The organism is Peptacetobacter hominis (assembly GCF_006861675.1).
Classification (GTDB): Bacteria; Bacillota; Clostridia; order Peptostreptococcales; family Peptostreptococcaceae; genus Peptacetobacter; species Peptacetobacter hominis.
In genome coordinates, this window is sequence record NZ_SGJB01000016.1 from 1 (window position 1) to 57,671 (window position 57,671).

Below are 57,671 nucleotides of genomic sequence, written 5' to 3' on the forward strand. Positions count from 1 at the left end.
CGTGGTTGATAGGTCAGAGGTGGAAGTGCAGCAATGTATGCAGCTTACTGATACTAATAGGTCGAGGACTTGACCAAGATAAATGATGGAAGATGTATGTATGCGGTTTTCAGAGAATCACTCTGTAACAGAAGATTATGTGGTTACTATAGCAGAGAGGATACACCTGTTCCCATTCCGAACACAGAAGTTAAGCTCTCTAGCGCTGATGGTACTTGGGGCGAAGGCCCCCGGGAGAGTAGGTCGTAGCCACGTAATCTTTTTTTATTTTTGATAAAGGCAGTGTATATACACTGTCTTTTTTTATTCTGTATTATTAAATATGATATAATAAGAATATATGTTCGCAAATAATTTGGAGGAAAATATGATTAAAATATATAAATATAAAACTTTTAATGAACTGAATACAGCTTTAAAAATATTTTATAAAAAAAGATTAGAAGTACTGAATGGAAGAAGCAGCAGAATTCTATTGTTTATTTCCGGGAGAAAACAGGCAGATAATATAAAAAACAGTGTAGAGGGAGTTTATGAAGAAATTGAAGCATATACATATAAGTGGTTTGTCAGGAAAGAAATGGAATTATATTTTCCACTATATGACAAAATGAATACAGATAATACACCATTATCTGTAGAGGATTGTGTTTCAGAGTATGTATTATACAAAGATATAGAAAAGAAAAGAAGAGAGAGTTTATATTTTGATGATATAACATCATCATCTGAAAATATTGCAAAAAGTATATGCAACAATATGAAATCAGCAGCTGAATTCTGTACAGACATATTTTCAACAGGGGAAAAAATATATTATACAAAGAAAAATATGGATAGAATAGAGAGAAAATCATTCTCTGAAAGTGATGCAATGATATCGAATATGATTGAGAAATTTAATAAATCATGTTGTATGAATGAAGCTATGTATTTGTGGAAGTATACGGAAGAACTTTTAAATAATGATAAATATATAGAATCAGTATCAGAAAGATTTGATACTGTAATTGTAGATTCGATGGAAAAGATGAGTATATCAGAAGCTTTACTTTTGAAGAAACTACAGGAAAGAGGAAAAGACATACATATATTCAGTCTTATAAATGGTGAATTATCATCATTTGAAAGTATTGATATAGATGAAATAAATAATATATTTAGCATAGATGAAAATAAATCGGATAACCATGAAGATATACAGGAATACTATTACAAGATAAAAGAAATAATTGATGTGCAGACAATTCCGGATATGATTGATGAATTATCATATATTATTAAGTCATTGGAAAAAAGTGGACTAAATAAAAATGATATAGCGATTATTCTTCCACCAGGAAGTTATATAAGTTCTATTGATGTTATAAAGAAACTGGAAAAAGAAAATATAAAATCGGAATCTTTAATATCTGATAATATGGTATCTGATAATATTACAGCACAGGCCCTGATTACATCTCTTATGATTTTTGATAATGAGGGTGAAGGAGCTCATATTATAGAATATATGAAATATATAAGATTTATACAGGAAATATTTGATGTAAATTCGATCAAGGCATCTGAAATGTACAAATCATATATAAAAGAAAAATATAATGAAGAAAAATCGATGGATGCGGAAAGTGTAAATAGTCTTATTGAGTATATAAGAACAAACAAAAGTATTGATACACTATCAGATTTTGCAAGAAAGTTTTCTGAAGAAAAAATAATAAATAATAAACATAAATCAGATTATTGTCATGAGATGTATATAGAAAAGATAAGAGTATGCAGAAGAATAGTGTCGGAACTGGAAAAACTGGAGAAACTTTGCGAGAAAGATGTTATAAATAGAGAAGATATTTTTAAAATACTTGAGTATAGAATAAAGGACTATATTCCAGGATATAAAACAGATGAGATAATAAATGGTGATGATATTGTTATAATGACACCGGGAATGTATATAAATGCAGGTGATATAAGAAAAACTGTAATGATAATGGATATATCAAATAGTATGTGGAGTCCTAAGATAGATAAGGAAATATCAAACAGAGAAGTTCTGAAAAAATCATATCCTGAGAAAAGAGTATTCACAGATAGTGATGAGGATATTCTAAGAAAAAAATATTCAAAAAATCTATTATTATCTATAATGAAACAGGCGGATAGGATATATACATTTAGAAGTGAATATTCCATAAATGGATTTATACAGGACAGTATGATAAATACAGAAATAAATAAAGTAGAAGAGATATAAAATCTCAAGGAGGAACAATGGATAATATTGTCTATAGGGAAGATCAGGTTGAAATAATGAAATACAGAAGTGGAAGTATGGCAGTTCCAGCAGTACCTGGAGCCGGAAAGACTTTTATCGTAACAAGACTCGTAGCAGATCTTATTGAAAATGAATTAAAAAAAGGCGAAAAAATACTTATTCTTACATATATGAACAGTGCAGTAAACAACTTCAGGGGAAGGATAAAAAAACTTATATCGGAAAAATATGAAGTAAGTGAAAATGAATCTGATGATAATTGTGATGAAAAAAGAAAAAAATTGAGAAGGATGTTAAACTCATATGAGGTTATGACTATACATAGTCTCGCAACAAGAATAATAAAGGAAAATCCTGAAGAATCTATGCTTGATGAAGATTTCAGAATAGCAGATGATGTACAGAGAAATATGATTCTTGAAAGATGCATAGAAAAATATCTTGAAAGCGAAAAAGGTAAAAGATATTTCATGAGATTTATAAAACAGGAAAAAAGAGATATAGAGAATCCTGATAATATGGAAAGAAAAAAAGAAAGCTGGAAGGTTGGTTTTCGGGAGCTTATATCGAAATCAATAAGCAGACTTAAATATAATTCAATAACACCGGATATTTTATACGAGAGAACATCTGAAGTTGGATACAAGGGTATAATGATAATTGTAGAGCCTATATACAGTATGTATTCGCATGAACTGAAATCCATGGGACTTCTGGATTTTGATGATCTTCTTATAAAGGCATATACAATAATAAAGAATAACTCTGAAATAAGAGAAAAACTAAGTAAAAAATATAGATATGTATTTGAGGATGAGTGTCAGGATTCAAATGAGCTTCAGGGAAAAATAATAAAACTTATATCAGGTGAAGGCGGAAATCTTGTAAGAGTAGGAGATATAAATCAGAGTATAAGCGGTACTTTTTCAGAATCTGATCCTGAATTTTTCAGAAGATTTATAAATGAGGCTGATGTATGTCACAGGATGGATATGTCAAACAGAAGTTCAAAGGATATAATAGAACTTGCAAACTATCTGGTTGAGTCTGTAAATGAAAGACTACCGGAAAGAATCTGTTCTGATGCACTTGAAAATATGAAAATAAGACCTGTACCTGAGGAAATGGGATACAAAGAAAATCCTAAAACAGAAAGATACAGTATAAACACAAAATGGTATACAAATAGAAGCTTCCATGATGAGATAAGAGAAACAGTAAGGTATATAGGAAATATACAGAAGAAGTATCCGGATAAAAGCATAGGAGTACTTGTTCCATACAACAAAGACCTGTTTCTTTTGGCAAAAGAGCTTCAGAAAAATAATATTGAATATGAAAATATGGGTGGAGGTTTTGAAAACAAGAAAAAACTTACAACAGATATAGCTGATATAATAGATTTTATAGCTTCTATTGGAAGAATTGAAAAAAAAGATCTGACAGAAAAACTTATATCCATAGTAGAAAATATATTTATAGAGGATGAAGATGAGCATATTAAAAATGACTTTATAGAAAATTTCAGGAATATAGATCCCGAAAAACTTATTTATGAGTTTGACGAATTGGATTTAGACAATATAGATTATGAAACATCGATATACCATAAGATGAAATACGGAATCAGATGTATAAAGGAAATTATGGATTTCTCAGAAAATAGAATAGATAGACTGATTCTTGAAATAGGAGATAAAATTGCAAAAGACAACGAGGATGCTGCTCTTATAGAATATATAGCATTTTATATTGGATATAGAGTAAAAGAAAACAGAAATATAACATATGACGATGCAGCTTTTCTTATAAGGGATGAGAAAAACAATATTTTCAGACATATAATGGAAATTCTAAGTAATATGGATGGATATGAACCTACACCTGGAAGTGTTACAATATGTACATATCATAAGTCAAAGGGGCTTGAATGGGATTGTGTATTTATGCTTAGAAATGATTCCTTTATATTTCCAGACAACAAAGGATGCAGTTTTCAGTGTGAGAAATATTATTTAAGAGAAGATTATAAAAATCCGGAAGCACTTATAGCTTCGGAGATAGAAAAATTAACCGATGGGACAAAACGCACAGATTTTAAAAACAGTATAAAAGAAGATATAATAAGGGAAAAAATAAGACTTTTATATGTTGCAATAACAAGAGCAAAGGAAATGCTTATAATATCTGGAGCGGATTTTGTAAACGATAATACGAAAGAACGATATTTAAAAGGAATGAGAGGCGTAAGGAAACAGACTAAAAGCTGGTATTTTAAAGAATTGGAGAAAAAAATATTTGCAGAGAGAAACAAATAATGTAATAGAAATAAATATAAAGCTGTATATGACAGTATAAGGAGGAATATCTTTGAAGCAAGTAGATTTAAAAAGATTTGTGTTCAGTCAGAACTCTCTGAATACATTCAGGATATGTCCAAAAAAATTCAGATACAAATATATAGATAGGATAGGATGGGAAAAGGACGATAAAGAGTACTACGATTCTATGGAAATGGGTAGAGATTTTCATCTTATCTGTGAAAGATATTTCAGGAATATTCCTATTGGAAATCTCGATTTCGATAAAAGTGGGAAATTTTCAAAATGGATAGAAAGAATAAAAAATATAGTATCAATAGAAGATGAGAAAAAATACCTTCCAGAGTATGGAGTATTTATAAACATAGAAGGCGTAAGAATAAATGCGAAATATGATTTGGTTGTAATATACACTGAAGACGGAAAAGAGTGTATAGATATATGGGACTGGAAGACTGAAAACAGAAAAATAACATATAAAGATGCATCCATGAGAATGCAGACAACAGTATATATGTATATGGCGTATGAAGCTGTTACCCAAATACATGGTATAGATAAGAATAATGTAAGAATAAGAATGATGTATTATCAGCCGGATTATTCCGATCAACCTGTAAGAATAGAATATACGGACGAAAAAATTTCAGAAGATAGAAAAAGAATATATGGAATTATAGAAAATATAGAAACATCAGATTTTATACCTATAAATAAAAATGGATGCAAATGGTGTGAATTCTCAAGAATCTGTGATGAATGTGGAGTAGAAGATTTGGATTTTGATTATTATCAGGAGGATGGTGAATAGATTGGGGCTTAGATTTATACTTGGTAGAAGTGGATGCGGTAAAACAGAAAGAATGTTCAAAGAGATAAAAAATCATCTGAAAACAGATGAAAAAACTCCTATTATAATACTTGTTCCGGATCAGTTTACATATGAAATGGAAAAAAGAGTAAGCTCTCTGTTTGATGGAGATATAAAGGATAAGTATCTCAGAGTAAGACCTATGGGTATGGGAAGTCTTTCTGATATGATTCTTTCAGAGAGTGGTGGACTTTCAAAAGTAGGTATAAATTCTTCTGGAAAAGCTATGATTGTATATAGAGCAATAGAAAAAAATGCTGATAAAATGAGGATATTTAAAGATGCATACAAGCAGATAGGATTTGTACAATCTATATCTGATGTAATATCAGAAATGAAACAGTTCAAGATAGATTCGCAGAAACTTATGAATATATCAGAGGATGTTAAAAATGAAAATCTGTCTATGAAACTAAAGGATATCGCGGATATATATTCAACTTTTGAAGATGATATGAGCACAAAATATGTAGATATACACGACAGAGTATCAAGTATGACAAAAAATATAAAAAATAGCAGTTTTGTATCCGGATCATATGTATATATAGATGGATTTACAAGTTTTACTCCAAATCAGTATGACCTTCTGGGAGAAATTATAAAATACTCAAAAGAGACAACAGTAATTCTTACATTGGACTATCCGAATAAATCTGGTATAGAGGATATGTTTTCTGGAAGTAGAAACACATACAGAAAGCTAAAAAGTCTTTGCGAAAAAGAAGGGTTTTCATATGAACCTAAAAACTGCATAAATATGTATAATGAAAAAATTCATAGGTTCAGAGGAAATAAAGAACTGGAGCATCTGGAAAAAAACTATAGTACATATCCATATAGAATGTATATAGATGAAACAGAAAGTATAAAAATAAAAGAATACAGAGATATGTATCAGGAAATAGAAAAAACAGCATCTCAGATAGCATCTGATATAAGGGATGGAAAATACAGATATAGAGATATAACCGTTGCGACAAGAAATCTTGAGAGATATGAATCTCTTATAAAATCAATTTTTTCGGAATATGAAATACCTTTTTTCATAAACAAAAAGGGAGATGCAATGGAAAATCCCATAATAATCATGATTCTATCAGTTCTTGAAATGAAAAGAAGAAGATATGGATATGAAACAATGTTCAGATATATAAAAAGTAATATGACTGGACTTGGCCATGATGAGATATCCGAGCTTGAAAACTATGTGATAGCGAATGGTATATCCGGATCAAAATGGTTTGAGGAAAACTGGAACTACAGAACAGGCAATTATGCTTTTGATATAGAAGAAAGTGAAGAAGAGATAGAGAAAAGAAACAGAATAAACGAAATAAAAGAAAAAGTAATAAAACCGATAAGAGATTTTGACAGAAAACTATCGGAAAAAAGCAGAAACAGAGTATCGGATATATGCAGATATCTGTATGAATTTTTATGTGATATAGATATATTTGGTCAAATAAATATTTCCATTGAAAAGTTCAGAAGGGAAGGAAAACTGGAAGAAGCTGCAAGATATGCTCAGGTATGGAATACAGTTTCTGACATGCTTGATCAGCTTGTGGAAATACTGGGAGATGAGTTCATCTCACTTGAGAGATTTTCAAGAATAGTAAATCTTGCATTTTCGGAGTATAGCCTTAAAACAGTTCCTCCTGGAGCTGATGAAGTAATGGTAACAGGGATAGATAGAATGAAAAGTTCTGATACAGCGTGTATTTACCTGATAGGAACAAATGATGGCGTTTTTCCTGCAACTGCTGTAGAAAGAGGTCTTATATCGGATTCTGACAGAGGATATATAACAGATATTGGAGTTGAAGTAGACAAAGACAGCAGAGCCAAAATATACGATGAACAGTTTCTGGTATACAAAGCACTGACATCTACTTCAAAGGAGCTTATAGTAAGTTATCCGGTTTCTGACTATGAAGGAAAGACAATGAGGCCATCGATAATAGTATCGAGAATAAAAAGAATTTATCCGAATGTAAATCTGAAAAGCTATATACAGGAAAATCAGGATGATATGTATGGAAGAGAGAATATAGTATCTCCAAAACCTCTTTTCAATAGTTTTGTAGAGGGAATAAGAATTTTTTCAGAAGGATATATGAAAGAAAATGAAAAGGATATATTTTTCGATTTATATAGGTATTATTCAGAAAATCAGGAGTATAGAAATGTTACAGAAAACTCTATAGATGCACTTGATTTTACAAATCAGGAAGAAAATATAGATAAAGAAATGACTGATAAACTTTACCCCGAAAAAACAGTTAGTGTATCAAGGATAGAAAAATACGCTGGTTGTCCTTTTGCATATTTTGTGGAGTATGGATTAAAGGCTTCGGAAAGAAAAGAATATGAGTTTACAGCACCGGATGTAGGAAGCTTTGTTCACAGGGTTATAGAAATTTTTTCAAAAAATATGAAAAGAGACAGTATAACATGGCATGAAGTAGATGAACTTTATATCTCAATAAGGGCATCAAAAATTGTGGACGAAATGGTGGCAAAGATTCCGGGATATATTCTGGAGAGTTCTCCAAAATATAGATTCCTGTCTGAAAGATTGAAAAAACTTGTATCTGCATCAATAAAAATAATAGCAATGCAGATAAAAGCCGGTAATTTTGAATCGGAAGACTACGAGGCAGCATTTGGAAGAGAAAGAAAATATCCGCCTATAAAAGTGGGAACAGATAGAGGCGAAACACTGGAACTTATAGGAAAGATAGACAGAATTGATAGCTGTGTAGACGAGGATAATAGAAAATATATAAGAATAGTTGATTATAAATGGGGAGATAGAGATATAAATCTGAATGAAGTATATCATGGACTTCAGCTTCAGCTGATAGTATATATGAACGCTATACTTGAAGGTCAGAAATACAGCAACGATAAAGTTTTAATATCGCCGGATCCGGCGGGAATGCTGTACAGCAGATTAAACAATCCTATAATAAAAACAGAGGAGCCTATATCAGACGATGAACTTGAGAAGAAAATATTTGAAAGCTTTAAAATGAAGGGACTTCTGATATCAGATCCTAAAATTCTTATAAATATGGATAGAAATCTGCTTATAAATGGAAAATCGTCAGTTATAAGGGCAGAAATAAAAAAAGATGGAACTGTATCTCAAAGAACATCGGGGGTTACGAAGGAGCAGTTCGATATACTTAGACAATATACAAAGAAAAGAGTATCAGAACTATGCAGTGGAATGATGTCCGGTAATATAAGAATTGAGCCCGTAAAAAGTGGAGAAAGAAACAGTTGTGAGTTCTGTCCATATTCCGCTATATGTCAGTTTGATACTTCCATAAAAGACAATAAATATACGGTTATAAAAAATCTGACTCCAGATGAGGTTATATTCAGAATGAAAGGAGAGCTCGAATAATGGGAGGACCTAAATGGACAAATGAACAGCTCGAAGTAATTGAACATAGAGGTGGAAATCTTCTGGTATCTGCAGCTGCAGGTTCAGGGAAAACAGCGGTTCTGGTTGAGAGAATAATAAGAATGGTTGTAGAGGATAGAATAGATATTGATAAACTTCTGGTTGTTACGTTTACAAATGCAGCTGCATCTGAGATGAGAGAAAGAATAGCTGATGCAGTCGCTGAAAAACTGGAAAAGAACCCTGCTGATGAATATCTTCAGAGACAGATGCTTCTTATAAATAGAGCAAAGATAACAACTATACATTCCTTTTGTCTAGATGTCATAAAATCCAATATACATCTTACAGATATAGACCCTAATTTTAGAATAGGGGACAGTACAGAATGTGCTCTTATGGAGCAGGAAGCAATAGATGAGATTTTTGAGGAAAAATATATATCAGGTATGAGCGAAAAAGATGAAGGAAGTGAATTTCTGAATATAATAGAGTGTTTTGCAGAAAGAAACGGAGATCGGAAGGTTCAGGAGATGATAATTGATATTGCACATTTTGCATCATCATTTCCAAATCCATATAGATGGTTAATAAATTCAGCAGAGATGTTTCAGTCTGAAGGATTTGTATTTTCTGAATCTGTATGGGCTGAAGCTATAATGAGGTACTCTGAAATAGAGCTTGAGGGTATACAGAAAAAACTTGAGACAGCATGTGAAATTTTGGTACCGTATATAGATGTGATTGCAAAATCTGAAAAGATATTCAATGAGAGAAACACTATAAAAGAAATAGCAGAAAGTAAAAACTGGGATGAATTTATATCTAAGATATCCTTATTCGAACCTGAAGACTATAGAAAAGGTAAGAAAATACCTAAAGATGAAGAGGATGCTAAAGAAGTATGGGAGTACGCCAAGTCTTTAAGAGATGATGCAATAAAATCAATGAAATCAATATCAAGTGGATATGGAAGAATAAATCAGGAAGATATTTCATATGAGATGGATATTATGTATCCTGTAATATCTGAAATAGTGGGTACTGTTATAGAGTTTATGAAAAGATTTCAGGAGAAAAAGCTGGATAAAGGAATTATAGATTTCAGTGATATAGAGCATATAGCACTAAATATACTTACTGAAGAAGATGAAAGCGGCGAGTTGAAACCTTCTGATGCAGCTCTGGTTTATAGGGAAGAGTTCAAGGAAATATTTGTAGATGAATATCAGGACAGTAACTTTGTTCAGGAAAGTATTCTTGAAAGCATAGCAAAACCGGATGAACCAAATAGATTTATGGTTGGAGATGTAAAACAGAGCATATATAAATTCAGACAGGCAAGACCGGAAATATTTATAGACAAATATACAAAATATCCGGAAGAAAAAGGAGATTTAAACAGAAAGATACTTCTATATAAAAATTTCAGAAGTAGAGAATCTGTTCTTGATTCAGTAAATAATTTATTTGAAAAGATAATGAGCTCTAATGTCGGGGAAATAGAATACAATGAAAATGAAAGACTGAATCCGGGAACGATATTTGAAGAGTACGAAAATGAAAATAAAACAGTTGCCAATGGATGTGAGATTCATCTTATAGACAAAAAAGAGGAAATTCAGTCTGATGATGAGGATATAGATAACATACAGCTTGAGGCCAGAATGGCAGGAAAAATAATCAAAGACATTGTAGAGTCAAAAGAATATATGGTATACGACAAAAAAGAGGGCGGATATAGGCCTGCAAAATACAGAGATATAGTAATTCTTATGAGGGCAACTTCTGTATGGGGACAGACTTTTTCTGATGAACTCACAGAGATGGAAATACCTGTATATGCCGATGCCGGAGCAGGATATTTTGATACAGTTGAAATAAAAACAATAATTTCTCTTCTGAAAATAATAGATAATCCAATGCAGGACATACCACTTATAGCGGTCATGAGATCGCCTATGTTCGGATTTAATGCAGGAGAGCTTGCAGATATAAGAAGCTGTGACAGAAACAGAACGTTTTATGAGGCTCTCAAAAAACACGCATCATCAGATAATGGAGAAAAATCGGCTTATTTTCTTGATAAACTTGAAAAATACAGGTATATGTCAGGTTATATGAGTACGGATGAACTTTTATGGTATCTTTACAGTGATACAGGGTATTACAGTTATGTTGCAGTTCTTCCCGGTGGAGAACAGAGACAGGCGAATCTTAGAATTCTATTTGAGAGAGCCAAGCAGTTTGAGGATACGAGTTTTAGAGGAATATTCAATTTTATAAATTTTGTTGACAAGCTTGAAAAATCAGGAAATGAAGTAGGGGAAGCAAAAACAATCTCAGAAGCTTCAGACGTTGTGAGAATAATGAGTATTCACAAAAGTAAAGGACTTGAATTTCCTATAGTACTTTGCTGCGGTATGGGCAAGAAGTTTAACATGAGGGATATGAACAGTGATATACTGTATCATTCAGAGCTTGGATTTGGAATGCAGATAGTAAATTCAGATACAAGACTTTCATATCCATCTGCAATAAAAAATATAATCAAGAAAAAAATGGAGCTTGAAACAAAGTCCGAAGAAATGAGAATTCTTTATGTTGCTATGACAAGAGCAAAGGAGAAACTTATTCTTACTGGAAGTGTAAATAATGTGGACATGGCGTATGAAAGATGGGAGAAAATATCAAGAGATATAGGAGACTACAGCTCTATGAAGTCTAATACATATATAGACTGGATAATGCCTGTTGTACTTGATTCAAAATCCAAATCAGAAAATATATGGAATGATAAAATATGGAAAAAAAGTGATATAATGAAAACCCCAGAAGATACTGAGGAAATAAAAAAATCAGATATTTTCAGAAAAGAAATAGATAAATATTCAAGCGGCAGAAATTATGATTGGATAAAAAACAGGTTGGAATATGAATATCCATATCAGAAAAGCTGCGAAAGATCAGAAAGTATTTCAGTAAGTGAAATAAAAACTCTTTCAAACAGAAGCGAGGATGATGACTCGGAGATAGTATATATGTCTACAGATGAAAATACTGGAACAAATAATGAAATACCTATAAAAACAATGGACTATGAAATAAAAGTACCAAAGTTCATACAGGATACAAAAGATGAAAAACTTACTGGTGCAGCAAAAGGAAGTGCAGTACATTTATTTATGCAGCTTGTTGATTTAGATAGGGTTTCAGATATACAGGAAATAAAATCACAGATTGAAGATATGAAAAAACGTGAAGTGATTACCGAAAAGGAAGCAGAAGTGATAAATCCTTATTCAGTTTATAAATTTTTTGAATCTGATACAGGAAAGAGAATGAAAAGAGCAAAATTTATTGGAAGAGAAAAATCATTCTGCAGAAATATAAAGGCATCAGATGTATATAAGAATGAATCTGGTGAGGAAAAACTCATGCTGAGGGGAATAATAGACCTTTATTTTGAGGAAGATGATGGTAAAATAGTTCTTGTCGATTATAAGACAGATTATGTCACAGAAGAAACTATAGATGAGATAAAATCAAGATATAGAAAACAACTTGAAGTATATGAAGAAACTCTTGAAATAATAACTGGAAAAACAGTAAAAGAAAAATATCTTTATCTGTTTGGACTAGGTAGGAGTGTTTCTATATAGTTGATGATTGGGGGAGATAGATTGAGATTTATACATACATCAGACTGGCATCTCGGTAAAAATCTGGAAGGGCATCCGAGAATAGATGAGCAGAGAAAATTCTGTGAGGATTTTGTAAAAATAGTAAAAGAAAAAGATGTGGATATGGTTATAATAGCGGGTGATATATATGATACCGCTAATCCACCTGCCGAAGCGGAAAGACTTTTCTATAAGACAGTCTCTGAAATAGCTTCAAATGGGCAAAGATGTGTGGTTGTAATAGCAGGTAACCATGATAGTCCTGATAGAATATCTGCAGCTTCAAATCTTGCATTTGAGCAGGGGATACTTATATTTGGATATCCTTTAAGTAAGACATATACCGGCAAATTTGATGGATTTGAAATAATCGATGCAAAAGAGGGAATGACAACAATTAAAATAAAAGATGAGGAAATAAAACTTCTTACACTTCCTTATCCAAGTGAAAAAAGACTGAATGATGCATTTGGAGCTACTTCTGATGAGGAAAGGCAGATGACTTATTCACAGAAGGTTGGAGATATATTCAGAAATCTTCAGAAAGAGTTCAGAGAGGATACTATAAATATTGCTGTTTCACACATATTTGTAGCTGGTGGAGAAAGCAGTGATTCCGAAAGACAGATACAACTAGGAGGAAGTCTTCTTGTTGAGAGAAGAGATCTTCCAAACAGAGCTCAATATACGGCACTTGGACACCTGCACAAACCTCAGAAAGGTTCAGAACTTGGCTGTGTATATTATTCAGGATCACCTCTTCAGTACAGCAAAAGCGAGAGAATCTACTCTAAAGGAGCAAAACTTGTGGAATTACATCCAGGTGAAAAAGCGATTGTAGAGGACATAATGTTTAAAAATTATAAGCCTATAGAAGTATTTAAATGCAGAGGAATATCAGATGCAATAGAAGTCAGTGAAAAAAATTCAGGAAGAGAGATATGGTCTTATTTTGAAATAGAAACTGATGAGGTAATATCTCAGGAGAATATCAAGATATTAAAAGGAAATCTGAAAGATATAATAGAGATAAAACCTATTATGAAAGAGATTGAAAGAGAAATAAAATACACTGATATAAGGAAAAAATCCATGGCTGAACTTTTCAGAGATTTTTACAGATTCAGCAGAAATGCGGAACCATCAGGTGAACTTATGAGCATGTTTATGGAAATTGCAGGAGAAGGAGGTGAAGAATAGTGAGACCTATAAAACTGGAGATACAGGGACTTAATAGTTATATATCAAAACAGACAATAGATTTTACAAAGCTTACAGAAAGAGGACTTTTTGGTATTTTTGGTAAGACCGGCAGTGGAAAATCTACAATACTTGACGCAATGACTCTTTCTTTATATGGAAATATATCCAGAAATACAAAAGAATATATAAACAGTATGTCTGAATGTGCAAAAATAAGGTATGAATTTGAAATCGGCGGCAGAGGTAATGAAAGATATTATATAGTAGACAGAACAATTGAAAGAACAAAAACAGGCATAAAGACACCCTATGCAAGGATTATAGAAAAAAAAGCCGATAGCGAGGATGTTCTTGCTGAAAAAGTACAGGATGTAAATAGCAGAATTATATCTATAATAGGACTTACAGCTGAGGACTTTACAAAATCGGTAGTACTTCCACAGGATAAGTTCAATGACTTTCTTAAGCTGGGCGGAGTGGAAAGAAGAAACATGCTTGAGAGAATATTCGGTCTTGAAAAGTATGGAAAACTTCTTACAGAAAAGGTTCGAAAAAGAAAGAGCAATAGAAATATTGAACTTGAGAAATTAAAAACTTCTGTAGAAATGTATGAAGGAAAGACAAGAGAAGCTTTTGAGAATATGAGAAAAGAATCTGAAGATATAAAGGAAAATATCAGAGATGAAAAAAGAAGCCTGAATGAAAAAACTGAAAAGTATGAACAGGGGAAAGAACTGTTTGAAAATATAAGACTTCTTTCGGAATGTGAAAAAAGATTAGGTGAATATGAAGAAAGAAAAGATGATATAGAATCAAAAAGAAAATGGCTTGAAAGAGCAATAAATGCAAATAGCATATTACCTCAGATTGAAGCTTCTGAAAAACTCTCTGAAACAGTTGAAAAAACATCTTCAGAAATAAAAGAAATAGATAGGGAACTTCAGATTGAAAAGAAAGAACTGGATGTAATAAAAATCAGATATAATGAAGCGTATTCAAAGAAAGAGGAGAGAATACCGAGATTAAGTAGAGAAAAGATAAAATATGAGGATGCAATAGTTTATGAAAATGAAGCATTAAATCTTGAAAAAGAAATAAAGAACATAAAAAATAGGATAGACGAGCTAGAAGTCATAAAATCAGAGGAAGAAAGAAATATATCAAATGAAAATCTATCTCTTCTAAAATCAGAAAAAAGATTAAAAGAGATAGATGACGAGTTATCCAGAATAAGAGTATCAGCTGCATACAGACAGGATGTTGAAAACGGCAGCGAGATGGAAAAAGAGTTAAAAAGAATAAAATCTGAATACGAAAAACTTCAATATGATATAGAAAAAGAACAGATTACTTATGATGATAAAAGATATAGACTGGCTGTTTCTGAAAAGTCAATGAAGGATAACGAAGAAAAAAGAAATAACATAAATTCAGCAATTATAAAACTTGAAGATAAGAAACCGGTAAGTAATGCGGAGATTTCATCAAAAGCTGTTTATATTTCAGAACTTTCATCAGAAATAAAAAGAATTTCAGAACTTGAAAATAAAAAGGATTCTATAATGCTTGAACTGAGTGAAAACAGTGAAAAAATGCATAAAATAAAAAGAGAGATTTCTGAATGTAATGATAAAATATCAAAGGCTGAAAGAGATATACAGACATTCGAAAAAAATATTGATGAAATGAAATATAGAAATAGAGTCTCAGAAATAAGGAAAGAACTTGAGGAAGGTAAACCATGTCCTGTATGTGGATCTATTCACCATATGAGAAGTGATTCAGAATCGTATGATGACAGAATACAGTATTATGAGGAAAATCTGGAAAAAGTCAAAATAGAAAAATTACAGTTAAGTGAAAAACTTGAAGAGCTGAACTCTGATTACGGCGGATATAAGTCTATGCATACAATAAAAACCGTGGAACTGGAACAGGTAAAATCATCTATAGGTGAAAAAAATTCAAGAGAACTTATAAATAAACACGATAATGAAAAAAGATTATTAGAAAGAGCCAGAGTTTATTCAGAGGAATGGGAGAAAGAAAAACGCAGACTTGAAGAAGAGTATCGAAAAGCAAATGATGAATATACTAAATCAGAAAAAGAATATACTGCATATAAGATAGAATGTGAACATAAAAATGATTCGTTAAAAAGAAACAGAGAGTCTCTAAAAGATATATCTCAAAACATAGAAAAGCTGAATGAAAATATTAAAAGCATAAAACTCAAGCTTAAATTAAACAATATATCATCAAGACTTGAGGAGATAAGAGCAAATGATTTGATAGAGGAAAATCTTGAAAACTCAAGAAAAGAAGTAGTATCTGAAAGAGATAAAAGTAGAGAATATATTGAAATATACAGAAAAAAAATAAATGAAATTGATCCTGAAATATATTCAGGAAAAGAAAGTATAAAAGAAAAAACAAGTATTCTTAAACAGAAAAGAGACAGTATATATGCTATTTCAAGCGGTAAAAATCTGAAAGAAATGCTCGATAAAACCGAAAAAGCAATAGAGGATATAAATAGAGAATACAGTGAGTACAAAGAAAAATACGAATCGAAAAAAGAAAAAACAGATGAACTTGAAAAAATAAAAAATAAGCTCAAGGGAGAGAATATAAGCTCTGAAAAACGGCTTATAGATCAGAAAAAAATAATAGAAAAACTGCTTCATCAAAATAGATTTGATAGTGTCTACACAGTAAAAAAATCTGCGGCAGATACAGAAACAATTCAAAATATACAATCAGAAATATCAGAATATGATGAGGGAAGAAAACATCTTGATATAAAGGTTGAAGAACTGAAGAAACTTACTGATGGGAAAAAAATAAATAAATCTGAATTTATAAATCTACAGGATGAGATAGCTATTCTTAAAAGAGATATAAGTGAAAAGGAAAAAGAATCGGCAGTAATTCAGGATAGATTATATACACTTAAAAATGATGTTGAAAAAGCTGAAGAGATAAGAGAAAAGTATAAAAAAGCATCAAAGGAATTTGAAATACTTGAGGAAATAGATAGAACTGTACGGGGAAACAGATTTGTTGAATATGCTGCAGCAAGTCATCTGAAATATATAGCTTTAGAAGCATCACAGAGACTATCATCAATAACAAATGGAAGATACGCACTCGAAATAAATGATTCTATGGAATTTGTTATAAGAGATAACTTCAATGGTGGAGAAAGAAGAGGTATAGATACTCTTTCTGGTGGAGAAACATTTATGACATCTCTTTCTCTTGCGCTTGCACTTTCTTCACAGATACAGATGAAAGGAAATTCACCACTTGAGTTTTTCTTCCTGGATGAAGGTTTTGGATCTCTGGATACAGAACTTCTGGATACTGTAATGGAATCATTGGAGAAACTTCACAAAAATGATTTAAGCATAGGTATAATATCACATGTTGAAGAACTAAAAAGCAGGGTTCCTGTAAAACTTGTCGTAACCTCAGGAGATATAGGAGAAGGTTCAAAAGTTAACATAGAATACAGTTAGAGTGTTATAAAAATAATATAAAATATAGTTAAAAAATATGATATAATGATAAATAACCATAGAATATAAAAATGATAATAACAAAAACACAAAATAAATGGGAGTGTGGTAAATTTTGGAATCGCTCGAAAGCTGGATTCAGATAATAGGTTTGGTCATATTAATTGCGGGTTCTGCATTTTTCTCAGCATCAGAAACAGCGCTTATGTCGCTTAGTAAGATAAGAATGAGACATATGCAGGAAGAAGGGGTAAAAAACGCGGATCTGGTTGCCTCTCTTATAGAAAGTCCGAATAAACTTCTAAATGCAATACTTGTAGGAAACAACGTTGTAAATATAGCAGCAACATCTATATCAACAGCACTTCTTACACGGAAATTTGGTGCAAATGGAGTTGCAGCAGCAACAGCAATAATGACAGTTGCAATACTTATATTTGGTGAGATTACACCAAAATCTGTAGCTGCAAATAATTCGGAAAAAATAGCGCTTATAGTATCAGTTCCAATAAGAATAATAATAACTGTACTTTCTCCAATAGTATGGATTTTCAGTATGATAACAAAAGTTATATTTAGACTTATTGGTATAAAACAGGATGAAAAAGACGTGTTCATAACAGAGGAAGAACTTAAGACAATGGTAAATGTCAGCCATGAAGAAGGGGTTCTTGAAATGGAGGAACGCGAAATAATAAACAACGTATTTGAATTTGGAGATATGCAGGCAAAAGATGCTATGATACAGCGTATGGATATGGTGACTGTTGAAGTTGATGATACATATGAAGATATTATAGAAGTATTCAAAGAAGAAAAACTAAGCAGACTTCCTGTATATGAAGACTCTGTAGACGATATAATCGGGATAATAAATATAAAGGATATTGTATTTATATCAGATGAAGAAAAAGAAAACTTTGATATAAAACAATATATGAGAGAGCCATTTTTTACATATGAGTTCAAGAAAATAACACAACTTCTTGAAGATATGAAAAAGGCTAAAACTCAGATAGCTATTGTACTTGATGAATACGGTGGAACTTCAGGGCTTCTTACTGTAGAGGACCTTGTAGAGGAAATCGTAGGGGATATAGAAGACGAGTACGATGAAGACGATGATGATATAGTAGTTGTTAAAGAAGACGAATATATTGTCGACGGAAGTACAAGAATCTCAGATGTAAATGAGCTTATAGGTACAGATCTTGAATCAGAGGAATTTGATTCCATAGGAGGATATTTAATAGGTTATCTTGATAGACTTCCTGAGGAAAAAGAAGTAATAGAGATTGGTAATATAAGATTCTGTATTGAAAAAGTAGAGAAAAACAGAATTGTAAAAATACATATGTATACATAAAAACTCTGTGGCTTATGCCACAGAGTTTTTTATTTTTGCGCAGTTATAGATGCTGACATTATGTATTCTCCCACAGTCAGTTGATTTCCCCATTTTTCTTCATATTCTTTTGATACAGGTTTTGTATTTATTTCAATATTTTTAAAACCAACTGTTTCAAGAAGATGTTCAAGCTCCTCTACAGAGGAAGCACCGCTTACTCAGCATGAATGCATATCCCGATTATCAGCTATATTATCAGGGAGATCTTTCATGATAACTATGTCGCTTATAGAAATTCTTCCACCGGGCTTTAGGATTCTGAGTATTTCCTGATATACTCTTCTTTTATTATCAGAAAGATTTATTACACAGTTTGAAATACATACATCTGCATAATTATCTGCTACAGGTAGATTTTCTATTTCACCAAGTCTGAACTCAACATTTCTTATTCGATATTTCTTTGCGATAGATCTTGCCGTACTAAGCATTTCCGGCGTCATATCAACACCAATTACTCGACCTCTTCTACCGACAATAGTTCCAGAAAGAAAACAGTCAAGTCCGGCACCGCTTCCAAGGTCTACAACTATTTCACCTGTTTTTAAATCAGCAGTTTTTACAGGATTTCCACATCCAAGTCCAAGATTTGATTCTTCCGGAATTTTAGACAAGTCCTCTTCAGAATATCCTACACTTGATGAAACTTCTGCAAAAGAGTTTTTATTATTTATTATTGAATTATCAGGATTTTTTAGTATATTACTGTAATCATCTCTAAGTTTTTTATGTAAATCCAATTTACTCCGCTCCTTTAATAAATATTAATATTAAAAAATCCCTGCAGGAGCAGGGATTAATCATATATAAAGCTATATTTTTTCGATTTTTTCTCCTGTTTCTATGTTATAGAAATCTATGTCTATATTAACTTCATCTTCATTGTCTTCATCAGGAAGAATTTCCACAACAGCAACAGAATGAGTTCCATCTTTTGGAATCGAAGTACTTCCAGGGTTTATTATAATCAGGCTTTCATCAAAAGAAAGTTCTTTGACATGAGTATGACCAAGTACGAGAAAATCCGCATTCATTTTCTTTGCATTTTCTATAATTACCTCTTTTGATTCAGTATAACCGTGATTTACAACAAATCTGAATTCATCAATCTGTGCAAGTGCATAAGGAGCCTGGATAGGATGCTCAAGTACCATCTGGTCGACATCAGCTTCACAGTTTCCTTTAGCAAATATTATATTTGCAGTGCTGTTAAGTTTTTCAGTAAGTTCCTTTGGATTATATCCTTCAGGAAGATCATTTCTTGGACCATGATAAAGTATATCTCCTCCATGAAGCAGAAGGTCACAGTCTTTAAGTATTTCCATTGCTTTATCAAAGTAAAGCGAACTACCATGAGTATCGCTAAGTAATCCTATTTTCATATAATACCTCCAAATTATAGGAATTTTTTTGAAACTCTATTCCAGAACTCATAATCTGAAAGTCTAAGAAGTTTCAACTTTATATCAGATGTATATATTTTTATGTCTGATATTTTTTTGTGTCTGTGTTCAATACCATCTATTACTATAAGGATAGAATCTTCAAATCTATATTCGGGAACAAGCCTTATCTCAGTATCTTTAGGTACAATTATGCTTGATGTAAAGCTTCTGTAAGCATTTGTATTTATAGGAGAAAGTGGAGTAAGCTGCATAACTTCAACATTACAGTCGATAATACTTCCTCCGGCAGAATATGAATATGCAGTAGAGCCGGTCTGTGAGCATATTATCATTCCATCACCGCTGAAATTTTCTATCTTTCTGTTATTCACATAAAGTCCGAGATGAACTGTTCTCGACATATCGCCTTTTACACAGATTTCGTTAAGTGCATAAAAATCCCAACAGCTGGATTCTGTACATATCATAGCCTGCAGAGTAGGGACTTCCTGTATTATATAATTTCCGTTTAAATAGCTTTCTATAAAAGCATCTATTTCATCAGGCATTACCTCCGGGAAAAATCCAAGGTGACCTGTATTTATTCCAACAACAGGAATTTCAGGATAATCAAAATCTCTTACAGTTCTAAGAAATGAACCATCTCCTCCGATACATACAATTAGTTCCGTCTCAGGATGAAGTTCGTTAGATACTTCAAAGCCCGCATTTACAAGCTTTCTTTTTAAAAGTTCCTCTGTCTCAATAGATTTTCCTATAGTATTTGAGTTTACTGTTATAAGCCTTTTTTTCATAGATTCACCTCTTCTTATATCAGTATAGCATATCTTTGAATATTTTCTATCTTAATATTTGTATAAATATTAAAAATCTGTAATATCGTGATATAATTAAAGTACATGCTGGGAGGTGGACACTTGTTAAAGATAGAAGGATTAAAAAAGACGTTTGAAAATTTTAAAATAGATAATATAAGTTTTGAGGCAAATCCCGGTGAAATAGTGGTTGTCATAGGTGAAAATGGATCTGGAAAGACGAGTCTTATCAATATGATAATGGGAATGTTTAAAGCTGAAGATGGTGTAATAAGAGTAAATGGTATAACTGAGGATGAGGATCCAATAGGATATAAAAATTCGATAGGTTTTGTCTACGATGAGTTTAATTTTTATCAGAATTTAAAACTTAAAGATTATAAGAAAATAGTATCCATGTTTTATAGAAATTTTGATGATGATAAGTATGAATTTTATTTCAGAAATGCAAGACTGGATCCTGAGGAGAAGATAAAACATCTCTCAAAGGGACAGTGTGAGATGCTTATGATAGCAACAGCGCTTAGTCATCATGCAAATCTTATAATACTCGATGAGCCGGTGGCCGGTCTTGATGAAAATGTAAAACATGCTTTTCTTCAGTCTCTTAAATCATATGTGAAAAAAGAGAATGCAGCGGCTGTAATTTTTACGCACAATATCAACGACCTTGAAGATATATACGATAAAGCTGTATATATGGATAAGGGAAGAATGGTAATAGATATGACAAGAAAAGAAATAATAAGAGAGTTCAGAATTATAAGAACCAGTGAAGATATTATAGAAAGCATAAAAGCAAATGTAATCGGAGTTGAAAGATATAAAAATTACTGTGAAGCTTTGGTAAAAATATCTGGGAATAGTGATGTAAGAGATCTTCTTCACAATGCTGATGTGTATAAAATAAAAAATCCTGATATAAATGATATTATCTATTATTACAGATTGGGGGGAAGAAGAAATGATTAACCTCATCAAGAAGGATATTATAGTATATATAAAATCAGAAAGAATAAAAATGTTTAAATATCTTATAGCATTTTTACTGATGTATCTGTTTTTAAATGATATATCCTATTATGGAATACCTGTTATATTTACATATTTTATAATGATAGGTATTTTTTCTGGTGACAGTGAAAATAAGTCTATAAGATTTATAAGAAGTATGCCTGTAAAATTGGATGAAATAGTGTATTCGAGATATCTTATGTGCATAGGAACGCTTATATCATCTATAATAGTTACAGACCTGGTATGTAATTTCTTATCGAATTATATGTTTAGACCGGTTGTTATGAATGATGTATTTTTTGCTGTGGATATATCTCTTGTAATAATGTCCATTGCACAACTTCTATTTTTTAGATTTGGATATGATTATATAAAAATTGCAGCAGCAGGTATTGGAATAGCTGTATTTGTACTGTATGGTTCTTTTCTTAAGGTTGTAGCTGAAAAAGTATATCTTTTGAATGCGGGAACAACTATACTTAAAACAGGATATTATGAAACTGATACCGTGTTTACACAAATGTTTGAAGGAGTTTCTGCATATATAAATACAACATTTATAAATATGTACAGTATGACAGTACTTGCATTTATAATATATCTTATATCTATGAGAATTTCTATAAAATTTATGAATGGAAATAGATATATTAAATAGATGAAAATTAGGTGAGAGAAAGATGAGTAAGTTTATAAAAATATCTGGATTTATGTTTCTTATAATTGTACTCTTTATAAGTGTTATGCAGCTTTTTCTGGGAAATACAATGGACGTAAGAGACTATGAATCAAAAAATCTGAATGAAGTTGTAGTAAAATTCGATTCTAAAAAGAGTGTAGACCGGGGAGTATGTGTAAGATTTAGAATATATAATAATAGTAGATATCACTATATGCTTGATAGTTCTGTAATGAAGTTTGAAAGTATTGCTCCTGGAAGTGATGATATAAAATCGGATCTTTATCTAAGTATTGATACAGAAAACAGCAGCTGGAATTATAGAAGTTATTCATATGGAATTGCTCCAAAAGATGAAGGATATATGGAGTTTATTATTCCTAAGGGGATTTCTTTTGATAGGAAATATTTTGCACTTGATTCTACAACAGTGGAATACAGAGGAAGTTTTATGGTAGAGGTTCCTTTATTTAAGGGATTCAGAATACCTGTTGAATATAATAGTGGTATATGGAGACCACAGACTATAGAGTAGGGGGAAAAGATATGTCAATTGATAAAGTGAGAGATTATATGAAAAAATTTGGAAGAGAAAATGATATAATAGAGTTTGAAAAATCTAGTGCAACAGTTGAACTGGCAGCAGAAGCTGCAGGTGTAATACCGGCAAGAATAGCAAAAACACTTTCATTTAAAGGTCCTGAAGGGGCAATAATAATAGTTATGGCAGGAGATGCAAAAGTAGATAATAAAAGATATAAAAAAGAATTTGGACTAAAAGCGAAGATGCTTACTGCAGATGAAGCCGTAGAATACACTGGACATATAGTTGGGGGAGTATGTCCTTTTGCAATAGAGAGAGATGATGTGGATGTATATCTTGACGACTCAATGAAGAGATTTGATACTGTATTTCCTGCAGCAGGAAGCAGTAATTCAGCTATAGAGCTTAATTGTGATGAACTTGAAGAGCTTTCATCAAACTTTGTAAAATGGGTGGATGTATGCAAAGGCTGGAGAGAAGATGAAAGCAATAATTAGAAAGGAAAGGTTTTAATTTGTTTAAAAAAGAACAACAGAGATATGATCTGATATCATATACAAGTGATGAGAATATAAAACTAAAGGATTTACTTATAGATAAACTTAATTTTTCTGTAAGATCAATTTCAAAAATGAAAAGAGAAAGAACCGTTACAGTAAATGGAGTATTTAGAAAACCATCTCTTGATGTAAAATCAGGTGAAACCGTAGAAATAAAAATAGATGAGGAAATGTCCTCTTTTGTACCACAGAAGATGGACAATATGGATATTTTATATGATGATTTTGACATTATAATGGTGAATAAACCTCCGTTTATGGTTGTACATCCGACAAAAAGTCATGCAGATATGACAATGGCTAATGGTGTTACAGATTTTGTAATATCAAAGGGAGAAAAAGTTAGAATAAGATTTGTAAATAGACTCGATATGAATACATCAGGACTTGTCATAGTTGCAAAAAATGCTTATGCGCATCATATTATGTCGACTGACATGTCAGAAAATGCAGTTGAAAAAAAATATATAGCTGTTGTAAAAGGTATTATAGAAAATAACCACGGAACAATAAATGCACCGATATACAGACCGACAGATGATTCTATTAAAAGAGTGGTAGATGACAGGGGGCAGGAATCTATAACTCATTATAATGTAATAGAAAGACTTAATGATGCAACTGTAGTTGAACTTAAGCTTGAAACTGGAAGAACTCATCAGATAAGAGTTCATCTGTCTCATATTGGTCATGGAATAATCGGTGATGAACTTTATGGATATGTTGATGAAAAACTTATTAAAAGACAGGCTCTTCATGCCTATAGCCTGAAATTTATGCAACCCAGAACCAGAGAAGAGCTTGAGTTCAAGGCAGAAATACCGGAGGATATGATGTCTCTTATAGAAAAATTAAGATAGAAAAATATGTTTAGAGGTGGATAATTTGATAATACATAAATTTATAGTTCATGTTCTTGATAAGAACAGTGAGGTTCCTATACTTAATGATTTTGAAGGAAAAGTCAATCGGGAAGTAGAAGGATTTTTTCAAAAGATGATAAAAAGAGTAACAAGGGATGACGATTTAAGAAATGCAATATTTAAAAATTATTCTGATAACCTTGTTAGAAAATGCTGTGAACAGATAATATATGATGAAAATACATTTGTTGAAAACTCAAAGGAAATTGCAGCATATATGTTCGATATAATGAAGGTAAACAGCGATATGGAATCATGTGATATGGCGGTATGTTTATATACCGTAAAAGAGGAAAAATATGTTGCTGTAATAAAACTTGATTATAAAAGACTTTATACACATTCAATAGAATTTGTGGATGATAAATTCAATATACAGATTGTATCAAATGAAGTGGGAATGCAGGAAACACAGAGAATAAAGCAGGCTGCACTTATAGGTGCAAATGGTATAAATGACGAATATCATTTCAGAGCTCTTGATAAGGATTCTGAAAAGAGTGGTAATCCATCTAAGTTTATAGGAGAATTTCTTGAAAGTGAAAAAGTAAATGACGACAGATACTCTACAAAAGTATTTAAGACTTCTGCTGATAACTGGATAACAAATGCAATGTCTTCGGATATAAAACAGGCTGAAGATGCAAGAAGTATATTAAATTATACTCTTAAAGAGCAGCAGCAGGTAAATATAGAGGAATTTGCTCAAAGAGCCATAAAAGATGATGAACTTAAAGAGGGATTCATCGAAATGATGGAAGAAAAAGGTATAGATGAATCTTTTAGTATAGATAAAAAATGGATTGAGAAAAAACTCAAAAAAAGAAGTATAAAAACAGATAGTGGATTTGATATAAAGGGAAATCTTACTGATTTTGAAGATCCGATGAAATACAGTATAAAGAAAAATGAAGACGGTACAGTTGATATAATTATAAAAAATGTATCATTTTTTGAAGAAAAGTAAATATATAAACGATCTGATAATATAAAAGGAGCAGAAATTCTGCTCCTTTTTCGTTTTATTATTTATTTTCTTCTATGTATTTGCATATATCTCCTATGCATTTAAAGTTTTCAGCTTCTTCATCCGGAATTTCTATATCAAATTCATCCTCAAGAGCCATTATTATTTCAACAGCATCCAGAGAATCTGCTTCAAGGTCGTCAATAAGTGATGAATCCATAGTTATATCATCCATATCGTCAAGTCCAAGCTGTTCAGCTATTATTTCTTTAATTTTTTCAAACATATTGTTTCCTCCTGCGATAATATTATAACTTTAAGAGTAGTGTAATATATAAAGTGATAAATTTCAATAGTTAATTTGCAATGAAGTTCATATTGATTATAAAAATTTTACAATAAAAGTTTTTAAAAATGAAAATTTATGGTATTATATACTGTATCTTGAATGATGCACGATAGAAATAACGTTTTCTTGTTGGAACTTTGGTATGGATAATGTATAATATTATTAGCCAGAGAGTGAAAATATATGCAGATGAAACTTAAGAATTTAAAGTTGCATATTTGTAATACAAAATATAAAAAGGAGGCCTTTAACATGAAAAACACAGTTACAATAAAAGACGTTGCAAAAAAGGCTGGAGTATCGATATCGACTGTTTCAAGGGTAATAAATGATTCAAAACCTGTAACAGACGAAATAAAGCAGAAAGTACTTCAGGTAATAGAAGAAACAGGATATGTTCCAAACCCTCTTGCCAGAAGCCTTGTAACAAAAAGAAGTCAGCTTATAGGGGTAGTTGTTCCAGAGGTTTCTGACTCTTTTGTAAGTGAAATACTTAATGGTATAGAAGAGATTGCAAGAATGTATGATTATGATATACTTCTTTCAAATACATATTCAGATAAAGAACAGGAAATGAAAAGCATAAATCTTCTTAGAGCAAAACAGATTGAAGGTATGGTAATGATAAGCTGGAACCTTGAAGAAGATCATGTTGATTTTATAAAGAAATGTGGAATACCTACTACATATATAAGTAAAACTGCCAGAGAATTTGATGTTCCTACAGTAAGTGTAAATAATGAATCAGCAACTTATGATATGACTAAACATCTTATAGAAAAAGGGCATAAAAAAATAGCTCTTGTTATGACAAGTCCTGCGGATACTGCACTTGAAATGGAAAGACTTTCAGGATATAAGAGAGCTTTATTAGAAAGTAATATAGAGTATAATGAAAGTCTTATCAGATATGCTGATGTTGATTATGCAAAAGGATATGAAGCTGCAACTTCAATACTTGAAGGAGATATAATACCTGATGCGATATTTGTAACAGGAGATGAAGCTGCTGTAGGTGCAATAAATGCAGCATTTGATAAGGGATATAATGTTCCTGATGATATATCTGTAGCAGGATTCAACGACGTAAAAATAGCAAAAGTTTATAGACCAAAATTAACAACAGTTCATCAGCCTCTTTATGATATGGGAGCAGTTGCCATAAGAATGGTAATAAAAATGATAAAAGGTGAAGAAGTAGAAGAGAAAAAGGTTGAACTTCCGCATAGAATAGAAGACAGAGACAGTGTAAAGAATAGATAGAAGTATGATGTATACATAAAAATATTATATATTAATATGTAAAATAACTTTAAAAAATTTTACAATTGGTATATAATAGATATAAGAAATTCTGGAGCATTCGACAGGGTCTTTCTAAATTCAACCGACAAAGTTAATTCGGGAGTTCGGGTTTATATGAAAGTATGATATAGCTTCTTTTTAAGGAGAAAATCAGAAATGATATAGCAGGACACCCACCTGGGAGTATCTCGGGTATGAATTTACAGTTACCCACGGTGTTCTGGGAATAAAAAGCATTGCTTTTGCAATGCTTTTTATTTTTATATTAATAAATTTAAAATTTCAATAATCATAAGATAAGCTTGTTTACACTCACTAATAAAAATATGATTAAAAAATGTATATAATTTTTATAAAATCTGATATTATATTATAAGGCAATTAATAACTGTTAGGTTGTGATAATGTGGATAAATACTTATTGAATATAGAAAATACAGGTAAAAGTAAATATCTTCAGGTATATAATCATATAAAAAACATGATACAGAATGATATGATAAAAGAAGGAGAAAAGCTTCCACCGATAAGAAATCTTTCAAAAAAACTGGGTATAAATAATACGACAGTTGTAAAAGTATATGAACTTCTTGAAAAAGAAGGATACGTATATAAAATTGTGGGAAGTGGAACCTTTGCGTCAAGAAAGAAGCGGTTATCAATAAGTGAAAAAAATGCCAGTAATACAATTATGTTTGGAAGTGGAAACCCTTCAGGAGATATGTTTCCGGTAAATGAGTTTAAATCTGCTGTCAATATGGCTCTTGAAAAGGAGGGCAGTAGAATTTTTGAGTATGATGACGGAATGGGAAGCATAAATTTAAGGACAAAGTTATTGGAATATCTTGAAGGACTGAATATAAAGACAAAGGTGGATAACATACAAATAATATCCGGAGCTCAGCAGGGAATAGATATAGTATGTAAAGGAATAATAAACTATTCTGATGTTGTATTTGTTGAAGAACCAACATATAGTGGGGCAATCGAAGTTTTTAAAAGCAGAGGTGCCAGAATAATACCGATACCTATGCTGGATGATGGAATAGATATAGGAATTCTGAAACTTAAACTTGAAAAGATAAGACCGAAAATGATTTATGTAATGCCAAATTTTCAGAATCCGACAGGTATATCATATACTGAATATAAAAAGAAAAAACTTATAGAACTTTCAGAGGAGTATGATTTTTATATACTCGAGGACGATTTTATAAGCGATTTTTCATTTAATTCACAGGATAACAGAACAATGAGAAGTTATGACGAATCAGGGAGAGTCATATATATAAAAAGTTTCTCAAAGATTTTTATGCCGGGTCTGAGAATAGGAATGATAGATATACCCTCAGAGCTTATGGATAGAATTCTATGGGCAAAATATTCTACAGATATTTCAACACCGGGCTTAATACAGGAATCTTTATACTATTATATGAATAATTTTAAATGGGATGAACATATGAAGTCTATGGAACATATATATAATGAAAAATATAATACCGCCATGGATAGTATAAATGAGTATTTTCCCGGAAAAATAAAGGTTAGGAAATCTTCTGGTGGAATCAATTTTTTCTGTGAACTTCCCAAAGGGTATTCTTCAAAAGAATTTTCAAGATATCTTAATAATAATGGAATACAGATTATACCGGGATACAATTTTTTTGAGAATATTATTGATGATAGATTTTTTAGAATAAATATAGCAGGAGAAAGTGTTGATAATATTAAAAAGGGTATAAAACTTATAGCAGAGTATTCAGATGAATTTCTAAGATTAAAACCTAATGAAAATATAAAAGAAAGTAATAAAATATTTTATTGATAAAAATACGAAAGGATGAAAAATATGATAGATCAGAAACTTATAAACAGAATAAATGAACTTGCAAAGAAAAATAGAGAAGATGGGCTTACACCAGCAGAAGAAAAGGAAAGAGCAAAACTTAGAAAGATATATCTTGAAGAGTTTAAAAAAGGATTCAGACAGAGACTGGATAGTATAGAAGTGGTATCTCCTGAAGAATATGAAAGAAGAACAGGTAAGAAACCAGGTAAAAGATGTAGTATGTGTGAGGTAAAAGTAGAAGAGAAAATAACAATTGAAAACTAACAAAAAAGTCTAACTGAGATTTCAGTTAGACTTTTTTTATTAATATTATTTAATTACTGCTCTGATTTTTTTGATTTATGAGCTTTAGATTTCTGAGGTGTGTGGCTTATTCCAAAATATTCACAAAGCTCATTAAGAAACTTGTTCTCAAGAGGTGTAAAAGTTTTTTTCTTTGAATATATAAAATAGAATTTACGTAAAAATTCAACATTTTTTATATGATATGCTTTTATTTTTCCACTCTCTATATATTCGGCAGCTGAAATTTCCGAAATAAAAGAAACTCCAAGTCCCATTCTAACCATTTCTTTTATAGATTCATTTGATTCTACATGTGCAAGAATATTCATTTTAGATGTTGAAAAACCATTTTTTTTCAGTGTTTTGAAAATAAGGTCTCTAGTACCTGAACCTTCTTTTCTCATTATAAAATTCATATTATAAAGTTCATCTAGCTCTATTTCTCCATTGTTGTTCTCAATTTCAAGATCATTTGGAGCTATAAGGACAAGTCTATCATCTATAAGGTTCATATATTTTATTTGAGGATTGTTTATTTTTGAACCTACAAGTCCAAAACTTACTCTTTCATTAAGTATTTCTGATATTGCAAACCGTGAATCATAGTGACTTATGCTGAATTTTACATCTGGATATGTTGAAGAAAAATTTTTCATGAACTGTGGAAGAATATAGGTTTCTGGTATTGAACTACAAGCTATGTCTATTAATCCTTCTATTTTTCCCGAATATTCTTTTATATCATAAATAGCTCTTTTGCAGTTATTAAGAATATAAATTGCATGATCATAAAGTATTTTTCCTGACTCTGTAAGAGTTATACTCTTATTACTTCTGTTTACTAAAACAGTTTCAAGTTCATTTTCAAGATTCTGTATATGTGCACTTACTGTAGGCTGTGTAAGAAAAAGTTCTCTTGATGCCTTTGAAAAGCTTTGATGTTTAACAACAGCCACAAATACCTCAAGCTGTTTAAGATCCATATGGAATCCCCCTTACTTAATTATAGATAAAAAATAAAATTTTAATATTCCAATCTATAATATTATATCATGCTTAATGATAAAAAAACTTTTTTAAAAACCGTATAGAAAAAAACTATACTTAAATAATTTCATATAGAAAAAATATAGTTCTAAGATGAATATTAAGCTATACAAGAAAACGATATTATATAAATACTAAAAAATAATAATGAATAATAGAATAATAATTGAAATTATATACAAATAATCACATATAAATTAAAAAATATTGACACGAAAAAAATAAGATGCTAGAATATAATTCGAAAATGAAAATCAATATCAAAAATGGAGGGAAGATGAAAAGAGTTTATATAATATCATTGCTTATATTTATGTCATGGATTTCTCTTTTTACTGGAGTTACAGATATAAGCATATCGGGAATTATATCAGGAAATAACCATGAAACAATGGTAATGACAATAAGTAGAATACCTAGACTTTTAAGTATAATAGCAGCCGGAGCAGGTATGAGTATAGCCGGTCTTATAATGCAGAATATAAGCAGAAATAAATTTGTATCTCCTACAACAGGAGCAACACTTGATTCTGCTCAGCTTGGAATAGTGATAGCTATGATTATTATTCCAGGTGCATCAATTATGGCAAAAGTGTCAGTTGCATTTGTATTTGCAATTATAGGTACAGGACTTTTTATGAGTGTACTTGGTAAAATAAAATTTAAAAATTCTATATTTGTTCCGCTTGTAGGAATAATGGTGGGAAATGTAATCGGCTCTGTAACCAGTATGCTTGGATATAAATATAATCTGAGTCAGAATGTAAGTGCATGGATGCAGGGAGATTTTTCCATGATAATAAAAGGTAACTATGAAATTTTATATATAACCATACCACTTATATTTATAGCATATAAATATGCACATAGATTTACTATCGCAGGTATGGGAGAGGATTTTTCAAAAAATCTTGGTCTAAGTTATAAAAAGACAGTAAATACAGGGCTTGTAATAGTTGCTCTTATAACAGTATGTATTGTAATAACAGCTGGATCAATACCTTATATCGGACTTATAGTTCCAAATATAGTTTCAATGTATAAAGGTGATAACACAAAGAATATAATAATGGATACTGCACTTACGGGGATAATATTTGTTATGGCGTGTGACATAATTGGAAGAATAATAATATATCCTTATGAGATAAGTATAGGTCTTACAGTAGGTGTTCTTGGAAGTATAATATTCCTTTATCTTATAACGAGGAGGTCATCGTATGTATCTTAAAAATACAGTTTCCAGATGTAGCGTAATTCTTTTGTTTGCAGTTGCTGCAATAGTTCTTTATATGTACTATGGAATAGACATGAATCATTTTAATTATGCAATGAGTCTTAGAATACCAAAAGTATTGGCAATAATTATAGGTGGAGTATGTATAGCATCTACAACTGTTATATTTCAGACGATAACTCACAACAGAATCCTGACTCCCGGAGTGCTGGGACTTGATTCAATGTATGTTCTTATTCAGACAGTAATAGTATTTACGCTTGGCTCAACAAGTACACTTATAGTTAACAAAAATATAAATTTTATTATCAACGCGGTGATAATGATAATCGCATCCATGTTGATATATAATATAATGTTTAAAAGAAATAAAAGGGAAATATATTTTGTTGTTCTATCGGGGATGATATTTGGAACGCTGTTTAAAAGTGGAACATCTTTTATGCATATGGTAATTGATCCTAATGAATATCTGGCACTTGAAAGCAGTATGATAGCGGGGCTTAACAATATAAACGTAGATGTAGTACTAATAACTATCGTTCTTCTGGTAGCAATAGTACCGTTTGTATATGATGATATAAAATATCTGGATGTGGTATCTCTTGGAAGAGAAAACGCAATAAATCTGGGTGTTGATTATGACAGAATAGTAAGAAAGATGTTTCTTGTAATAGGTATAATGATATCGATATCGACGGCACTTATAGGACCTCTCACATTTCTTGGTCTTATAGTTTCAAACATAGCCAGAGAAGTGCTAAAGACCTATAGACATGGATATATGATAGCCGGAGCAATATTTATATCGATATGTATGCTCGCTGGAGGACAGTTTATGGTACAGCATATATTTGTATTTGAAACTACACTTGCGACAATACTGAATTTTGTTGGAGGAATATATTTTATATACATACTAATGAAGGAGAAGGCTCTATGATAAAGATTAGAAATTTGACAAAGTCATATAATGGGAAAAAAGTTGTAGATAATGTATCTGTAAATATAGAAAGAGGGAAAATAACTTCTCTTATAGGACCAAATGGAGCAGGTAAAAGTACTGTTTTATCTATGATAACAAGACTTATAAAACCAGACTCTGGAGAAGTAATAATAGATGGAAAGAAGATATCAGAATATGACAGCAATAGTCTTTCTAAAAAAATAGCGATACTTAAACAGTCAAACAATATAGATGTAAAACTTAGAGTAAGAGAACTTGTGGAGTTTGGGAGGTTTCCATACTGCAAGGGAAATTTAGGAAAAGAGGATCACAGACTTGTAGATGAAGCTATAGAATATATGCAGCTTGAAGATATTCAGGATAAATATCTTGATGAGTTAAGTGGTGGGCAGAGACAGAGAGCTTTTATAGCGATGGTGATAGCCCAGGATACAGAATATATACTTCTTGACGAACCGTTAAACAATCTGGATATGTATAATTCATCCAAAATGATGAAAGTGCTTAAAAATCTATGTAGAGATCTGAATAGAACTATTGTTATAGTTCTTCATGATATAAATTTTGCTTCATGTTATTCAGATAACATAGTAGCTTTAAAAAATGGAAAAATTGAAAAGGAGGGTTGTACAGAAAATATAATAGAAAAAGAAACTTTGGATAATATTTATGAAATGGATTTTACTATAAAAAATATAAATGGTAACAGAATATGTGTATATTTCTAATATACAGAGAAAAGAGGTAGATTATGAATAAAAAAGTCGCGGCAATAGCAGCAGTTATAATAATTATAATAGTAGGAGTATTTGCGTATGCTCAGAAATCGGATAATAAACCGTCAACGTCGGAAAATACATCATCTGAAAAAATAAAAATAGTTCACTCTCTTGGAGAAACTGATGTAGCAAAAAATCCTGAAAAAGTTGTGGTATTTGATATACCAACACTTGATACTATGAATGCATTAGGAATAGAGTCAGTAGTAGGAGTCCCAAGCAGTATATATCCGGAAAATCTGAAGAAATATGAAAGTGATGAATATGTAAATGTAGGTACACTTAAAGAAATAAATATGGAGGCGATAAAATCTGCTCAGCCGGATCTTATAATAATAGGAGGAAGACAGGCGGATTACTATGAGGAACTTTCAAAAATAGCACCTACAATATCTATGTCAAAAGACAATACAAAATACTATGAGGATTCAGTGAAAAATATAAAACTTATAGCAGAAATATTCGGTTGTGAAGATGAGGCAAATAAAAAACTTGAAGAAATAGATTCAAAAATAGCTAAGACAAAAGAAAAAGTAAATGGAGCTGAAGCGCTTACACTTATGGTAAATGAAGGAAATCTGAGTGTATACAGTGATAACTCAAGATTTGCACTTGTATATCAGAATCTTGGATTCGTTACAGCGGATGATACTATAGAGGATTCAACTCATGGACAGAATGTATCATTTGAATATCTTGCAAAGGTAAATCCGGAATATATACTTGTTATAGACAGAAATATGGCCACAAGTGGGGAATCTGCTGCAAAAGCGGTGTTGGATAACGATATAGTCAAATCAACTGATGCATATAAAAATGGAAAAATAATATACCTTGATGCGTATACATGGTATATAAACGATGCAGGACTTGATTCTATAAATATAATGATAGATGATATATACTCAAATATAAAATAATCTGTATAATAAAGGAGGTGCTTATGCATCTCTTTTATATTTATAAAAATATTGATATATGTTATAATATCAAATGAATTGTTTAGAGAGGAAAGTGTTGGATATGGTATCTGTCGATGAAGCTGTGGATATTCTTTTGGAAAAAGTTAATATAGAGAGGATAATTGAAGAAAAAAATATCAAGGATATTTATGGTTACATAGTTGCCGAAGATATAGTATCGGATATAAATATACCTCCATTTGACCGTTCGCCATATGATGGATATTGTTTCTGTGCGGATGAAAATAAAAAAAGATACGAGGTTGTCCAGACAATATACGCCGGAGATATAGGAGGTAAAATTGAGTCAGGAGAATGCGCTGCAATAATGACAGGGGCAGCTATTCCTGATGGGGCTGATACCGTTATAAAAAAAGAAGATGTAAAATATATCGACGGATTTATAGAGTTTGAGTGTGATATAAAAAAAGGACAGAATATAGTTTTATGTGGTGAGGATGTCTCAAAAGGAGAAAAAATTCTTGCAAAAGGAGATATTGTGGATTCGGGAAGTATAGGAGTCCTTGCCTATGCGGGAATAGAAAAGATAAAAGTTTTCAAAAGACTATCTGCAACTATAATAAATACTGGAAGTGAAGTTATTAATCCAGGAAATAAATACGAAAATGGGAAGATATATAATGCCGGAGGATACATACTTTATTCAAAACTGAAATCATACAGGGCAGATGTATCTGATATTGTACTATGTGAGGACGATATAGAAAAAATATCCGACACTATAGAAAAAAACATGATTTCATCAGATATAGTTATAACAACAGGTGGAGTTTCTGTAGGGGATAAGGATTTTATGCCTGAGGTTATAGAAAAGACAGGAGCGAAAATTATATTCAGAAACGTAGATATAAGACCGGGGGGACTTTGTATCGCTGCTGTAAAAAACAATAAACTTATAATGTGTCTTTCAGGAAATCCAACGGCAGCGGTTTCTGTATTTGACAGTGTAATCTCTGAATTTCTGAATGTGACTTCAGGAAAAGGGAAAAAGAAAAAAACACAGGCGATATTCAAAGGAAGATTTGATAAAAATTCAAAAAGAGATAGATATATAAATGGATATGCATATATTGATGATACGAAATTATATGTAAGAGCAAATGATGATTGTTCAAGAAAAGCCAGGATGTTTTCAGGAATAAAAAGTAATTGTACTATAAGAATAAAATCGGGGACAAAGCCAGTAGATGGAGATATTGTAGATATAATTCCGTTCCCTGAATTTATATAGACTATGAGGTAGTTTATGAAAAAAATACAAAGAATAATATCTGTAAGCGGATATTCAAACTCAGGAAAGACGACACTTATATCTGAAATTATAAGAGAACTAAAAAACAGGAATTTAAAAGTAGGTTTAATAAAACATTCACATCATGAAATTGAGACAGGCGATGAGAAAAAAGATACCGGCAGACAGAGAAAATCCGGTGCAGAAATTACATGTGCTTTCACAGAAAATAAAGCATCTATCTGTATAGAAAAAAATATAGTTGAATATTTTGCGGATATACTGAACCTTTATAAAAACATGGATATTGTAATCATAGAAGGAATGAGTAAATCAAAATTCAGAGGAATAGAAGTATTATCGTATGAGAACTTTATCAAAAGAAATATCAGAAAAGCTGTAGAACCGGAAATTTATTACATTGTGTGTGATAAGTATATAAATACAAATGATATAAAAGAAAAGAATGTAATTCTGTCTTCTGATTATGATAATATAGCGAAAGTATGCGATATTATAGAATGTGGAATAATAAGTGGATTTTATGATATAGATACAGAGAAGATAAAAGAATATATTTAAATAGGAGGAGTTTATGATAAGAAAATTTTTACCATATTATAAACCGTACAAAAAGCTGTTTATAATAGACATGATATGCGCATTTGCAGCATCTATGTGTGATCTTATATATCCTATAATAACGAGAACAATAATGGATGATGTTGTGCCGAACAGAAAATTCAGTATGCTTATTACATTTGCGGTAGTACTGGTTGTAATATTTATAATGAAAGCTGGATTTAACTATTTTATGCAGTATTGGGGGCATGTTGTAGGTGTAAGGATGCAGGCCGACATGAGAGATGATGTTTTCAGACATCTTCAGAAACTGCCTAATACATATTTTGATGAAAATAAATCCGGTGTTACTATGTCGAGAATAGTAAATGACCTGATGGATATAACAGAGCTTGCCCATCATGGTCCTGAGGACCTTTTCATATCTCTTGTAACTCTTGCAGGAGCATTTATTATTCTTATAGGAATCGATATACCGCTTACTCTTATGATATTTGCCATACTTCCAATAGCTACATGGTATATGATAAGAAAAAAAGAAAAACTTGGCGAAACATCTATGGATTCAAGGGTAAAAGTCGGTGAAGTAAATGCAACTCTTGAAAATAGTATAGCAGGTATGAGAGTAACAAAATCATTCTGTACAGAAAAACAGGAACTTGAAAAATTTGACAAAAGTAATAATATATTCAGAACAGCAAGAGAAGGATTCTATAAGGCTATGGCTGAATATTACTCAGGAATGAACTTCTTTACTGATATGCTTGAATGGGTAGCTGTTATAGCCGGTGGATATTATGCGTATTTAGGTACTATAACTCTTGGAGATTTTGCCGCATATATACTTTATGTAAAGATGTTTACTCAACCGATAAAGAAACTTATAAACTTTACAGAGCAGTACCAGAGCGGTATGACAGGATTTGTGAGATTCAGAGAGATAATGGATCAGGAAGTTCAGAAGGAATCTGATAATGCGTATGACCTTGAAAATGTACAGGGAAATATAGATATAGATAATATTTCATTTAAATACGAAGATAATTCAAAGGTTATAAATAATCTTTCGCTTAGCATAGAGAAAGGAAAAACAGTAGCACTTGTAGGTCCTTCAGGTGGAGGAAAAACGACTTTATGCAGTCTGATACCGAGATTCTATGAGATAGATAATGGAGATATAAGAATAGATGGTCACAGTATAAATGATGTAACTCTGAAATCGCTTAGAAAGAATATAGGTGTTGTTCAACAGGACGTATTCCTGTTTACAGGAACAATAAGAGATAATATAATGTGCGGTAATCCGGATGCAAGTGAGGAAGAAATGATAGATGCAGCTAAAAAAGCCAGAATACATGATTTTGTTATGACTCTTCCGGAAGGTTATGATACTTATATCGGTGAAAGAGGAGTAAAACTTTCAGGTGGGCAGAAGCAGAGAATATCGATATCTAGAATATTCCTTAAAAATCCTCCGATAATAATACTTGATGAGGCTACATCGGCACTTGATAATGTTACAGAAAGAGAGATACAGGAGTCTCTTGACGAACTCAGCAAAGATAGAACAAATCTTGTAGTTGCGCACAGACTTTCAACTATAAAAAATGCAGATGAAATAATAGTAATAACAGACGGAAAAATTGCAGAGAGAGGAACTCATGATAAGCTTATAGAGCTAGGGGGAGTTTATGCAGGTCTTCATAGTAAATAATGTGAAATATAAAAATGAATAAAAATAATCATAATATTAAAAATTCACATTACTTTTAAATTAGGTTAATAATAAATTCACACAAAGAGTGTATTATTAAAGCATAGAAAGATTAGCTTTTTCTTAAGAACATAATATAATTACCCTATTAATCTGGCAGCAGTTCTCCCTCACATCCTCGATATTCTGCTGTCAGGTGAAAAAAATCCCGAAAGGGATTTTTTTTTGCTCTGAATAGGGTATATAAATAAAACGCAATAAAAAAACTCTATCGCATAAATACGATAGAGTGAAGTGCCGCTGATGGGACTCGAACCCATATGGTTGCCCGCACGATTTTGAGTCGTGTGCGTCTGCCAGTTCCGCCACAGCGGCTGAATACATAAAATATTATAACAATTAAACATGATATTATCAACCAAAAGTTTGATATATACATAAAAATGAGAATATATTGTAACACTTTAGCACTAAAAAAATCATCTCTATTGTGATAATATAGTATGAGTAGGAATTTTATAAATAAATTTAAAACAGGAGTGATATTGATTGGATAAAAGACTTATTATAATAGATGGAAACTCAATAATAAACAGAGCATTTTATGCGCTTCCTCAGACTATGGACAACAAGGAAGGACTTCATACAAATGCGATATATGGATTTACAACAATGCTTTTCAAGATGATAGAGCTTTATAAACCGACACATATAAGTGTGGCATTTGATAGAAAAGCTCCTACATTCAGACATAAGGCGTATGATGAATATAAAGCAGGAAGAAAAAAAATGCCATCGGAACTTTTTGAGCAGCTTCAGCCACTGAAAGAGCTTCTTGATGCTTTTGATATAAAGAGATTTGAGATAGACGGATATGAGGCAGATGATATAATCGGAACGATATCAAAGTCTGCAGAAGAACAGGGGTATAAAGTATTTATAGTTACTGGGGATAAGGATGCAATCCAGCTTGCATCTGAAAATACAACAACCCTGATCACTAAAAAAGGTGTAGGAGAGGTTGAAGAATACGATTATAATGGTGTAATTGAAAGATACGGTATAACTCCAAGTCAGTTTATAGATCTTAAGGGGCTTATGGGAGATAAATCAGACAATATACCTGGAGTAAGTGGACTTGGAGAGAAAACAGGGTTAAAACTTTTAAAAGAATATAACGATATAGATGGTGTAATAGCAAATGTAGATAATATAAAAGGAGCTATGCACAAAAAAATATCTGAAAATATAGATATAATAATAAAAAGTAAGATGCTTGCTACGATAGTAAGAGATGTACCTATTGAATTTGATGTAGATAGTATGGAGTTTGGACATTTTAATAGAGAAGATGTTATAGAGCAGTTCAGATTTCTAAAATTTACAAGTCTTACAAAAAGACTTTCTGAGATAGCTTCATCGAATTCAGATGAAAATGAAGTAGAAAAACAGACTTTCGAGATAATATACGATGCCGATATAGAAGAAATAGAAAAAAAATCATCAGAAGCAGGGAAAGTTTATATAAAATCTGTATCTGATGGGGGAAACATACTGGAAAAGAATATAATATGCGTATATTTAAGTACAGATGGAGAAAAAATATATAGAATAGAAGATGAAAATGTATCTAAACTTAAAAATATACTTGAAAACGAAAATATACTTAAATACGGATATAATTTAAAAGAAGACTTTACTGCATTTATGCCGTATGAAATAGATATGGATGGAATACATTTTGATATAGCTGTAGCTGAGTATCTGATAGATTCCACATCGTCTACTTCATATGAGTGCAGTGATATAGCTATGAAGTATCTTATGAGAGACATAAAATCAAAAGAAGAGCTTCTTGGAAAAGGAGCAAAGGCTAAAAAATATAAAGATATCGAAAAGGACGCATTATCTTCATATATAGGAGATATAATAAATACCGTAAAAGATGTTGTTCCTGAAATGAAAAAACAAATAAAAGAAACAGAAATAGAGAACCTGTTTGAAAATGTGGAAATGCCACTTGTGAAAGTGCTTGGAAATATGGAATACAAAGGTATAAAAGCTGATAGAGAGATGCTTTCTGAACTTGGAGATGAATTCAGAAAAATAATAGAAACTCTTGAATCAGAAATATATTCTCTTGCAGGTGAAGAATTTAATATAAACTCTCCAAAACAGCTTGGAGTTATATTGTTTGAAAAACTTGAACTTCCTGTAATAAAGAAAACAAAAACAGGATATTCCACAAATGCTGAGGTTCTCGAAAAACTTAGGGATAAACATCCTATAATAGACAAAATAACTGAATACAGACAGATAGTAAAACTTAATTCTACATATGTAGAGGGACTTTCTGCTCTTATAAATCCGATAGATGGAAGAATACATTCCACATTTAATCAGACAATAACTACTACCGGCAGAATTTCATCTACAGAGCCGAATCTTCAGAATATACCTGTAAGAATGGAGATAGGAAGAAGACTGAGAGCTGTATTTATATCAGATGAGAATATGAGACTTGTGGATGCGGACTACTCACAGGTAGAGCTTAGGGTACTTGCACATATGAGTGGAGATGAACATATGATAGAGGCATTTGCACATGGAGAGGATATACATAGGAAAACTGCATCGCAGGTATTCGGAGTAGATATTGAAGATGTTACACCAGAGCTCAGAAGTGCTGCAAAAGCTGTAAACTTTGGTATAATATATGGAAAAACAGATTTTGGTCTATCTGAGGATTTAAAAATACCTGTTACACAGGCAAAGCAGTATATAGAAAGTTATTTTGCAAAATATGATAAGATAAAGGATTTTATGGACAACGTAATAGATACTGCTGAAAAAGATGGATATTCAAAGACAATGTTTAATAGAAGAAGATATATACCTGAAATAAAATCAGGAAATTTTATGGAGAGAAACAGAGGAAAAAGGGCCGCAATGAATGCACCTATTCAGGGAAGTGCGGCGGATATTATAAAAATAGCAATGGTAAATGTATTCAATAGACTTAAGAAAGAAAATCTTAAATCAGAGCTTATCCTTCAGGTGCACGACGAACTTATAGTTGAATCTTATGAAAACGAACTTGAACAGGTTAAATCCATTGTGAAAGAGGAAATGGAAAATGCAGTTGATATGAAGGTTCATCTTGATGTAGACCTGAATGTAGGAATGTCATGGTATGAAACTAAGTAGGTGAAATAAATGAAAATAATAGGTCTTACAGGTAGCATAGGCTGTGGAAAAAGCAGTCTTTCGGATATATTCAGGAAACATGGAATATGTATTATAGATGCAGATATAAAGGGAAGAGAAGTTTATGAAAATAAGGAAGTCCTTGAAAATCTGTATAAAGAATTCGGGGAAGAAATAAAGAGTAGTGACGGTAGACCAGATAGAAAACTGCTTGGAAAAATTGTATTTTCAGATGAAAAAAAACTTGAAAAATTAAATGATATAACTCATCCGGCTATAAGACAAATGATAGAAGATGATATCAAAGCAGCCGAAAATAAAGGTGAAAAAGCAGTTGTAATAGATGCGGCACTTCTTATTGAAGCTGGATATACGTCAATATGTGATATAATAATAGTTGTGACATGTGATGAAGGCACTCAGATAGAAAGAGTCATGAGAAGAGATAACTGTACAAAAGAAACTGCAGTATCAAAGATAAAGTCTCAGATGTCACAAACTGAAAAGAAAAAGTATGCTGATTATGTAATTGATAATTCAGGTACTATAAAAGAGCTTGAAAATCAGGCTGAAATGTTTATAGAAAAATTTGAGGTCGATTATTTTGGGAAATAAGAAAAAACTGATAATAGGGAGCATACTCACTTTTATATTGATTATCTCCTATTTGCTGGGGAGTGGATGGCTTGAAAAATTCATATATCCACTTAAGTACAGTGAGTATGTTGAAAAATATGCTGAGGAATATAATATAGATAAATACCTTGTCTATAGTGTCATAAAAGCTGAAAGTAAATTCAGGGCTGATGCAGAATCACATAAGGGAGCCAAAGGACTGATGCAGATAGGTGATACTACAGCAAAATGGGCAGAAACAGAAATAGGTATAGACAGTACAAAGATGTTTGAACCGGAGACTAACATAAGAACAGGCTGCTGGTATTTGCAGCGATTATATAAAGAATTTGGAAATAGAGATCTTGTTATTGCTGCATATAATGGTGGATCTGGAAATGTCAGAAAATGGCTTGAAACTCATGAATATAGTAGAGATGGAGAAAGACTTCATAATATGCCTTTCAAAGAAACTCAGAACTATGTTGATAAAGTAAATAAAAATTATGAAAAGTATAAGGAAATATATGATAGAAGGTAGGTAGAAATATGAAGATAGCTAAATTTACGGCTTTATTTCTTGCAATGTCGCTGATTCTATCTGGATGTTCTGCTACAGATAAAAGTGATAGTGAAAAAAAAGAAAGCAGTAAAATATACTCTGAAAATATAGCTCTTGCTATGCAGGAACCTAAAACTTTGAATCCTATAACGAATACAGATGAAGGAGTTTTAAATGTATTGAATCTTGTTTATGATGGATTGTTTGAAATAAACAAAAACTATAATGCAATACCTAAACTTGTAGAAGAAAGCAGTATGTCATCTGATGGCAAGAGTATGACAATAAAACTAAAGGATGCAAAATGGCATGATGGAACACCTGTAACTTCTGAAGATGTTTCATTTACAGTATCTATGATAAAATCAAATGCTTCAAGCCCATATAATTATATGGCAAAAAACATAAGCAGTGTAAATGTCATAGATTCTAAAAATCTTACTGTAAATTTCAATAAGAAAAATGCTTTTGCAGAGGAAAATCTTACATTTCCTATAGTCAGTAAAAATCAGCTTTCTGGAAAAGATATAAATTCAGTAGCGGCAAATAAAATAGGAAATGGAATATATAAAATAAAAAGTTATAATGTAAGAACCGGTATGCAGCTTGAAGTAAATAAAGAATATTATGGTGAAATACCAAAGGATATTAAAAATGTATATGTAAGTATAGTTCCGGATTCCGAGGCAGTTGTTTCTATGGTTGAAGCTCTTGAAAGTGATATGGTAAAGGTTGATATAAATGATCTGAGTAGATTTGAAAACAGTCAGTTTACCATAAGAAAGTATCAGGGCAGAGATTATGAATGTCTTCTTATGAATCAGTCAAATCAGCTTATGTCAAATGTGTATTTCAGACAGGCAATAAGTTATGCAATAGATAGGGATAATATACTTAGTGCCGGCTATATGGGAGATATAACATCTGTAAATATACCGATAAATTCGACATCTAATTATTACGATTCGAGTGTAAAACCTATTGGTTATGATAAAAATAAAGTAAGTGAACTGATAGGAAAAATAAAAATAGAAAGTAAGGAAAACATAAAAGAAACTGATGTAAATGCATCAAATAAACCGAATAATAACACAGGAACATCTTCGGGAACATCATCTGGAAGCAATGGAAATTCTTCTTCACAGAATAATGGAGGTTCGTCATCCGGAGAATCTGAAAAACCTTCTACATCACCTGAAACAGGGGGAGAAGAAAATTCAGGTGGAGAATCATCAGGTTCAGAAACACCATCTGAACCATCAGGTGGAGAGTCATCAGGAGCAGAAGCTCAGTCGAGAACGTCTGTATATGCGAAAGAGGTAGTGCAAAGAACAGAACCTTCTAAAGAAGAGACAAAAGATACAACTGATGCAGAAAAAAATAACTCAGAAGCTTCAAATACAGAAAATAATGGATCAACAGATAAAAATAATTCAAATACAAAAGAAAAGGAAAAAGCAAAGGAGCCAACATACTATACTGAAGCACAATTGAAATCTATAATTTCATCAAATCCTCTTAAAATAATAGTAAATAGAGAAGATAGTAGAAGAGTAAAAAGTGCAAATCTTATAGTAGAAGATTTAAAGGCAGTAGGAATAAAAGCTGAGGTTGTTCTTCTTGATGCATCAGGTATGCAAAAGGCTCTGACAAATAAATCATATGACATGGCTCTGACAGGATGGCAGCTTTCAAGTATACCGGATATAACTGAGATAATGAAAAATATGGTTCCATCTGATTCAAAGTTAAACTCATATCTAGCTGAAATAGAGAATGCATCTACAGAGGATGAGATAAGAAATATATATTCGAAAATAGAAAAATATTGTATAGATAACGCCTTGTTTATAAGTATAGGTGTCAAAGATAACTATATGGTAACTAACAACAGATTTAAGATGAATATGTATCTTAATGATTTTGATCAATATAGAGGGATAGAAAACTTTATAATGAAATAGATAAAAATACCCACAAAATGTTTAATATAGATATTTTGTGGGTATTTAATATATAATATTGTAAAATTTCTAAAAACTATATGAAAAAGTTACAAAATGTAATAATATAATATTAAGTATAAATATAATAAAAATCTATATTAAGGAATTATAAATATAAAAAATAAAGGAAAGTGGGCGTGTTGAAGATGAAAAAATCTATAGCAGCATTAGGTATAAGTGCAGTGGCTTTTACTATGGCATTGGCGGATGCTGATGCAGCTGAGAATGCTACAGTTACTGCAGAAGCTTTGAATATGAGAAGTGGAGCCGGAATAACATTTGATAAAACAGGAACAGTATACAAGGGTGAATCAGTAAGTATAATAGAAAGACAGAACGGTTGGGTAAAGATAAGTACTTCATCAGGAAAAACAGGATGGGTAAGTGAACAGTATCTAAGTACATCTCAAGCAGAAGTTTCACAGACATCTTTAGCATCAGCAAAGTCTACCTCAGGAAGTATAGCATATGTTTCTGTGGCATCATCTCTTAATGTAAGAAGCACAGATTCGATATCAGGAAGTATAATAGCCAAGATATCAAATAATACGAAAGTACAGGTTATAAATGTAAAAGATAATGGATGGACAAATATAAAGCTTGCAAATGGGCAGACTGGATGGGTAAGCAGTACATATCTTAAAAAGACCATAAACAACAATGCGTCTTCATCATCAGGAGAGACATCTGGCAGTTCATCCGAGTCTGCAGTATCTGTATCAGGACAGGCGAAAGTAACAGCATCGTCTCTTAATATAAGAAAAGGACCTGGAACAAATTATGCGGTTATAAAATCAGTAGCAAAGAATACAATGGTATCTCTTCAAAAGAAATCAGGAAGCTGGTACAGTATAAAACTTTCAGATGGAACAACAGGATGGGCAAGTAGCCAATATCTATCTTTGAGTTCAGGGACTGGAAGTTCTTCCGGAACAGATTCTAATAGTACGAACACAGGAAGTTCGACATCGGTATCAGGAAAACTTAAAGTTACGGCTTCGACTGGACTTAATGTAAGAAAAGGACCTGGGACAAATTACTCTGTGGTATCATCTGTTGCTGGTGGAAGTATTGTTGATGCTGTAGAAAAATCAGGAAGCTGGTATAAGATTAAACTTTCCAATGGAACAACAGGATGGGTAAGCGGACAGTATGTAACATCTTATTCAGGGGAAAGTTCATCTTCAGGAGGAAACTCATCTTCTACAAGTGTATCAGGAAGATTAAAAGTAAATACAACTAGTGGACTTAACGTAAGAAAAGGACCTGGGACAGAGTACGCCGTAGTAGCATCTTTATCAGGTGGCAGTGTTGTTGAGTCTTTAGAAAAATCAGGAAGCTGGTACAAGGTTAAACTTTTAAACGGAACAACAGGATGGGTAAGTGGACAGTATGTAAGTTCAACTAATGAATCTGTATCTGAAGGTGGAACAGTTTCAGGAAACACATCAGGCTCTATGGGAAGTGGAGTAAGTTCTTCAAAAGGTGAGGCCGTAGTAGATTATGCGTATACTTTACTTGGAACTCCATATCAATGGGGAGGAAATGGTCCTGATAAGTTTGATTGCTCAGGATATACAAAATGGGTATACAGTAAAGCTGCAGGTGTAAGTATACCTAGAGTATCAAGAGATCAGGCTACTGCTGGAAAAGCTGTGGCAAAAGGAGATTATCAGAAGGGTGACCTTTTATATTTTGATACAAGTGGAAATGGTTCTGTAAGCCATGTCGGTATATATGTGGGTGGAGATAAATTCATACATTGCAGTGGAACACAGACAAAACCTGGTTCTGTAAAGGTAAGCTCGCTTACAGGATACTATGGAAACGCACTTCTTGGAGCAAGAAGAATTGTATAAAAAAGAAGGAGAGGAATCTCCTTCTTTTTTTTATGCATAGTAATCCTAGATTCTAAAGGAGAATTATATATATTTTTATTTAATGGAAATAAGGATAATTTGTATATATAACTGGATTGAATTCAATAGAATAATAAAAAATTGATTAAAAGTCTATAAATATTTGATAATAGTATAAGTTTATTCTATAATAATATAGTTAGGAAAATATAAATTTGCCTGTATTGTTTTACATAATCTAAAATTGTTTCTGAAGTAACGAAAAAAATCGTTATCTTAAAATAATAAAAATCAGAAAATAAAGAATGTGATATACAAAATATCATATGTCAATAATCTTTATAAAATCATTGATTTTCTAAGGGGTTTCAATTGAATTTTAAATTGTTGATTATGCTTGAAACAAAAAGCGCGGATATTTTTTTAACAATTCTTAAGTATTTTTATTATATATAGTATACTAATATATGATAGAAAAATGTTTAGTTATAGATAGGGGGTAAAAGAATGAAACTCTTAACTTTTAAGGGAGGTACACATCCTCCACATGGAAAAGAGTACTCTGACAAAAAACCAATAGAGAGAGCAGAGGCTCCTAAAGTGGTTTATATACCTCTTCAGCAGCATATAGGTGCTCCTGCAAAACCTATAGTTGAAGTTGGTGACGAGGTTAAACTTGGGCAGAAGATAGCTGAAGCTGGCGGATTTGTATCTGCAAATATACATTCTTCTGTTTCAGGAAAAGTCATAGCTATTGAACCACATGAGATTCCAAACGGAAGAGGAATGTGTGTCGTTATAGAAAATGATTTTAAAGAAGAACTTCATGAAAGTGTAAAACCTCATGGAAAAGTGGAAGACCTTTCAAAAGAGGAAATAGTAGAGATAATTAAAGAGGCAGGTATAGTTGGTATGGGTGGTGCAACATTCCCTACTCATGTAAAAGTATGTCCTCCTCCAGGTTCAAATGCCGAGTTTGTTATATTAAACGGAGCAGAGTGTGAGCCTTATCTTACAGCAGACCACAGACTTATGCTTGAACAGCCAGAAAAGGTTGTTACAGGTTGTAGAGCTCTTATGAAAGTGCTTGATGTTAAAAAAGGATTCATAGGAATCGAAGAAAACAAGCCGGATGCAATAGAAGCAGTGAGAAAAACTGCAGAGCCATATCCGGAAATAGAAGTTGTAACTTTAAAGGTAAAATACCCACAGGGAGCTGAAAAACAGCTTATATATGCATGTACAGGAAGAGAGGTTCCATCAGGAGGACTTCCAATAGCAGCTGGAGCAGTTGTTGACAACGTTGGAACAGCAGCAGCTATAGCAGATGCTATAACAACTGGTATGCCTCTTGTAGAGAGAATAACTACAGTTACTGGACCATGTATAGCCGAACCTAAAAACCTTATTACCAAAATAGGTACAAGAGTAAATGAAATAATAGATCAGTGCGGCGGATACAAAGAAGGAACTAATCTTGGTAAAGTAATAATGGGTGGACCTATGATGGGATTCACACAGTGGCACACAGAAATATCTACAAACAAAGGTTCTTCAGGTATATTACTTCTTACTGAAGAGGAGTCAAGAACACCTGAAATGCAGAACTGTATAAGATGCGGAAGATGTACAGATGTATGTCCATCATTCCTTCAGCCGTTATTAATAAGCGCCTATTCAATGAGAAATGATTTTGATGCAGCTGAAGAACAGAATGCTATGGACTGTATAGAATGCGGTTCATGTTCATTCATATGTCCGGCAAGAAGACCTCTTGTTCAGACTATAAGAACAGCAAAAAGAGAAATCGGAGCAAAAAGAAGAAGGGAACAGGCAGCTCAGAAGAAATAAGAAATGTTAGGGGGAAAAAAAATGGAAAACAAGCTGATAGTATCATCTTCTCCTCATGTCAGAAGTAATGAAGATACGTCATATATAATGAAACAGGTCATAATAGCATTAATTCCAGCTGCTTTAGCAGGATTATTCTATTTTAGACTTAATGCATTAAGTGCAATGTTCTTCTGTATACTAGGTACAGTTGGTTCAGAACACTTATTCTGCAAAATAACTAAAAAGAAAAGTACAGTAGGTGATTTTTCTGCAGTAGTTACAGGATTATTACTTGCTTTCAACGTTCCAGCATCACTTCCTTGGTGGATGTGTCTTTTAGGTGGAATATTTGCAATAGTTGTAGTAAAAATGGTATTTGGTGGTATAGGATGCAACTTTGTCAACCCTGCACTTGCTGCAAGAGCATTCCTTCTTGCTTCATTCCCTGTTGCAATGACAGCATGGACAAAGACTGGTGTTAACTGGGTATCATCATCAAATCTTGATTCAGTATCAACTGCAACACCACTTAGCTATATGAAGGCTGGTTCAGCAGGACTTTCTGATCTTGCAGCCAACCACATAACACTTTCAGATATGTTCCTTGGAAATATAGGTGGATGTATAGGTGAGACTTGTGCATTACTTCTTATATTAGGTGGAGTATATCTTATATACAAAGGAATAATAAGTTATATAATGCCTGTATGCTATATAGCAACTGTATTTGTACTTACATTCCTTCTTGGAGGATTTAACTTACAGTTTGCAGTATATCAGATACTTGCAGGTGGTGTAATGCTTGGTGGATTCTTTATGCTTACAGATTACGCTACATCTCCTATGACTCATAAAGGTCAGGTAATATATGCGGTAATAGCCGGAGTAATAACTTCAGTTATAAGATTATATGGAGGATATCCAGAAGGTGTATCTTACTCTATATTACTTGTAAACTGCTTAGCTCCATTAATAGACAAATTTGTTAAGAACAGAGTATTCGGGAAGGAGGCAAAATAATGAACAGCATGGTTAAAGTTGGTGGAACATTACTTATAATATGTGCAGTGGCTTCATTTCTTCTTGCCGGAACAAACAAAATAACAGCTCCTGTAATAGAGCAGAGAAATATACGGGCAAACAATGAATTAAGACAGGCTGTACTTCCTGATGCAACTGATTTCAAACAGGTGGATGCATCTCAGTTCAGTGGTGCTGGTGATGGGCTTGTAGTTGAGGCTTATGAAGGTCTTAACGGATCAGAAACAGTTGGATATACATTCAAAGCTACACCAAGTGGATACGGTGGAGCTATAGAGGTTATAGTAGGTATATCTCTTGATGGAACAATAACAGGTGTTGATATCGGTAACATGTCAGAAACTGCAGGTCTTGGTGCAAAAGCATCTGAAGATGCATTCAAAGGACAGTATGCAGGAAAAGCAATAGCTACACCTCTTGAAGTATCAAAAGGAAGCGTATCAGCAGACAATCAGATACTTGCAATATCAGGTGCTACAATAACTTCAACAGCAGTTACAAACGGTGTAAATGCTGCAATAGATGTATTCAATACATTAAATAAATAATCGGGAGGGTTTAGGATATGAATTTAGCTAAAGTATTTAAAAATGGGCTAATCGACGAGAACCCAACATTTGTACAGGTTATAGGTATGTGTCCAACTCTTGCCGTTACAACATCTGCTATAAACGGTATGGGTATGGGACTTTCTACAGCAGTAGTTCTTACATGTTCAAATATAGTTATATCTCTTCTTAGAAAAGTTATACCAGACAAAGTAAGAATACCTTCATTCATAGTTGTCATAGCTACATTCGTTACAATTGTTGGTATGTTATTAAAAGCTTATATACCAGTGCTTGACCAGGCGCTTGGATTATATATACCACTTATAGTTGTTAACTGTATAATACTTGCTCGTGCTGAGAGTTTTGCAAGCCAGAACGGACCTGCAGCATCTGCAGCAGACGGACTTGGAAACGGTATAGGATTTACAGTAGCACTTACAGTAATAGGTGCAGTAAGAGAATTACTAGGAAATGGAAGTTTATTCGGATTAAGTTTATTTGGAGCACATTTCACTCCAATATTAATATTCATATTACCTCCGGGAGCATTCCTTACTCTAGGATTCCTATTTGCAGGATTCAATAAATTAAGAAGTAAAAAGGCATAGTGGGGGTGTTGATAGATGAATTTAATACTTTTATTCTTAAGTATAGTTCTAGTAAACAACGTTATAACATCTCAGTTCCTTGGAATATGTCCATTCCTTGGAGTTTCTAAAAAAGTTGACACATCTGTAGGTATGGGTGTTGCGGTTACATTCGTTCTTACACTTGCATCAGTTATAACGTATTTTGTACAGATGATATTAGTAAAAACAGGAACTGAATATCTTCAGACTATAGCATTTATACTTGTTATAGCATCTATAGTTCAGTTCGTTGAAATGGTTATAAAGAAAGTGAGTCCATCTCTATATCAGGCTCTAGGGGTTTTCCTTCCTCTTATAACGACTAACTGTGCCGTTTTAGGTATAGCAATAGTTAATATAGACAAAGGATACAATCTTATAGAAACTATAATAAATGGTTTCGGAGCTGGAGCAGGATTTACTCTTGCAATAGTAATATTCGCCGGAATAAGAGAAAGACTTGAACTTTCAGATATACCGGAAGCTTTTAAAGGTTTCCCTATAACATTAATATCTGCAGGTCTTATGTCTATCGCTTTCTTAGGATTCACAGGACTTATCAAGTTATAAAAAATAGGGGGGCGAAGAAAAGTGGAAATATTAACAGCGGTAATACTTTTAGGAGCTATGGGTCTTATATTCGGAGTTATCCTTGATTTTGCATCAAAGAAGTTCGCAGTTGAAGTAGACCCTAGAGAGGATGAAATACTTGGAGTTCTTCCTGGAGCAAACTGTGGTGGATGTGGATACCCAGGATGTGGAGGATGTGCAGCTGCAATAGTAAAAGGTGAAGCACCTATAAGTGCATGTCCAGTAGGAGGAGCAGCAGTAACTGAAAAAATAGCTGCTATCATGGGTGTTGAAGCATCTTCAGGAGAAAGAATGGTAGCTCATGTAATATGTAAAGGAACTTGCGACAAAGCAAAAGATAAATATGAATACGATGGTGTTCAGGATTGTAGAGCAGCTTCTGTACTAAACGGTGGAGCAAAAGCATGTGCACAGGGATGTCTTGGACTTGGAACTTGTGTTTCTGTATGTGCATTCGACGCTATACATATAGTTGATGGTGTAGCAGTTGTAGACGAGGAAAAATGTGTAAACTGTGGAAAATGTAGAGAAGTTTGTCCAAAAGCTCTTATAACAGAAAAACCTGCTTCTCAGGAAATAATAGTTGACTGTAACAACACTCAGAGAGGTAAAGTTGTTAAGGACAACTGTAGTGCAGGTTGTATAGGATGCGGAATATGTGAGAAAAACTGTAAGTTCGATGCTATACATGTCGAAAATAATGTTGCTAAGATAGATCCTTCTAAGTGTACAGGATGTATGGTATGTGTTGAAAAATGCCCTACAAAAGTAATAGCAGGGGATCTTGCAAAAAGACAGAAAGTTGTAATAGACGAAAATCTTTGTGTAGGATGTACAATATGTGCAAAACAGTGTAAGTTTGATGCCATAGAAGGTGAACTTAAATCAGTTCATAAAATAGACCAGGATAAATGTGTAGGATGTCATTTATGTATGGCTAAATGTCCTAAAAAAGCAATAAAAACAGTTTAATTACGGATATAAAAACAGATTTTGTAAATAATAGAGATGTAGGGTTTCCTGCATCTCTTTTTCGTATCCGGAATTTTGTAATATCCCAATTTATATTTCTACAAGAAAAATTCAAACTGAAAGTGTATAATTTAAAAGTGTCATAAAATAACAATAGTGTAACCAAAAAGGAGTCTCATATATATTGAAATTTTCAGCATATAATGATAGACTTAATAAGTACGTAAAGTTAGTGTTAAGAGGTGATTCAATGAAAATAATACTGGCTTCTGCCTCTCCAAGACGCAAGGAGATTCTGGAAAATGCAGGATTAAAATTTAAAGTTGTAAAAAGCGATATAGAAGAAACTGTGTTTGAAGATGAAACTCCGGAAGAACTTGTAAAAAGACTTTCACATGAAAAGGCTGCCTATATAGCGGATAAAAATAGAGCAGAACTTGTGATAGGATCAGATACAGTGGTGGCTATAGATGGAAAAATTCTAGGCAAACCGGCTGATGAAAAAGAGGCTTACAATATGCTTAAAATGCTTTCCGGAAGAGAGCACTATGTAACAACCGGTGTAAGTATGATAAACAGAGAAAAAGGTATAGATGTTACAAATCACTGTACAAGTTCAGTAAAATTCAAAAATCTTTCTGACAGTGATATATATGATTATATATCTACAGGTGAGTTTAAAGATAAAGCAGGTTCATATGGAATACAAGGATTTGGAGCTGTTCTTGTAGAATATATAAAAGGAGACTATTTTAATATAGTAGGATTTCCTATATCGATGGCATCAGATATGATGAAGGAGAGTTTTGGGATAAATATATTTACTGGAAGTGGATTATCTGAATAATTTAAAGAGCAGGTATATATCAGGTGAAAAGCTGCCGAGGGAGAAAATACTTTCAAGTGGTATAGAAAGTCTTTCAAATGCAGAGCTTATAGCCCTGCTTTTAAGGACTGGAACAAAAGACAGAAATGTTCTTGAACTGGCTGAGGATCTTTTAAATGCCGATTGCGATGGAATAAGATTTCTCAAGGATGCATCTATAGAGGAATTATGTAGAATCGAAGGAATCGGTATATCAAAGGCAAGTCTTATAAAGGCTGCTGTAGAACTCGGTGTAAGAATATCAAGAGAGGTACCGCATAGATATAAAGTAAAGAATCCCTGGGATTTACATAATTATTATATGGAGTCCATGAGATATCTGAAACAGGAAGTATTTAAAACTGTACTTCTCAACACTAAAAATGAGATAATATCAGATATCGATATAACTGTAGGCACTTTGAATTCGTCACTTGTACATCCAAGGGAAGTATTTAAATATGCAATAAAGAGAAGTGCAAACAGAATAATTCTTATACATAATCATCCATCTGGGAATACTGAACCCTCAAAAGAGGATATAGCTATAACCATGAGACTTAAAGAATGTGGAGATATTATAGGAATAGAGGTAATTGATCATATAATAATAGGTGATGGCAGTTATTTCAGCTTTAAAGAAAATAAAATTTTTTGATAATAACCGTTAGTAAAAATTTCGGTCTTTTAATTACGGGAAGGAGAAACAAAATGGCTAAGAAAGAAAAAAAAGGATTCTTTGGTGGATTCCAGAAAATGACAAAGGATATGGGTATAGACCTTGGAACTGCTAATACTCTTGTCTATATAAAGGGACAGGGTATAGTTCTTAGAGAACCTTCAGTTGTTGCAATAAGAGACGACAGTAGAGAGGTTCTTGCAGTAGGTGAAGAAGCAAAGAGAATGATAGGTAGAACACCTGGTAATATCGTTGCTATAAGACCAATGAAAGATGGGGTTATAGCTGACTTTGATGTGACACAGTCAATGATAAGCTACTTTATACAGAAAGCAGCTGACAATAAAGGTGTTGTGAGTCCAAGAATAGCTATATGTGTACCTTTTGGTGTTACAGAAGTTGAAAAAAGAGCTATAGAAGATGCAGCGAGACAGGCAGGAACTAAGGACGCATTCCTTATAGAAGAGCCTATGGCAGCTGCTATAGGAGCAGGTCTTAAAGTTGAAGAACCAGAAGGAAACATGGTTGTTGATATCGGAGGAGGTACTTCTGAAATAGCAGTAATATCTCTTGGTGGTATAGTTACAGCAAAATCTATAAGAATAGGTGGAGATGAGTTCGACGATTCTATAGTTGCCTATGTTAAAAAAGAATATAACCTTATGATAGGTGAAAGAACAGCAGAAAATGTAAAAATAAATATAGGTTCTACATTTAAAGATGACAAGGAACTTGAAATGGAAATAAGAGGTAGAGACCTTATATCAGGTCTTCCAAAAACAATGACAATTTCTTCTACAGAAGTAAGAGAAGCATTAAAAGAGCCGGTAAGTGCAATAGTTGATGGAATAAAATCAACACTTGAAAAAACTCCACCGGAACTAGCATCAGATATAATGGAAAATGGAATAATGCTTACAGGAGGAGGAGCTCTTTTAAGAGGTCTTGATAAGCTTATATCATCAGAAACTGGTATGAGAGTGGAAATAGCAGAAAGTCCTCTTGACTGTGTAGCACTTGGAACAGGTAAGTCTGTTGAAGATGAAGAAATATTTGAAAAAGTTTTAAAGATGAACTCTAACAGATAGAGGCTGGTGATTTGATTGAAATTCGACAAATTCAGAAAGAAAAAGCCTGATTCTAAAGTGATAGCAACTGTAGTGGTTGCTATCACTTTAATTGGAATTACAGGAATATCGATAGCTAAATTTTCAGGAGCAGCGCCGGTGTCAGTTTCACCTGTAGCCGATGGTGCAGCGGTTGCATCATCTCCTGTTCAGAGAGTAATGGATACAGTAAAAGAATTTACAAGTGATTTTACTAATTTTAGAAGTAACGGAAATAGAATGAGAGAACTTGAAGAAGAAAATGAAACTCTTAAGAAAAAAGTAATAGACTTAAGCTCTCAGTCTTCAAAATATTCGTCTCTAAATGAACTTAAAAAAAGCCTTAACTATGTAGACAGCACAGCTAAATCGAATATGGTTTCTGCTTCTGTTATAGAAAAAAACGATGGAAACTGGTATGAGACATTCGTAATATCAGCAGGAAAAAATGATGGAGTACAGAAAAACAGTATAGTTATAAATGGAAGTGGACTTGTCGGAATGGTTTATGAGGTGTCTGCTAATTCCAGCAAAGTAATATCACTTCTTGACAGTAAAACATCAGTAAGTTTCAAAATAATAAACAATACTGCTGCAAAAGGTGTTATAAGTGCATCAAATTCTTCAGGAGATGAAGCTGTATATCAGAGCAATGAATATCTTGGAGGATATATGTTTGATTCGGGATATGAGGTTGTTCAGGGAGATATAATTGTTACATCTGGACTAGGTCTTTATCCTGAAAATATACCTATAGGTGAAGTAGAAAAAGTTATAGATGATAAAAACAGATCTATGAAGTCAGTTGTCATAAAACCTTATGTTAATTTTAAGGATATAAATGATGTTACAGTAATAGCGCCTAGAAATATAGAATAAGGAGTCGGTAATATGAAAAGATTTATAATCTATATAATAGGTATTTTTCTGGTTATACTGGAAAATAGTGTTATAAACTACATAGATATATTTGGTGCGTCATTTAGTGTGCTTATACCATTTCTGGTTCTTATATCATTGTATCTTGAAGATTATGATGCCGGGATAACAGGGCTTATCACAGGTCTTGTAAGAGATATAACAGTTGGAGGAATTTTCGGATTGAATGCAATTTTACTATCTGTTATATGTTACACTATAGGGCATTTCAGAAAGAATCTTTATAGAGATAGTATGAGTATGATAATGGGGCTTATAATGGCTGTATCCGCAGCATATTCTCTTATATATGCATTTGTATCTTACTTTATGTATTTTACAGATGGTATATTACTTATACTTATAAGAGCAGCTGTCGTCGTTCCGGTTATGAACATGATAGCAGGATTTGTAATATACAAATTGTTTAACAGTCTTATATTAAAACTAAATGAAGAATAGTTGGTGATGGAATGGAAAATAATAATATACCTAGACTGGACACCATCAGAAAAATAGTAATCGTAGTATTTGCTGTTATTCTTCTAAAGATACTGTATCTTACTACCATCAAGTATTCACATTATATGGAACTTGCTGAGAATAAAACATACAAGAATATAACAGTATCTGCACCAAGGGGAGAAATCAGAGATAGATACGGAAGACTTCTTGCAGGAAATAAAAATCAGTTTACTGTAAATATTTCTGGTGATACTCTCAACAAAAAAGATAGTGAGGGTAATTCATCTGCAAATGAAGTTGCACTGAATCTTATAAATCTTCTTGAAAAAAATGGTGAGGAATATATAGATGAATTCCCTATATATGTTGAAAACGGTAAATATTTTTACACTTATGATAAAAATATAAATGACTTTAAAAAACAGAACAATATTCCTCTGGATTATAATGCCAAGGAAACTTTTTATCGGATTGTTGATAATATGATTTCCCAGGGAATACTGAAAGAAGAAGATAGAGATCTTGACCCGGTAGACCTTCAGTCTAAACTTAATGATAATGGTTCATATCCACCGATACTTGTAAGTGAATGGAAATTTACAGATCAGAGAGACAAACAGGATTGGCTTGAGTCATATAAGATAGATAAAACTGCTACTGCCAGAGAAGCTTTTCTTGAACTGAGAAATAATGAATCACTGGGAATAGATAAAAGTCTCAGTGATGAAGATGCAAGAAAAGTTATGGTTGTAAGAAATCTGGTAAAATCACAGGGATATTCACGGTACAACCCTGTTACGATTGCTACTGATGTAAAAGAGAAAACAATAGCTCAGATTGAGGAAAATGCTATAAATCTTCAGGGAGTTTATGTCGATGTTCAACCTGTAAGATATTATCCTAATAAAGAGCTTGCATCACATGTACTTGGATATGTAGGTAAAATACCTTCTGTAAGCGTTGATGAGTATGTGGAAAAAGGGTATAAGGAAGATGATAAAGTAGGTCTTTCTGGAATAGAAAAATATTATGAGGATGTTCTAAAAGGTGAAGATGGATATAAACAGGTTCAGGTAGATTCTCTTGGAAGAGTAAGTAAAGAAATAGACTCCAAGGAACCGGAATCTGGTGATACGGTATATCTAAGCTTTGATATAGAGCTGCAGAAAGTTGCAGAGGATGCACTTGAACAGAGTATAAAAGCGGCCCAGAGTGGTGCAACACTTAAGAGTAAGCTGGGAGATGTCAGCGCGGGTACTACAGTTCCGAAAGCAAAATCTGGAGCGGTAGTTGCCATCGATGTTGACAGTGGAGATGTGCTGGCAATGGCAAGTTATCCGGATTTCGATCCTAATAAATTTGCAAACGGAATAAGCAGCGAAGATTACCGGGCTCTTCAGCCTGAAAATACAAATGACATTCTTGCACCGAGTGCTCTTTTAAATCTTGCAACACACGGGGCATTCCAGCCAGGTTCTACTTTCAAAATGGTAACTGCCATGGCAGGACTTGATAATGGTCTTGATCCAAATTATACAATAAATGACCCTGGGGTTATCAAGTTTGGATCAAAAACTTTCGGGGACTACGTATGGAACCACGGAGGTGGAAACCACGGATATACAAACCTGTATAAGGCTCTTCAGGAGTCATGTAATATTTATTTCTTTACTGTTGCAACCGGTACAAACTGGATGACAAATCAGGATCTTGGAATAGATATGGGGGCTGATAAGCTTCTTGAATATGCAAAATTATTCGGTCTTGATGAAGCGACAGGTTTAAAGGATGAGATAGGCGAAAATCCTGGAAAAGTACCAAATACAGAAG

General features: G+C 32.5%; 46 protein-coding genes, 1 tRNA gene, 1 rRNA gene and 1 other RNA gene (1 of these 49 running past the window's edge). 43 read left to right on the forward strand and 6 right to left on the reverse strand.

Going from position 1 to position 57,671, the window contains the following annotated elements; all coding sequences use genetic code 11:
- Positions 1-138 precede the first annotated feature (138 nt).
- The 9 genes from rrf to EXD82_RS08255 all read left to right on the forward strand — a co-directional run bounded on the left by rrf (position 139) and on the right by EXD82_RS08255 (position 18,658).
- Positions 139-255, forward strand: a 5S ribosomal RNA gene (gene rrf, locus EXD82_RS08215).
- Positions 256-367: 112 nt separating this feature from the next.
- Positions 368-2,254: a hypothetical protein gene (locus tag EXD82_RS08220; protein ID WP_142536438.1), complete on the forward strand. Its 1,887-nt coding sequence runs from the start codon at positions 368-370 to the stop codon at positions 2,252-2,254.
- Between the two features lie 17 nt (positions 2,255-2,271).
- Positions 2,272-4,593, forward strand: coding sequence for an ATP-dependent helicase (locus tag EXD82_RS08225; RefSeq protein WP_142536439.1), 2,322 nt, complete (start codon positions 2,272-2,274; stop codon positions 4,591-4,593).
- A 52-nt stretch (positions 4,594-4,645) separates the two neighbouring features.
- Entirely contained in the window at positions 4,646-5,407 is a 762-nt protein-coding gene (locus tag EXD82_RS08230; RefSeq protein WP_142536440.1) for a PD-(D/E)XK nuclease family protein, read from the forward strand.
- The gene (gene addB / locus EXD82_RS08235) at positions 5,397-8,885 is read left to right on the forward strand and encodes a helicase-exonuclease AddAB subunit AddB (RefSeq protein ID WP_246082036.1); all 3,489 of its coding nucleotides are present in this window, start codon (positions 5,397-5,399) and stop codon (positions 8,883-8,885) included. The genes EXD82_RS08230 and addB overlap by 11 nt, the downstream gene beginning before the upstream one ends.
- Positions 8,885-12,547, forward strand: a complete 3,663-nt coding sequence (gene addA, locus EXD82_RS08240; RefSeq protein ID WP_142536441.1) for a helicase-exonuclease AddAB subunit AddA — start codon at positions 8,885-8,887, stop codon at positions 12,545-12,547. The genes addB and addA overlap by 1 nt, the downstream gene beginning before the upstream one ends.
- A gap of 21 nt (positions 12,548-12,568) precedes the next feature.
- The gene (gene sbcD / locus EXD82_RS08245; RefSeq protein ID WP_142536442.1) at positions 12,569-13,768 is read left to right on the forward strand and encodes an exonuclease subunit SbcD; all 1,200 of its coding nucleotides are present in this window, start codon (positions 12,569-12,571) and stop codon (positions 13,766-13,768) included.
- Positions 13,768-17,292: an SbcC/MukB-like Walker B domain-containing protein gene (locus tag EXD82_RS08250; RefSeq protein WP_142536443.1), complete on the forward strand. Its 3,525-nt coding sequence runs from the start codon at positions 13,768-13,770 to the stop codon at positions 17,290-17,292. The genes sbcD and EXD82_RS08250 overlap by 1 nt, the downstream gene beginning before the upstream one ends.
- Positions 17,293-17,404: 112 nt before the next feature.
- Complete coding sequence (locus EXD82_RS08255) at positions 17,405-18,658, forward strand: HlyC/CorC family transporter (protein WP_142536444.1); 1,254 nt, start codon at positions 17,405-17,407, stop codon at positions 18,656-18,658.
- 200 nt (positions 18,659-18,858) lie between these two features.
- Here the strand turns inward: EXD82_RS08255 and EXD82_RS08260 are convergent, their stop codons facing one another.
- The 3 genes from EXD82_RS08260 to EXD82_RS08270 all read right to left on the reverse strand — a co-directional run bounded on the left by EXD82_RS08260 (position 18,859) and on the right by EXD82_RS08270 (position 20,900).
- Positions 18,859-19,440: a methyltransferase domain-containing protein gene (locus tag EXD82_RS08260; protein ID WP_142536445.1), complete on the reverse strand. Its 582-nt coding sequence runs from the start codon at positions 19,438-19,440 to the stop codon at positions 18,859-18,861.
- Between the two features lie 72 nt (positions 19,441-19,512).
- Positions 19,513-20,082 (reverse strand): phosphodiesterase, encoded by a 570-nt coding sequence (yfcE, locus tag EXD82_RS08265; protein ID WP_142536446.1) that lies wholly within the window; start codon positions 20,080-20,082, stop codon positions 19,513-19,515.
- Positions 20,083-20,096: 14 nt separating this feature from the next.
- Positions 20,097-20,900, reverse strand: coding sequence for an NAD(+)/NADH kinase (locus EXD82_RS08270; protein ID WP_142536447.1), 804 nt, complete (start codon positions 20,898-20,900; stop codon positions 20,097-20,099).
- A gap of 123 nt (positions 20,901-21,023) precedes the next feature.
- Here EXD82_RS08270 and EXD82_RS08275 point away from each other — a divergent pair, with 123 nt between their 5' ends.
- From EXD82_RS08275 to EXD82_RS08300, 6 genes are read left to right on the forward strand one after another with little or no spacing between them, the layout of a single operon-like run.
- Positions 21,024-21,893 (forward strand): ATP-binding cassette domain-containing protein, encoded by an 870-nt coding sequence (locus tag EXD82_RS08275; RefSeq protein WP_142536448.1) that lies wholly within the window; start codon positions 21,024-21,026, stop codon positions 21,891-21,893.
- Positions 21,886-22,596, forward strand: a complete 711-nt coding sequence (locus EXD82_RS08280) for an ABC-2 transporter permease (RefSeq protein WP_174919206.1) — start codon at positions 21,886-21,888, stop codon at positions 22,594-22,596. Before EXD82_RS08275 ends, EXD82_RS08280 begins: the two co-directional genes overlap by 8 nt.
- Positions 22,597-22,618: 22 nt before the next feature.
- Positions 22,619-23,152: a hypothetical protein gene (locus EXD82_RS08285; RefSeq protein ID WP_142536450.1), complete on the forward strand. Its 534-nt coding sequence runs from the start codon at positions 22,619-22,621 to the stop codon at positions 23,150-23,152.
- 11 nt (positions 23,153-23,163) lie between these two features.
- Positions 23,164-23,658, forward strand: a complete 495-nt coding sequence (locus tag EXD82_RS08290) for a YbaK/EbsC family protein (protein WP_142536451.1) — start codon at positions 23,164-23,166, stop codon at positions 23,656-23,658.
- A gap of 17 nt (positions 23,659-23,675) precedes the next feature.
- Positions 23,676-24,581: an RluA family pseudouridine synthase gene (locus EXD82_RS08295; RefSeq protein ID WP_142536452.1), complete on the forward strand. Its 906-nt coding sequence runs from the start codon at positions 23,676-23,678 to the stop codon at positions 24,579-24,581.
- 25 nt (positions 24,582-24,606) lie between these two features.
- Positions 24,607-25,611, forward strand: coding sequence for a nucleoid-associated protein (locus EXD82_RS08300; RefSeq protein ID WP_142536453.1), 1,005 nt, complete (start codon positions 24,607-24,609; stop codon positions 25,609-25,611).
- Between the two features lie 58 nt (positions 25,612-25,669).
- Here EXD82_RS08300 and acpP read toward each other — a convergent pair whose 3' ends face one another.
- Positions 25,670-25,897 (reverse strand): acyl carrier protein, encoded by a 228-nt coding sequence (acpP, locus tag EXD82_RS08305; protein WP_142536454.1) that lies wholly within the window; start codon positions 25,895-25,897, stop codon positions 25,670-25,672.
- A 315-nt stretch (positions 25,898-26,212) separates the two neighbouring features.
- On the opposite strand from acpP, the gene EXD82_RS08310 reads away from it, so the two are divergent.
- The 4 genes from EXD82_RS08310 (at position 26,213) to EXD82_RS08325 (ending at position 29,381) form a co-directional block, all read left to right on the forward strand.
- Entirely contained in the window at positions 26,213-27,223 is a 1,011-nt protein-coding gene (locus EXD82_RS08310) for a LacI family DNA-binding transcriptional regulator (protein WP_142536455.1), read from the forward strand.
- 85 nt (positions 27,224-27,308) lie between these two features.
- Positions 27,309-27,496: non-coding RNA, 6S RNA (ssrS, locus tag EXD82_RS08315), on the forward strand.
- A gap of 175 nt (positions 27,497-27,671) precedes the next feature.
- Positions 27,672-29,093 carry a MocR-like pyridoxine biosynthesis transcription factor PdxR gene (pdxR, locus tag EXD82_RS08320; RefSeq protein ID WP_142536456.1) on the forward strand — a complete coding sequence of 474 codons (1,422 nt, stop codon included), beginning with the start codon at positions 27,672-27,674 and terminating at the stop codon, positions 29,091-29,093.
- A gap of 24 nt (positions 29,094-29,117) precedes the next feature.
- Entirely contained in the window at positions 29,118-29,381 is a 264-nt protein-coding gene (locus tag EXD82_RS08325) for a DUF896 domain-containing protein (RefSeq protein ID WP_142536457.1), read from the forward strand.
- A gap of 53 nt (positions 29,382-29,434) precedes the next feature.
- Here EXD82_RS08325 and EXD82_RS08330 read toward each other — a convergent pair whose 3' ends face one another.
- On the reverse strand, positions 29,435-30,385 hold the full coding sequence (locus EXD82_RS08330; protein ID WP_142536458.1) for a selenium metabolism-associated LysR family transcriptional regulator: 951 nt from the start codon (positions 30,383-30,385) through the stop codon (positions 29,435-29,437).
- 341 nt (positions 30,386-30,726) lie between these two features.
- Here EXD82_RS08330 and EXD82_RS08335 point away from each other — a divergent pair, with 341 nt between their 5' ends.
- The 7 genes from EXD82_RS08335 to EXD82_RS08365 all read left to right on the forward strand — a co-directional run bounded on the left by EXD82_RS08335 (position 30,727) and on the right by EXD82_RS08365 (position 37,942).
- Positions 30,727-31,680, forward strand: coding sequence for an ABC transporter permease (locus EXD82_RS08335; protein ID WP_142536459.1), 954 nt, complete (start codon positions 30,727-30,729; stop codon positions 31,678-31,680).
- Entirely contained in the window at positions 31,670-32,629 is a 960-nt protein-coding gene (locus tag EXD82_RS08340; RefSeq protein ID WP_142536460.1) for an iron chelate uptake ABC transporter family permease subunit, read from the forward strand. The genes EXD82_RS08335 and EXD82_RS08340 overlap by 11 nt, the downstream gene beginning before the upstream one ends.
- The gene (locus EXD82_RS08345; protein ID WP_142536461.1) at positions 32,626-33,381 is read left to right on the forward strand and encodes an iron ABC transporter ATP-binding protein; all 756 of its coding nucleotides are present in this window, start codon (positions 32,626-32,628) and stop codon (positions 33,379-33,381) included. Before EXD82_RS08340 ends, EXD82_RS08345 begins: the two co-directional genes overlap by 4 nt.
- A gap of 23 nt (positions 33,382-33,404) precedes the next feature.
- Positions 33,405-34,352, forward strand: coding sequence for a siderophore ABC transporter substrate-binding protein (locus tag EXD82_RS08350; protein WP_142536462.1), 948 nt, complete (start codon positions 33,405-33,407; stop codon positions 34,350-34,352).
- Between the two features lie 103 nt (positions 34,353-34,455).
- Positions 34,456-35,646: a molybdopterin molybdotransferase MoeA gene (locus EXD82_RS08355; protein ID WP_246082038.1), complete on the forward strand. Its 1,191-nt coding sequence runs from the start codon at positions 34,456-34,458 to the stop codon at positions 35,644-35,646.
- A gap of 15 nt (positions 35,647-35,661) precedes the next feature.
- Positions 35,662-36,228: a molybdopterin-guanine dinucleotide biosynthesis protein B gene (mobB, locus tag EXD82_RS08360; RefSeq protein WP_142536464.1), complete on the forward strand. Its 567-nt coding sequence runs from the start codon at positions 35,662-35,664 to the stop codon at positions 36,226-36,228.
- Positions 36,229-36,241: 13 nt separating this feature from the next.
- Positions 36,242-37,942 (forward strand): ABC transporter ATP-binding protein, encoded by a 1,701-nt coding sequence (locus EXD82_RS08365; protein WP_142536465.1) that lies wholly within the window; start codon positions 36,242-36,244, stop codon positions 37,940-37,942.
- A 295-nt stretch (positions 37,943-38,237) separates the two neighbouring features.
- On the opposite strand, the gene EXD82_RS08370 is transcribed toward EXD82_RS08365, so the two are convergent.
- A tRNA-Leu gene (locus tag EXD82_RS08370) sits at positions 38,238-38,317 on the reverse strand.
- 174 nt (positions 38,318-38,491) lie between these two features.
- Between EXD82_RS08370 and polA the strand changes: the two genes are divergently transcribed.
- From polA to EXD82_RS08455, 17 genes are all read left to right on the forward strand, one after another.
- Positions 38,492-41,149, forward strand: a complete 2,658-nt coding sequence (polA, locus tag EXD82_RS08375; protein ID WP_142536466.1) for a DNA polymerase I — start codon at positions 38,492-38,494, stop codon at positions 41,147-41,149.
- A gap of 9 nt (positions 41,150-41,158) precedes the next feature.
- Positions 41,159-41,764 (forward strand): dephospho-CoA kinase, encoded by a 606-nt coding sequence (gene coaE, locus EXD82_RS08380; RefSeq protein WP_142536467.1) that lies wholly within the window; start codon positions 41,159-41,161, stop codon positions 41,762-41,764.
- Positions 41,754-42,305 (forward strand): lytic transglycosylase domain-containing protein, encoded by a 552-nt coding sequence (locus EXD82_RS08385; protein ID WP_246082037.1) that lies wholly within the window; start codon positions 41,754-41,756, stop codon positions 42,303-42,305. Before coaE ends, EXD82_RS08385 begins: the two co-directional genes overlap by 11 nt.
- A gap of 8 nt (positions 42,306-42,313) precedes the next feature.
- On the forward strand, positions 42,314-44,290 hold the full coding sequence (locus EXD82_RS08390) for an ABC transporter substrate-binding protein (RefSeq protein ID WP_142536468.1): 1,977 nt from the start codon (positions 42,314-42,316) through the stop codon (positions 44,288-44,290).
- A gap of 188 nt (positions 44,291-44,478) precedes the next feature.
- Positions 44,479-46,191 carry a C40 family peptidase gene (locus EXD82_RS08395; RefSeq protein ID WP_142536469.1) on the forward strand — a complete coding sequence of 571 codons (1,713 nt, stop codon included), beginning with the start codon at positions 44,479-44,481 and terminating at the stop codon, positions 46,189-46,191.
- Between the two features lie 507 nt (positions 46,192-46,698).
- Positions 46,699-48,042, forward strand: coding sequence for an electron transport complex subunit RsxC (rsxC, locus tag EXD82_RS08400; protein WP_142536470.1), 1,344 nt, complete (start codon positions 46,699-46,701; stop codon positions 48,040-48,042).
- 21 nt (positions 48,043-48,063) lie between these two features.
- On the forward strand, positions 48,064-49,044 hold the full coding sequence (locus EXD82_RS08405) for an RnfABCDGE type electron transport complex subunit D (protein WP_142536471.1): 981 nt from the start codon (positions 48,064-48,066) through the stop codon (positions 49,042-49,044).
- A complete protein-coding gene (locus EXD82_RS08410; RefSeq protein WP_142536472.1) occupies positions 49,044-49,613 on the forward strand; it encodes an RnfABCDGE type electron transport complex subunit G in 570 nt (189 codons plus the stop codon). Before EXD82_RS08405 ends, EXD82_RS08410 begins: the two co-directional genes overlap by 1 nt.
- Positions 49,614-49,630: 17 nt before the next feature.
- On the forward strand, positions 49,631-50,224 hold the full coding sequence (rsxE, locus tag EXD82_RS08415) for an electron transport complex subunit RsxE (RefSeq protein ID WP_142536473.1): 594 nt from the start codon (positions 49,631-49,633) through the stop codon (positions 50,222-50,224).
- Positions 50,225-50,239: 15 nt separating this feature from the next.
- A complete protein-coding gene (rsxA, locus tag EXD82_RS08420; protein ID WP_142536474.1) occupies positions 50,240-50,815 on the forward strand; it encodes an electron transport complex subunit RsxA in 576 nt (191 codons plus the stop codon).
- 21 nt (positions 50,816-50,836) lie between these two features.
- On the forward strand, positions 50,837-51,808 hold the full coding sequence (locus EXD82_RS08425; protein WP_142536475.1) for an RnfABCDGE type electron transport complex subunit B: 972 nt from the start codon (positions 50,837-50,839) through the stop codon (positions 51,806-51,808).
- A 250-nt stretch (positions 51,809-52,058) separates the two neighbouring features.
- Positions 52,059-52,655: a Maf family protein gene (locus EXD82_RS08430; protein WP_142536476.1), complete on the forward strand. Its 597-nt coding sequence runs from the start codon at positions 52,059-52,061 to the stop codon at positions 52,653-52,655.
- Positions 52,648-53,331: a RadC family protein gene (gene radC, locus EXD82_RS08435; RefSeq protein ID WP_408634441.1), complete on the forward strand. Its 684-nt coding sequence runs from the start codon at positions 52,648-52,650 to the stop codon at positions 53,329-53,331. The genes EXD82_RS08430 and radC overlap by 8 nt, the downstream gene beginning before the upstream one ends.
- 53 nt (positions 53,332-53,384) lie before the next feature.
- A complete protein-coding gene (locus EXD82_RS08440; RefSeq protein ID WP_142536478.1) occupies positions 53,385-54,440 on the forward strand; it encodes a rod shape-determining protein in 1,056 nt (351 codons plus the stop codon).
- Between the two features lie 15 nt (positions 54,441-54,455).
- Positions 54,456-55,337 carry a rod shape-determining protein MreC gene (gene mreC, locus EXD82_RS08445; protein WP_142536479.1) on the forward strand — a complete coding sequence of 294 codons (882 nt, stop codon included), beginning with the start codon at positions 54,456-54,458 and terminating at the stop codon, positions 55,335-55,337.
- Between the two features lie 12 nt (positions 55,338-55,349).
- Positions 55,350-55,838 carry a rod shape-determining protein MreD gene (gene mreD, locus EXD82_RS08450; protein ID WP_142536480.1) on the forward strand — a complete coding sequence of 163 codons (489 nt, stop codon included), beginning with the start codon at positions 55,350-55,352 and terminating at the stop codon, positions 55,836-55,838.
- Positions 55,839-55,849: 11 nt separating this feature from the next.
- On the forward strand, positions 55,850-57,671 hold the 5' portion of the coding sequence (locus EXD82_RS08455) for a penicillin-binding transpeptidase domain-containing protein (RefSeq protein ID WP_142536481.1). Its footprint extends 1,190 nt past the window's final position; only the first 1,822 of its 3,012 coding nucleotides appear in the window; its start codon is at positions 55,850-55,852; its stop codon lies off the right edge, out of view.

What these genes read in the sequence shown, in the direction of transcription:
- EXD82_RS08220 (WP_142536438.1), top strand. Translation starts at nt 368, where the DNA reads ATGATTAAAATATATAAATATAAAACTTTTAATGAACTGAATACAGCT.
- EXD82_RS08225 (WP_142536439.1), top strand. Translation starts at nt 2,272, where the DNA reads ATGGATAATATTGTCTATAGGGAAGATCAGGTTGAAATAATGAAATAC.
- addB (WP_246082036.1), top strand. Translation starts at nt 5,397, where the DNA reads ATGGTGAATAGATTGGGGCTTAGATTTATACTTGGTAGAAGTGGATGC.
- addA (WP_142536441.1), top strand. Translation starts at nt 8,885, where the DNA reads ATGGGAGGACCTAAATGGACAAATGAACAGCTCGAAGTAATTGAACAT.
- yfcE (WP_142536446.1), bottom strand. Translation starts at nt 20,082, where the DNA reads ATGAAAATAGGATTACTTAGCGATACTCATGGTAGTTCGCTTTACTTT.
- EXD82_RS08270 (WP_142536447.1), bottom strand. Translation starts at nt 20,900, where the DNA reads ATGAAAAAAAGGCTTATAACAGTAAACTCAAATACTATAGGAAAATCT.
- EXD82_RS08280 (WP_174919206.1), top strand. Translation starts at nt 21,886, where the DNA reads ATGATTAACCTCATCAAGAAGGATATTATAGTATATATAAAATCAGAA.
- EXD82_RS08285 (WP_142536450.1), top strand. Translation starts at nt 22,619, where the DNA reads ATGAGTAAGTTTATAAAAATATCTGGATTTATGTTTCTTATAATTGTA.
- EXD82_RS08290 (WP_142536451.1), top strand. Translation starts at nt 23,164, where the DNA reads ATGTCAATTGATAAAGTGAGAGATTATATGAAAAAATTTGGAAGAGAA.
- acpP (WP_142536454.1), bottom strand. Translation starts at nt 25,897, where the DNA reads ATGTTTGAAAAAATTAAAGAAATAATAGCTGAACAGCTTGGACTTGAC.
- EXD82_RS08310 (WP_142536455.1), top strand. Translation starts at nt 26,213, where the DNA reads ATGAAAAACACAGTTACAATAAAAGACGTTGCAAAAAAGGCTGGAGTA.
- EXD82_RS08325 (WP_142536457.1), top strand. Translation starts at nt 29,118, where the DNA reads ATGATAGATCAGAAACTTATAAACAGAATAAATGAACTTGCAAAGAAA.
- EXD82_RS08330 (WP_142536458.1), bottom strand. Translation starts at nt 30,385, where the DNA reads ATGGATCTTAAACAGCTTGAGGTATTTGTGGCTGTTGTTAAACATCAA.
- EXD82_RS08335 (WP_142536459.1), top strand. Translation starts at nt 30,727, where the DNA reads ATGAAAAGAGTTTATATAATATCATTGCTTATATTTATGTCATGGATT.
- EXD82_RS08340 (WP_142536460.1), top strand. Translation starts at nt 31,670, where the DNA reads ATGTATCTTAAAAATACAGTTTCCAGATGTAGCGTAATTCTTTTGTTT.
- EXD82_RS08345 (WP_142536461.1), top strand. Translation starts at nt 32,626, where the DNA reads ATGATAAAGATTAGAAATTTGACAAAGTCATATAATGGGAAAAAAGTT.
- EXD82_RS08350 (WP_142536462.1), top strand. Translation starts at nt 33,405, where the DNA reads ATGAATAAAAAAGTCGCGGCAATAGCAGCAGTTATAATAATTATAATA.
- EXD82_RS08355 (WP_246082038.1), top strand. Translation starts at nt 34,456, where the DNA reads ATGGTATCTGTCGATGAAGCTGTGGATATTCTTTTGGAAAAAGTTAAT.
- mobB (WP_142536464.1), top strand. Translation starts at nt 35,662, where the DNA reads ATGAAAAAAATACAAAGAATAATATCTGTAAGCGGATATTCAAACTCA.
- EXD82_RS08365 (WP_142536465.1), top strand. Translation starts at nt 36,242, where the DNA reads ATGATAAGAAAATTTTTACCATATTATAAACCGTACAAAAAGCTGTTT.
- coaE (WP_142536467.1), top strand. Translation starts at nt 41,159, where the DNA reads ATGAAAATAATAGGTCTTACAGGTAGCATAGGCTGTGGAAAAAGCAGT.
- EXD82_RS08390 (WP_142536468.1), top strand. Translation starts at nt 42,314, where the DNA reads ATGAAGATAGCTAAATTTACGGCTTTATTTCTTGCAATGTCGCTGATT.
- EXD82_RS08395 (WP_142536469.1), top strand. Translation starts at nt 44,479, where the DNA reads ATGAAAAAATCTATAGCAGCATTAGGTATAAGTGCAGTGGCTTTTACT.
- rsxC (WP_142536470.1), top strand. Translation starts at nt 46,699, where the DNA reads ATGAAACTCTTAACTTTTAAGGGAGGTACACATCCTCCACATGGAAAA.
- EXD82_RS08405 (WP_142536471.1), top strand. Translation starts at nt 48,064, where the DNA reads ATGGAAAACAAGCTGATAGTATCATCTTCTCCTCATGTCAGAAGTAAT.
- EXD82_RS08410 (WP_142536472.1), top strand. Translation starts at nt 49,044, where the DNA reads ATGAACAGCATGGTTAAAGTTGGTGGAACATTACTTATAATATGTGCA.
- rsxE (WP_142536473.1), top strand. Translation starts at nt 49,631, where the DNA reads ATGAATTTAGCTAAAGTATTTAAAAATGGGCTAATCGACGAGAACCCA.
- rsxA (WP_142536474.1), top strand. Translation starts at nt 50,240, where the DNA reads ATGAATTTAATACTTTTATTCTTAAGTATAGTTCTAGTAAACAACGTT.
- EXD82_RS08430 (WP_142536476.1), top strand. Translation starts at nt 52,059, where the DNA reads ATGAAAATAATACTGGCTTCTGCCTCTCCAAGACGCAAGGAGATTCTG.
- EXD82_RS08440 (WP_142536478.1), top strand. Translation starts at nt 53,385, where the DNA reads ATGGCTAAGAAAGAAAAAAAAGGATTCTTTGGTGGATTCCAGAAAATG.
- mreD (WP_142536480.1), top strand. Translation starts at nt 55,350, where the DNA reads ATGAAAAGATTTATAATCTATATAATAGGTATTTTTCTGGTTATACTG.